Origin of the sequence: Photorhabdus sp. RM71S (assembly GCF_042879355.1) — a bacterium.
Taxonomy (GTDB): Bacteria; Pseudomonadota; Gammaproteobacteria; order Enterobacterales; family Enterobacteriaceae; genus Photorhabdus; species Photorhabdus kayaii.
This window is the reverse complement of sequence record NZ_JBHFKV010000033.1, coordinates 1-57671: the sequence shown is the minus strand read 5'-3', so window position 1 is coordinate 57671 and position 57671 is coordinate 1. Positions and strand designations below refer to the sequence as shown.

Below are 57671 nucleotides of genomic sequence, written 5' to 3'. Positions count from 1 at the left end.
GGTGAGCGAGTGCAGCCAACAAAGAGGCAACTTGAAAGATGACGGGTATATAAATTGATAAATGTCTCAGGGTATCAAGTAAATTACCTTGTAGAACGATTTACTTGGGTGATACTGTCTTGTAATTAATGATTTATTGCATATGTTATTGTTTTATAGCAATAATGTTTATTGTAAGATAGTGTGTAATAAAGCCATTTCTAGTTTTAAATTGTTTCTATATGGTATTAAACATAATCACATTTATATCGACTTTATAATCTTATTATTATAAAAAAATATAATGGATTTAATTTGAATTTGTATTGGTTCGTTTACGATATTTACATTAATGATATTATTTATTTGTTGAAAAATAGTGTGTTATGAATTACTTTTAACCCAGCCTTATATTTTCAAATAATTGAATATATAGGGTGGTTTGTAAATTTTGAATAAGTTACATTTGTAATTGAGCTATTAGTTAATTATTAAGATAAAGAATTTATTTTATAAGTAATTATCAAAGTAAACTTTTTTGATAATTTATTTATTTTATCTTTATAAATATATAATTTGTTTTTGAAATAATTTCAATTAGATATTAATAGAGAATAGATAAAATACAATGGTGATTTGGTATTTATGCATAATTAAATGCAGTTAACGGTTCCATTTTAAATGATGGAATTCAATATTAGCCAATTAAAATTGCAGTAAATCAATCGAACTTATCTAAAAAACGGGAACAAAAATGGAATGTCTTATTCCGAAGCATAAAATAAGTTATTTATTCCGTTGTCAGGAAAATTAATGTCAAGAAATTGTTAATTGCTTGTTGTTGACGAGGCTATAGCATCCCGTATCTGAATATCTTGAATTGATATCAGATGTGTCCGTTTTTATTTCTTGGGGGCAAGAAGTGAGAAAGAAATATTGGTGATGGTTGTCAGAAATGACAGTTTTCAAATTTCTAACAGATTCGTTGAGGTAGTAAATGAAAGATAGTATCGCTCAAGCAGGAAGTGATTTTAAAGCTGAACTCTTCTCTCAGACGTCAGAAAATATAACCAACGTAAATGACACTTTACCACCGACTCAAAATGTAAAGAATATTCCCCAGACGTTGACATCCAGTGAATCATTTTGGTGCGAACGTCTTGCTGCTTTGCAACCCCTCCAATTACCTTTTGAAACCGCCGGAGAGCAAGTAGAACCCAGTTGGGTAATAAGCGACTGGCAGCTCCCGTTGCCAAAAAACGGTGAAGAGGAACCATTACAAACATTGTTGCAGGCATTCGTTATCTACCTTGCGCGTTTGACTCAGCAGACGGTATTCCAAATCGGTTGGTACGTGGATGGGGTAAACGATAAGTCGGTAGATTTGGCACCAGTGGTGCCAATGGTCGTTGAGATGGAGTTTGATAAGCCCTGGCATGTGGTAGCGAATTGGCTGGATGGTGAGCTGGCCCGGTTGGCCCGGCACCGCACATTTAGTCGAGATCTCCTCGCGAGCGCTCCTTCATTGTGGGCTATTCCTGCGTTGACAAACCACCGGCCGTGGCGAATTGCCATTGCTGTCATAGCGGAGGATAGGCCGTGTGATCAGACGGTGCCGGGCGAATTGCTGACGTTCCAAATCAATGCGCAGGGTGGTTTTCGTTGGATCTACGATGAGAATCGCCTGAGCACGGAAGTGATTCTGCGCATGGGTGAACATTTACAGATGCTGGCAGCGTCAAAAAGGCAGGGAGAGGAAGTTCCTATTTGGCAGCTTAATGTGTTATCTGAGGCTGAACGTACCTTGCTATTGGAAACCTGGAACGCCACGGAAACCCCTTATCCTGACCCGGTATGTATTCATCAATTGTTTGAACAACAGGCAGAGCAAGCCCCGCACGCCACGGCGTTGGAATACCAAGAACAGACCCTCAGTTATGCGGAATTGAATATTCGTGCTAACCGGCTGGCTCATCAATTGATTGCGCTGGGCGTCACACCAGACCGGCGGGTCGCGATTTGTGTGGAACGTTCCCCGATGATGATGGTGTCATTGCTGGCCGTGCTGAAAGCCGGTGGGGCTTATGTGCCGTTGGATTCAACTTATCCGCGGGAACGTCTGGCATATATCCTGAGCGATAGTACACCGTCAGTGGTGCTGGTTGATAAAGCTGGCCGTGCGGCGCTGGGCGAACAGGCGCTGGTAGGAGTGACGGTATTTGATCCGAATATCCAACTTGACCAGCCCGACAGCAATCCGCAGATCCCGGCATTAACACCACAGCATCTGGCCTATGTGATTTACACCTCCGGCTCAACCGGACAGCCGAAAGGGGTGATGGTGGAACATCAGGCGATTTATCAACGTTATCTGGGTTTTAATGACACCTATGCCGTCACTGCACAAGACCGGCTATTGCAATTTGCCGCGTTTGCGTTTGATGTTTCAGTGGAGGATTTCTTCTCGTCATTATGCAACGGCGCCACACTGGTTATCCGGGATGATAGCTGGCTGGCTTCGATACCGGAATTTATTGCCTTAACCCGACAATATCGTATTACGGTGATGTCACTGCCGACTTTATTCTGGTCTGAACTGGCAGCTAGAGATAATGGATTGCCGCTGCCGGATTGTCTCCGGCTCATCATCATTGGGGGTGAGGTGGTGAAAAAGAGTGCCATTCAGGAGTGGTTTAGACAAGCAGGCCATCGGCCTCGGTTGTTGAATGGTTATGGCCCGACGGAAAACACCGTGACGGTGACCTATAAGGACGTGTTATCTCCGGACGATGCCCGTTCTATCGGCCGACCAGCTAAAAATGCCCGTATCTACCTGCTAGACAAATATGGCGAACTGGTACCCGCAGGTTGCGTGGGCGAGATGTATATTGGTGGCGTGGGCGTGGCTCGGGGTTATCTCAACCGGCTAGCGTTGAGCGTGGAACGTTTTATGCTGGATACTTTTAGTCCGGTGTCCGGCGAACGGATGTATCGCTCTGGGGATTTGGCCCGCTACCTGCCGGATGGGGACCTCGAATTTCTGGGCCGTAACGATGAACAGGTTAAAATTCGCGGTTTCCGGATTGAACTGGGGGAAATTGAAACCCGACTGATGGAACACCCGGCGGTACAAGAGGCAGCGGTGCTGGCATTGGATGGCGATCAGGGTAAACGGCTGGTGGCTTATGTGGAGGCGAAAGCGAATGAGAGATTGGCTGCTGATTTGCGTGAATACCTGAGTGCCATTTTGCCTGACTATATGGTGCCGGTGGCCTTTGTGCGTCTGGATAGCTTCCCGCAGACCCCGAGTGGCAAGTTAGATCGCCGGGCGTTGCCTGCGCCAGGGGAAGACGATTTTGCCCGTCAGATTTATGAAGCCCCACAAGGGAAGGCTGAGATCACTCTGTCGGTTATCTGGCGTGAGTTATTGGGCATTGAACAAATAAGCCGGCATGACAGTTTCTTTGCGTTGGGTGGTCATTCCCTACTCGGCGTGCAGATGATTGAGCGTCTGCGTCGCTTGGGTTTGACACTGACGGCGCGTGATCTGTTCCAGTCGCCGGTGCTGTCAGCATTGGCTAAAACGTTGGGACAGCATCAGGCTGTGATAGTCCCGCCTAACGTCATCACGCCGACAACTACTGCGCTGATGCCGGAGATGTTGCCGCTGATTGATTTGAGTCAGACTGACATTGACCGTATCGTCGAGCAAGTGCCGGGCGGGATAACCAATATTCAGGATATCTATGCGTTGTCGCCGTTGCAGGACGGTATCTTGTTCCACCACCTGTTGGAACAGGCAGGTGACCCCTATCTGGTGCTCTATCCGGTGGCCTTTGCTAACCGGTCTTTACTGGAACGTTATCTGGCGGCGGTACAACAGACGGTTGATCGCCATGATATCTTGCGGACGGCGTTTATTTGGCAAGGATTATCAGTTCCAGCGCAGGTGGTCTGGCGTCAGGCACGGTTGCCCGTGACAGAACTGACGCTAGACCCGGCGGACGGTCCAGTCATTGATCAGTTAACTCGGCGTTTTGATCCCGTTCAATATCGTCTTGACTTGAGTCAAGCGCCGCTACTGCATTTTGTTATCGCTCAGGAAGCCGATGGCCGCTGGTTCTTACTGGAATTGCAGCATCATTTGATTGGCGACCATGAAACGATGGAAATGATGCACCGTGAAGTACAGGCCTATTTTACCGGACAGGGGGAGCATCTGCCTGCGCCGGTGCTGTTTCGTAATCTGGTGGCTGAGGCACGGTTGGGAGTGAGTCAGGAAGCGCATACCCGTTTCTTCACCGACATGTTGGCGGCAGTGGATGAGCCAACGTTGCCGTTTGGGCTGACAGGTGTGCATCGTGATGGATCTCAGAAGACGGAATCCCACTGGATGTTGGTTCCTGAGCTAAATGACCGTTTGCGCAGTCAGGCCCGGCGTTTGGGCGTCAGTCTGGCGGCGTTGTGTCATCTGGCTTGGGCGCAAGTGTTATCGCGTACCAGCGGACAGGAGAAAGTGGTGTTTGGTACCGTTCTATTTGGGCGCATGGCAGTGGGGGAAGGAATGGGGTTGTTTATCAATACCCTACCGCTGCGGCTGGATATCGATGAGACCCCGGTACGGGACAGTGTGCGGGAGGCGCATCTGCGGCTGGCTGAATTGTTGGAGCATGAGCATGCTCCATTGGCGTTGGCTCAACGATGCAGTGGAGTTGACAGCGGTACGCCGCTCTTTAGTGCCTTGTTGAACTATCGCCATAATGAGCAGCCGGATCCTTTGGATGAAACAATGACCGGGATTGAATTCCTGGGTGAACAAGAGCGAACTAACTATCCGTTTGTGCTGTCGGTAGAGGACGGTGGCTCTACGCTGGGTCTGACCGCTCAAGTCGTGCGGCCGTTTGATCCGGAAAGTCTATGCGGTTATATGCAACAGGCACTGGAGAGTCTGGTGGAAGCGCTGGAGCAAACCCCGGAAATGCCCGTTCAGGTATTGGATATCCTGCCGGAAGTGGAGCGTATTTTGTTGCTGGAAACCTGGAACGCGACGGAAACCGTCTACCCAGATCAGTTATGTGTCCATCAGTTGTTTGAACAGCAGGTGGAGAAAACTCCAGCGGCGACAGCGCTGATCGCAGGAGATAAAACGCTAAGCTATACGGAACTGAATACCCGTGCTAACCGGCTGGCTCATCAGTTAATCGAACAAGGAGCTTGTTCCGGTGATCATATTGCGCTTCTGCTAGAACGATCGATAGAACTGGTGGTGGCCCAGTTGGCCATTCTTAAAGTCGGTGCCGTTTACGTGCCGGTTGATCCCAGTATGCCGGATGAGCGGAAAAACTGGCTGATAAGTGATTGTTCCGCCCGGTTGCTGCTCACTGATACACAGGCTGATATTCCGGCGAACCTGACTGTTCCGCTGTTGCGTCTCTCGGATGAATCAGACACGGACGGAAGAGAGGAAGAGTGCCTCAACCCTGATTTGCCGTGTTCCAGTACCGAGTTAGCGTATATCATGTACACCTCCGGTTCTACCGGTACACCCAAAGGGGTCTTGGTACCGCATCGTGCGGTGGTCCGACTGGTCATCAATAATGACTATGCTGAAATCGGACCGGATGACCGAGTTGCCTTTACGGCTAATCCGGCTTTCGATGCTAGTACGTTTGAAGTTTGGGCACCGTTGCTCAGCGGCGGGGCGTTAGTGGTTATTGACCGCGCCACGTTATTAACACCACAGGAGTTAGTACCGGTTTTACAGGCTCACCACATCACAGTGCTGTGGCTAACTATCGGGTTGTTTAACCGACTGGCGGCAGAGTTATCTCCGGTTCTGCCGCAGATAAAGATTCTGATTTTCGGGGGAGATATACCCGATTTACAGGTGATTGCTCAGGTTCTAAATAATCGCCCGCCACAACAACTCTTGCAGGCTTATGGTCCCAGTGAGGGAACCACTTTTACCACTATGTATCCTATCGTGGCATTAACGCAGGGAGTGACTCGTATCCCCATTGGCCGACCGATAGCCAATACACGTATTTATCTGCTGGATGCTTACGGTCAGCCGGTGCCGACAGGTGCGATCGGTGAGATTTATGTGGGGGGAGATGGGGTTGCTTGCGGCTATCTTAATCGCCCTGACCAGACTGCGGAACGTTTCCTGACAGATCCATTTAGTGATCAACCGGATGCGCGTATGTACCGGACCGGGGATTTAGCCCGTTATCTGCCGGACGGTAATCTGGAATTTCTGGGCCGCAATGACCAACAGGTTAAAATCCGCGGCTTCCGCATTGAGCCGGGAGAAATTGAGACGCGTCTGGTGGAGCATTCGGCGGTGCGTGAGGCGGCTGTGTTGGCGCTGGGTGATGGGTCGGACAAACGGCTGGTGGCCTATGTGGCGGCGGAAGCCCATGAGGGGCTGGCGATTACTCTGCGTGATCACCTGAGTGCCATTTTACCTGATTATATGGTGCCGTCAGCTTTTGTGCGTCTGGATGCTTTCCCGTTAACCCCGAACGGTAAGCTGGATCGTCGGGCGTTACCGGCACCGGACGAAGAGGCGTTTGCCCGCCAAGTTTATGTTGCGCCACAAGGCGAAACGGAAATGGCGCTGGCGACGATTTGGCGTGAATTACTGGGGATTGAGCAGGTCAGTCGGTATGACAGCTTTTTTGCGTTGGGCGGCCACTCGTTGCTGGCTGTGCGGATGGTTGAACACCTGCGTCACTTGGGGTTGACGCTGGCAGTGCGTGACCTGTTCCAGTCGCCAGTGTTGTTTGAATTGGCGCAAACATTGGGGCAGCACCCGGTTATGGTGGTGCCATCGAATGTGATTACGTCAGCGACGACGAAAATCACCCCGGAAATGTTGCCGCTAATTGATCTGACTCAGGCTGAGATTGACCGTATCGTCGGGCAGGTGCCGGGTGGGATGACTAATATTCAGGATATCTATGCCCTGTCACCGTTGCAGGACGGTATTTTGTTCCACCATTTATTGGCAAACGAAGGTGATCCGTATCTGGTGGTCAGTCAAATGGCTTTTGCTGACCGGTCTCTGCTAGATCGTTATTTGGCGGCAGTGCAACAGGTGATTGATCGCCACGATATTCTGCGCACTGCCTTTATCTGGCAAGGGTTGTCAGTGCCGGCACAGGTAGTCTGGCGTCAAACGTCCTTATTAGTGACTGAATTGATGCTGGACCCGGTTGATGGGTCGGTTAGCGATCAACTGGCTCGACGTTTTGATCCCCGTCATTATCGTCTCGATTTGGGTCAGGCACCGCTGTTACGTTTTGTGGTGGCGCAGGAGACCGATGGCCGCTGGTTCTTACTGGAATTGCAACATCACCTGATTGGTGACCATACCACAATGAAAGTGATGAACCGTGAAGTGCGGGCGTACCTTGCCGGGCAAGGGAATAGCCTGCCTGACCCGGCTCCTTTCCGCAATTTGGTGGCTCAAGCCCGGCTAGGGGTGAGTCAGGAAGCGCATATCCGCTTCTTTACTGACATGTTGGCGGAGGTGGATGAGCCTACGCTGCCGTTCGGGCTGGCGGATGTGCATCGTGATGGCTCTCAGGAGATAGCATCCCACCGGCTGCTGACGGCCAGCTTGAATGACCGCCTGCGTAGCCAAGCCCGACGTTTGGGGGTCAGTCTGGCGGCGTTGTGTCATTTGGCTTGGGCACAGGTGCTGTCGTGTACCAGTGGTCAGGAGAAAGTGGTGTTTGGCACCGTGCTGTTTGGGCGCATGACTGCGGGAGAAGGGGCTGACAATGGTATGGGGCTGTTTATCAATACTCTGCCGTTACGGCTGGATATGGATGATACGCCGGTACGCGATAGTGTACAGGCCGTACATACCCGGCTGGCGGGATTGTTGGAACATGAGCATGCTTCACTGGCGTTGGCTCAGAGATGCAGCAGGGTTGCCAGCGGTACGCCGCTTTTTAGTGCCTTAATGAACTACCGACATAATGATCAGCTTGATCCTTTGGATGAAACGATAGAGGGGATTGAATTCCTAGGCGAACAGGAGAGCACTAACTATCCCTTTGGAATGTCGGTGGAGGACGATGGCGCCACGCTGGGGCTGATCGCTCATGTGGTGCAACCGTTTGATCCAGAAAGCTTGTGCAGTTATATGCAGCAGGCGCTGGAGAGTTTGGTAGAGGCCCTTGAGCAGGCTCCAGAGGTACCGGTACGAACACTGAACATCCTGCCTGAAACGGAACGCACGTTGTTACTGGAAACCTGGAACGCCACGGAGACCCCGTATCCTGACGCGTTATGTATTCATCAGTTGTTTGAACAACAGGTGGAGAAAACCCCTGATGCGACGGCGTTGGTGTATCAAGAGCAGACGCTGAGTTATGCCGAATTAAATACCTGCGCCAACCGGTTGGCCCATCAACTGATTGCATGTGGCGTAACACCGGAACAACAGGTGGCGATTTGCGTGGCACGCTCACCGACGATGGTGGTGGCATTGTTGGCGGTACTGAAAGCGGGTGGGGCCTATGTGCCGCTGGACCCAACTTACCCGGGGGAGCGTCTGACGTATATCCTGAATGATACTGCCCCATCAGTGGTATTGGCGGATGCGACCGGACAGGCCGCACTGGGTGACGAAGCGCTGGCTGGGCTGACGGTAATTGACCCGAATATCCAGCCTGACCAACCGGACAGCAATCCATTAGTGACTGCATTAACGCCACAGCATCTGGCTTATGTGATTTACACCTCTGGTTCAACCGGGCAGCCGAAAGGGGTGATGGTAGAACATCAGGCGGTGTATCAACGTTATCTGGGTGTTAATGAACTCTATGCCGTCACCGAGCAAGACCGGGTGTTGCAATTTGCCGCTTTTGCGTTTGATGTTTCAGTGGAAGAGTGCTTCTCGTCATTATGCAACGGAGCCACGCTGGTAATTCGTGATGATAGCTGGCTGGCTTCAATGGCGGAATTTATTGCCTTAGCCCGGCAAAACCGTATCACGGTGATGTTTCTGCCGACTTTGTTCTGGTCTGAACTGGCGGCCAGAGATAACGGATTGCCGTTGCCGGATGGTCTCAGGCTCATCATTATTGGCAGTGAGGCGGTCAAAAAGAGCGCCATTCAGGATTGGTTTAAGCAGGAAACCTACCAACTCCGGCTATTGAACGCTTATGGCCCGACGGAAAATACCGTGACGGCGACCTGTAAAGAAATATTATCCCCGGCAGACGATCGTTCTATCGGTCGGCCGATTAGGAATACTCGTGTCTACTTACTGGATAGAAACAGGCAACCTGTGCCATTGGGCTGCGTTGGAGAAATATATATTGGTGGCGTGGGGGTGGCACGGGGTTATCTGAACCGGCTGGCATTGAGCGAGGAACGTTTTATACCGGATCCCTTTAATCCGATGTCCGATGCGCGGATGTATCGCACCGGAGATTTGGCCCGCTACCTGCCGGACGGTGAATTGGAATTCCTGGGGCGTAACGACCAACAGGTTAAAATTCGCGGCTTCCGGGTTGAGCTAGGGGAAATTGAAGCCCGGCTGGTGGAACACCCGGCGGTGCAAGAGGCGGTGCTGCTGGTGCTGGATGACGGGCAAGACAAACGGCTGGTCGCCTATGTGGCGGCGGAAGCGAATGAGGGTTTGGCTGCCCGTTTGCGTGAACACCTGAGTGCAGTTTTACCTGACTATATGATACCGGCGGCCTTTGTACGTCTGGATAGCTTCCCGCAGACGCCGAATGGCAAGTTAGATCGCCGAGCATTGCCGGCACCGGGGGAAGCGGCGTTTGCCCGTCAGGTTTATGAAGCCCCGCAAGGGAAGATAGAAACGATGCTAGCGGCTGTCTGGTGTGAATTGTTGGGTGTTGAGCAGATTAGTCGATATGACAGCTTCTTTGCGTTGGGCGGCCATTCACTGCTCGCCGTGCGCATGATTGAACGATTGCGGCGTATCGGTCTGGGGATATCGGTACAAACGCTATTTCAACATCCAACACTCTGTGTTCTGGCGCAGTCTCTGGTTCAGCATGATGAAATCCAGGTGCCTGACAACGGTATTACACCGGATACGACGGTACTGACACCGGCGATGTTGCCGCTGATCGATTTAACTCAGGCTGACATTGACTGCATCGTCGGACAGGTACCGGGCGGGATGGCGAATATTCAGGATATCTATGCGCTGTCACCGTTGCAGGATGGCATTTTGTTCCACCATCTGCTGGAGAATGAAGGTGATACCTATCTGTTAATTAGCCAGATGGTTTTTGCTGACCGGGCGCTGTTGGATCGTTATTTGATGGCGATTCAACGGATAATTGATCGGCACGATATTCTGCGTACCGCCTTTATTTGGCAAGGATTGTCAGTGCCGACGCAGGTGGTCTGGCGTCAGGCCCCATTGTCAGTGACGGAACTGACAATGAACCCGGCTGACGGCTCAGTCAGTGACCAGTTAACCCGGTGTTTTGATCCCGCTCACTATCGTCTTGACCTGAGTCAAGCCCCATTATTGCGTTTTGTTATCGCGCAGGAAACGGATAGTCGTTGGTTGTTACTGGAATTACATCATCACTTGATCGGTGACCATGAAACGATGGAAGTGATGCACCGCGAAGTTCAGGCGTATCTGACGGGTGAGGAGGAGAGTTTACCGGTGCCGGTTCCTTTCCGCAATTTGGTGGCGCAGGCCCGGTTGGGTGTCAGTCAGGAAGAGCATACCCGCTTCTTTACCGAGATGCTGGCGGAGGTGGATGAACCTACGTTGCCGTTTGGATTGACGGAGGTACATCGTGACGGTTCGCAGGTGACGGAATTCCACCGGATGTTGGTTCCTGAGCTAAATGACCGTCTGCGCAGTCAAGCCCGACGTTTGGGTGTCAGTCTGGCGGCGCTGTGTCATCTGGCTTGGGCACAGGTGTTGTCTTGTACCAGCGGTCAGCAGAGTGTCGTGTTTGGTACGGTGCTGTTTGGGCGTATGCAGGCGGGGGACGGTGCTGACAATGGCATGGGATTGTTTATCAATACCTTGCCGTTGCGGCTGGATATCGATGAGACTCCGGTACGGGACAGCGTGCAGGCCGCTCATACCCGACTCGCCGGATTATTGGCGCATGAGCATGCTTCATTGGCACTGGCTCAGCGTTGCAGTAGGGTTGCCAGCGGTACGCCACTCTTTAGTGCGTTGTTGAATTATCGGCATAATGCTTTGCCGGCAACGTCAGATGAACTGATCAGTGGTATTGAATTTCTTGGTGGACAGGAGCGAACCAACTACCCATTTGTGCTGTCGGTGGAGGATTTTGGTGAATCTCTGGGGCTGACGGCTCAGGTAGTACAACCGTTTGATCCGGAAAGCCTATGCGGTTATATGCAACAGGCGCTGGAGAGTCTGGTAGAAGCTTTGGAGCAAGCGCCGGAGACACCGATACGGGGGTTGAACATCTTGCCTGAAACGGAACGCAGGTTGTTGCTGGAAACTTGGAACGCCACGGAAACCGCCTATCCTGATGCGTTATGTATTCATCAATTGTTTGAGCAGCAAGTGGAGAAAACCCCAGAGGCGACGGCGCTGATAGCGGGCGATAAAACCCTAAGCTATACGGAACTGAATACCTGTGCTAACCGATTGGCTTATCAGTTAATCGAACAGGGGATTCGTCCGGATGACCATATTGCGCTCCTGTTAGAACGTTCGATAGAACTGGTGGTGGCCCAATTGGCTATTCTCAAAGCCGGCGCTGTTTACGTGCCGGTTGATCCCAGTATGCCGGATGAGCGGAAACATTGGCTGATAAGTGATTGTTCCGCCCGGTTGCTGCTCACTGATACACGGGCTGATATTCCGGCTAACTTGACTATTCCGCTGTTGCGTCTCTCTGATAAGAAAAGTACGAACAGAGAGCAAGATCATGTCAACCCTGATTTGCCGCGTTCCAGCGCCGAATTAGCGTATATTATGTACACCTCCGGCTCTACCGGCACACCCAAAGGGGTTTTGGTACAGCATCGTGCTATGGTCCGGCTGGTCATCAATAATGGCTATGCTAACATCGGACCGGAGGATCGGGTTGCCTTTACAGCTAATCCAGCTTTCGATGCCAGCACGTTTGAAGTTTGGGCACCGTTGCTTAATGGTGGTGCTTTAGTGGTTATCGACCGCGCCACCTTATTGACACCGCAGGAGTTAGTGCTGACTTTACAGGAGCACCGCATCACAGTTCTGTGGCTGACTATCGGGTTGTTTAACCGGCTGGCGGCAGAGTTATCTCCCATTCTTCCGCAAATTAAAATTCTGATTTTCGGGGGAGATATACCCGATTTACAGGTGATTGCTCAGGTTCTGGATAATCGTCCACCACAACAACTCTTGCAAGCCTATGGTCCGAGTGAAGGCACCACCTTTACCACCATGTATCCTATCGAGGTGTTACCGCAAGGAGCGAGCCGGATACCTATAGGTCGGCCAATAGCGAATACGCGTGTTTATCTGCTGGATGCTTACGGTCAGCCGGTACCGCCAGGTGTGATCGGTGAGATTTATGTCGGTGGTGATGGGGTCGCCCAAGGTTATCTCAATCGTCCTGAGTTAACCGCCGAACGTTTTCTTGTCGATCCGTTCAGTGATAACCCGGATGCCCGCATGTACCGAACTGGGGATTTGGCTCGCTATTTGCCGGACGGTAATCTGGAGTTCATGGGCCGTAATGACCAGCAGGTTAAAATCCGGGGCTTCCGAATTGAACCGGGGGAAATTGAGGCGCGTTTAGTAGAGCACCCGGCGGTGCGTGAAGTGGCTGTGTTGGTGTTAGGTGATGGACCCGACAAACGGCTGGTGGCTTATGTGGTGGCACTCGCGGATGACGGGCTGGTGAATAGCTTGCGTACTCACCTGAGTAAAATTCTGCCTGATTATATGGTGCCGTCAGCCTTTGTGCGTCTGGATGCGTTTCCGTTGACGCCGAACGGTAAGCTGGATCGTCGGGCGTTACCGGCACCGGACAGTAAAGCCGTTGCCCGTCAGGTTTACGTAGCGCCACAAGGCGAAACGGAAATGACGCTAGCGGCGATTTGGCGTGAATTACTGGGGATTGAACAGGTTAGTCGATATGACAGCTTCTTTGCGTTGGGCGGCCATTCACTGCTCGCTGTACGCATGATTGAACGCTTGCGTCATTTGGGGTTGACATTGGCGGCGCGTGATCTGTTCCAGTCGCCGGTGCTGTCAGATTTGGCCCAAACGTTGGGACAGCATCAGGCGATAATCGTGCCGGCTAACGTCATCACCCCGGCAACCGCGGCGTTGACACCGGAAATGTTGCCACTGATTGATCTAACTCAGTCAGAGATTGACCGTATCGTCGGGCAAATGCCGGGCGGAGTTGCCAATATTCAGGATATCTATGCCTTATCGCCGTTGCAGGACGGTATTTTGTTCCATCACTTATTGGCAAACAAAGGGGACCCCTATTTATTAACCGGTCAGATGGTCTTTACTGAGCGGACTTTGCTGGACCGTTATCTGGCGGCGGTGCAACAGGTGGTAAATAGACACGATATCTTGCGTACCGCTTTTATCTGGCAAGGGCTTTCAGTGCCTGCCCAAGTGGTTTGGCGTCAGGCATCCTTGTCGGTGACTGAGTTGACATTGAACCCAGACGATGGACCGGTTAGCGGGCAATTGGCTGAGCATTTTGATCCCCGTCACCATCGTCTGGACCTGAGCGAAGCACCGTTATTGCGCTTTGTGGTAGCACAGGAGACTGATGGCCGTTGGATTGTACTGCAATTGCTGCATCATCTGATTGGCGACCATACCACGCTGGACGTGATGAACCGTGAAGTACAAGCTTATCTGGACGGACTGGAGGAGAGCCTGCCAACACCGACACCTTTCCGCAATTTGGTAGCGCAGGCCCGGCTGGGGGTGAGTCAGGAAGCGCATATCCGCTTCTTTACCGAAATGCTGGCGGAGGTGGATGAACCTACATTGCCGTTCGGATTGACGGAGGTGCATCGTGATGGCTCCCAAGTGACGGAATCGCAGCAGATGTTGGCACCTGAGCTGAATGACCGTTTACGCAGTCAAGCCCGGCGTTTGGGGGTAAGTTTGGCGGCTTTATGTCATCTGGCTTGGGCGCAGGTGTTGTCGCGTACCAGCGGACAGGAACAGGTGGTGTTCGGTACCGTAATATTTGGACGCATGGCGGTTGGGAAAGGGGTTGACAGCGGCATGGGGCTGTTTATCAATACATTACCATTGCGGTTGGACATGGATGATACGCCGGTGCGTGATAGTGTACGGGCGGCGCATAATCGGTTGGCGGGATTGTTGGAACATGAGCATGCCTCACTGGCGCTGGCCCAGCGTTGCAGTGGTGTGCAGGATGGTGTTCCACTGTTTAGCGCCCTGTTGAACTACCGACATAATGAGCAACCAGATCCTTTGGATGAAACGATGGACGGCGTTGAATTCCTTGGGGCACAGGAATTTACCAACTATCCGTTTGCCTTGTCGGTGGAAGATTTTGGTGATGCGCTAGGGCTGACTGCTCAAGTGATCCAGCCGTTTGAGCCTGAACGGGTATGTGGCTATATGCAACAGGCACTGGAAAGCTTGGTGGAGGCATTGGAACAGACCCCGGAAACGCCGGTACGGACATTGAACATCCTACCTGAAATTGAAAGTACGTTGATGCTGAGAACTTGGAATGCGACGGAAACCTCGTATCTTGAACTGTTATGTATTCATCAATTGTTTGAACAACAGGTGGAGCAAACCCCGGACGCGACCGCGTTAGTGTATGAGGAGCAAACTTTCAGCTATGCCGAATTAAATGCCCGCGCTAACCGGCTAGCCCATCAGCTAATTGCGCTAGGTGTAGAACCGGACCAGCGGGTGGCGATTTGCGTGGCACGTTCACCGGCGATGGTGGTGGGATTATTGGCGGTGCTGAAAGCTGGCGCGGCTTATGTGCCGTTAGATCCGGATTATCCAGGTGAACGTCTATCGCATATTTTGGCTGATGTCTCACCGGTTATTTTACTGGCCGATGCCGTCGGGCGTACAGTGTTGGGCGAAAACGTGCTTACCGGGCTGACAGTACTTGATCCGAATACATTGCCTGACCTGCCAGACAGCAATCCACAGATACCTGAATTGACCTCACGACATCTGGCGTATGTGATTTACACCTCCGGCTCTACTGGCACACCAAAGGGCGTGATGGTTGAACATAGGCAACTGGTCAGTCAAATTACTTCGCTGAACATGAAGTGGTCGCTCAACGTATCTGACCGTATATTACAATTTTGCAACCCCTCTTTTGACGTTTGTGCATCAGAAATATTTTGCGCAATAACACAGGGGGCACAATTAGTCTTAAGGACAAATCAGTGGCTCTTGAGTGCGCAGGCGTTCTGGCGTCTGTGCGAGTCTTATAAAATTACCTACATGGCGATACCGGCCCAATTCTGGCGGATAATATCAAATGTTAATAAAGGCGATATCTATCAGGGCCTAAGGATTATTTGCATTGGTGGGGAAGCGATACCTGATCATGAGTTACAACGTTGGCTATCGACTCACGGTGAATACCCTGTTCTGGCGAATTGTTATGGTCCTACAGAAGCCACGATTACTACAACGACATCCTGCCTAAACGAGGGGGTAGGGCAAGCCAATATCATTGGCCGTCCGCTGCCGAATACACGGGTTTACCTGCTCGACGTTCAGGGGCAGCCAGTACCGTTAGGCGTTGTGGGGGAATTGTATATTGGGGGCGCTGGTGTCGCACGGGGTTATTTCAACCGTGCTGAACTGACTGCGGAATACTTCCTGACTGATCCGTTTAGCGATAATCCAAATGCACGGATGTATCGAACCGGAGATTTGGTTCGCTACTTGCCGGATGGCAATCTGGAATTCCTGGGACGTCATGATCAACAGGTGAAAATTCGAGGATTCCGGGTTGAACCGGGTGAAATTGAGGCCCGGTTGGTGGAACATCCTGCGGTAAGTCAATCTGTGGTGCTGGCGTTGGGTGAAGGGCAGGACAAACGCTTAATTGCTTATGTGGTGGCTCAAGTGGATGAGAGGTTGGCGAATAGCCTGCGTACCCACTTGAGTGCCATTTTGCCTGACTATATGGTGCCGTCAGCCTTTGTGCGTCTTGACGCTTTTCCATTGACACCGAACGGTAAATTAGATCGTCGTGCGCTACCGGAGCCGGACAATGAAGCGTTTGCTCGTCAGGCTTATGAAGCGCCACAAGGCGAAACGGAGACCGTATTAGCGGCGATTTGGTGTGAATTGCTAGGGATTGATCAGGTTAGCCGGTATGACAATTTCTTCGCGTTGGGTGGTCACTCGTTGCTTGCTATGCGAATGATGAATCTTGCCGCCGGTCGGGGTTTGATTTTTACACTGAATGTCTTGTTCCAATTTCCGGTGTTGTCCGAATTGGCATCGAAAATTACCTCGGATTTGCTGTCTCAGCCGCAAAACAGTGCTATATCGGTGCGGCCTGATGGAGCAGGATTGCCACTATTCTTTGTTCCCAGTGGCATGGGTGATTATTCCTATGTCTTCGGATTGGCTCAACATATCCCGTTGGGCTATCCGATTTATGCGCTGCCTTGGCCATCCATCAGTGAAGAGCCGATGGTAACGATGGAAGAGCAGGCAGCCAGAATGATCGCCTTGATGAAAGCCGTTCAACCGGCGGGCCCATACCGGATAAGTAGCTACTCTTCTGGTGGGATATTGGCTTATGCCATTGCTCAGCGGCTTTTGAGTGCTGGTGAGCGAGTCAGTTTCTTGGGGTTGATTGATACACCTGCACCTCATTATTTTGGCAAAGAGGCCATGCAGTCCAAACATCATTTCTTCACTGAACTGGCCCGGCAGGCAGGGGAGGCGTACAAAGAAGAGGTTGCGGCGCTATACCAGCGAATTGATGAGTTGAATTTGGTTCAGTTTATTGCTGCGGCGCAAGAGTTGACGTTATATCCCGCAAACCTGCGTGCTGATGTGATTGCAAAATGTTGGGAACAGATCGAACGTTACACACAAATCGTTGCCGATTATGAGCCGTCAGCATTAGCAATAACGCTGCATCAGTTCTATGCGGTAGAACCTTCTCCTGCTGTTTCTTTTGCGGCGGATGAAAAACCAGAGTCCGTGAACATAGAACCGTCGTTAGGTTGGGAGCGAGTAATGCCTGATACTTCACTTCAGTTGATTGCTACTCCGGGTAACCATTTTAGTTTATTGGCGGATGATAAAAATAAAACCGCCTTAGCTCGGATTTTGAACAGGGTGCTGGCAATCAGCTATGACGAGGAGGCGTAATACTGATATATTAAGGAAGTACTCGATTATTTAGTTCTGGTGTGATAATCCGGTATGTATTTATTATACCGGATTTTTTATGCATTAAAATAGAATAAGAGAAGTTATCATTCCCATATAAGTTATTTTTTTAGGTTTCTTTGTTATTATTGTTGCTATTTTATATTGTGTGATCTCAAACGGATTTTATTGTTGATTTTATTTTGTTTTGTTGATTGCCTCGGTATCAAAATTATATTTTTAATTGTGGCGTTATTGTTGGGAATATTTATTGTAATAGATAATTATGAGAAGATAATTGAAGGTGTGAGTGGTAATGTGTTTTTTGATGGTGATATAGGCTGATTTAATTGTCCTTAATTTCATCAGCTCGCTTTGGGATATATTAGGTTTATTTTAAATACCCGTGATAATTAAAAGCCTACTTATTAGGAGTAATTGCTTTTAGCTGTTCTTATAAATGAACAGCCAGAATGGAAAGCGTGGAGAATCCGGTGTATACGCGTAGTATTTGAAGGGTGATTCTCTTCGTTCTTTATGGCAAAAAATAGCAAATAAAATAATCTATACCCTATGGATTTCAAGATGCATCGCGACGGCAAGGGAGCGAATCCCTAGGAGCATAGCTAACTATGTGACTGGGGTGAGTGAGTGCAGCCAACAAAGAGGCAACTTGAAAGATGACGGGTATAAATGTATATGTTGTGAGAGGTATGTGATTGAATAATATTAAATTTTATCCTATATTTCCCCACGTGCTGGTAAATGTTGCTGGGCGTCAGAAAAATAACGTCACAAAGCGATCTAATTGCAATACATCTCGTTACAATCAATATTTTATTATATCTATCATATTGTTTTATTGTTGTGAAATAATATGCAGTGAAATTAATTGTAATTTGTAATGTTTCTCTATGGTATTGAATATAATAATGCCCTTATAGGAACGAGAATAAAATGTTTTATTTGTGTAATTAAGATAGGTTATTTGTTTGGTTATTAGTGGAATTTGTATCAAAAAATGACCGATTGGTTGTTGTTAATTGAGTGATGGCACAGTGTCTGAATATCTTGCATTGATATCGGATGTGTCCGTTTTTATTTCTTGGGGGCAAGAAGTAAGAAAGAAATATTGGTGATGGCTGTCAGGTATGACAGTTTTCAAATTTCTAACAGATTCGTTGAGGTAATAGATGAAAGGTAACATTGCTACAGCGGGAAATGTTCTTAAAGATGAAGCTCTCTCTCAGATGTCATGTGAAAATATAATTCATAATACGTATGATACATCGATTCCATCACGAATATGTGTTGTGGTAGGGGGAACGACCCTTGCAGTGTTCTGCGCCGAGCAAATTCTGGCGGCAGGGCATACCATACAAGCAGTGCTACCTACTGATACGGTTCTACAAACGTGGGCTGCCCGGCAAGGGATTGCTTGTGTGAACTCGGTTGATGCATTACAAGAACAAATCACGTCACAGCCTGTCGATTGGCTTTTCTCAATCGTCAACCCAATCATCCTGCCGGGGTCGCTCATTGAACAAATTCGTGGCAGTGCTTTTAATTATCATAATAGTCCTCTGCCACGCTATGCGGGCAGTCATGCAACCTCCTGGGCGTTGTTAGCTCGGGAGACTCATTACGCTATTTCTTGGCACTGCATTGAAGGTGGTGTAGATACTGGCGATATTGCTGTGCAATGGCCGGTATCGATTGAAGAACAGGATAACGCTTTCTCGTTGAATCTGAAGTGTTATCAGGCGGCTCAGAAAGGATTTGTTGAACTACTGAAAAATCTGGGGCGCGACGCACTGGTGACTTATCCTCAAGATCTCTCGCAACGGAGTTTTTATGCTCAGTCGCGTCGCCCCGATGGGGGGGGATATTTGTGTTGGGAGCAGTCGGCAGAAGTCCTGTCAGCTTTAGTGCGAGCATTGGATTTTGGGGAAAATTATTTAAATCCATTGGGTTGCCCGAAACTGTTACTGAGGCATGGCCCGGTACAAATTTCTTGGCTTGAGCGGTTGAACACAGGCTCTGAGGGGATACCCGGTACGTTGATTAGTGTGGAGGAGGATGCCTGGCAGGTGACGACTGGCAGTGAGGATGTGCGGATCGGGGGATTCGCTACCCTTGAAGGTGATTTGCTGTCTGCCAGAGAGCTTGCCGATATATCGGAACTTAGGCCGGGCAAACAGCTTCCTTTACTCTCCTCACAACAAGCGCAGAATGTAAAAGATACCCTGCAAACACTCGCACCCAGTGAACCATTTTGGTATAAGCGTCTTGCCTCGCTGCAACCACTCCAGTTGCCTTTTGAAATGATTGGGAAACAGGCAGAACCCCGATGGGGAATGAGTCCCTGGCAGCCTCCATTGCTAAAAAACGCTGGAGAAGATCCATTACAGGCGTTGTTGCAGGTATTCGTTATCTATCTTGCGCGTTTGACTCAGCAGACTGAACTGCAAATCGGTTGGTGTGTGGATGAGGCAAACGATAAACCAGATATATTGGCTGGGTTGTCATCGGTGGTGCCGATGGTTGTTGAGGTGGCGTTTGATAAGCCGTGGTCTGTGGTAGCTGACTGGATTGATAACGAGCTTGTCCGATTGGCGCGGCACCGCACATTTAGTCGTGATCTTCTTTCCCGTTCTCCTTCACTGCGGTCTATCCCGGAATTAAGAACAAGCCGACCATGGCAGATCGCCGTTTCTGTAATACAGGATGACAAATCGTGTGATCAGACGGTCTCTGGCGAATTGCTGACGTTCCAAATGAATGCGCAGGGCGGTTTTCGCTGGATCTATGATGAAAATCGCTTGAGTCCGGAAGTTATTCTGCGGATGAGTGAGCATTTGCAGGTACTGGCATCATCAAAAAGGATGAGTGATGAAATCCCCATTGGGCAGCTTAATTTGTTACCTGAGGCTGAACGCAAGTTGTTATTGGAAACTTGGAACGCCACGGAAACCGTCTATCCTGAGGCGTTATGTATCCATCAGTTGTTTGAACAACAAGTAGAGAAAAAACCGGAGGCAACGGCACTGATAGCTGGAGATAGAATCTTCAGTTATATGGAACTGAATACCCGCGCCAATCGGTTAGCTCGTCAACTCATCGCACAAGGGGTGTGCCCCGGTGATCATGTTGCGTTTCTGCTTGCGCGCTCTATGGAGCTGGTGGTAGCCCAATTGGCGATTCTCAAAGCCGGTGCCGTTTATGTGCCGATTGATCCCAGTGTGCCGGATGAGCGGAAAAACTGGCTGATAAATGATTGTTCCGCCAGATTATTGCTCACTGATACACAGGTGGATATTCCGGCTAACTTGGCTGTGCCGCTGTTTTGTCTCTCGGATGAGACAGACACGAGCTGTGAAGAAGATCGCATCAATCCTGACTTACCGCGTTCCAGCACTGAGTTAGCGTATATCATGTACACCTCCGGTTCTACCGGGACACCTAAAGGGGTTTTGGTGCCGCATCGTGCGGTAGTCCGGCTGGTTATCAATAATGGTTATGCTGAAATTGGACCGGATGATCGAGTGGCTTTTGCCGCTAATCCGGCTTTTGATGCCAGCACGTTTGAAGTCTGGGCGCCGTTGCTTAATGGTGGCGCATTAGTGGTTGTTGATCATGCCACTTTGCTGACGCCGCAGGCGTTTGTACAGGCTTTACAGATTCAGCGAATGACGGTTCTGTGGTTGAGTGTCGGGTTGTTTAACCGGCTGGCAGCGGAACTGTCTCCGGTTTTGCCGCAGATAAAGCTTTTGATTGTCGGCGGAGATGCCCTTGATCCCCATGTTGTCGGTCAGGTACTGCGCACCAGCCCGCCACAACAGCTATTAAATGGCTATGGGCCAAGTGAAGGCACCACCTTTACGGCAACATATCGAATCAATGCAGTCGCACCGGGAGCGACCAATATCCCGATCGGCCGACCGGTAGCCAACACGCGGGTTTATCTGTTGGATACTTGTGGTCAGCCGGTGCCGTTAGGGGGAGTCGGGGAGATTTATGTGGGTGGAGATGGGGTGGCCTGTGGTTATCTTAATCGGCCTGAATTGACCGCCGAGCGTTTCCTTACCGATCCGTTCAGTGATAACCCGGATGCTCACCTGTACCGCACCGGGGATTTGGCCCGCTATCTGCCGGACGGCAATCTGGAATTCTTGGGCCGAAACGATCAGCAGGTTAAAATCCGCGGCTTCCGCGTTGAACTCGGGGAAATTGAAGCCCGGTTAGCAGAGCACTCAACGGTGCGTGAAGCGGCGGTGTTGGCTCGGGGGGACGGGCAGGATAAACGGCTGGTGGCCTATGTGGTGGCGGAAGCCCATGACGGGCTGGCGAACAGTCTGCGTGCTCATCTGCAAGCTATTTTGCCTGACTATATGGTGCCGTCAGCCTTTGTGCGGCTGGATGCGTTTCCGCTAACGCCGAACGGTAAATTGGATCGTCGTGCACTACCGGCACCTGACAGTGAAGCCTTTGCCCGTCAGACTTACGAAGCGCCTCAGGGAGAAACAGAAATTGCGCTGGCGGCGATTTGGCGTGAATTACTGGGAATTGAGCAGATAAGCCGGTATGACAGCTTTTTTGCTCTGGGTGGTCATTCGCTACTCGCGATACGGGTGGTTGAACGCCTGCGTCACTTGGGATTGACACTGACGGCGCGTGATCTGTTCCAATCGCCGGTGCTGTCAGATCTGGCTCAAACGTTGGGACAGCATCAGGCTGTGATCGTACCGCCTAACGTTATTACGCCAGCAACTACGGCGCTGACGCCGGCGATGTTGCCGCTGATTGATTTGACTCAGGCTGACATTGACCGCATCGTCGGGCAGGTGCCGGGCGGGATCGCTAATATTCAGGATATCTATGCTCTGTCGCCGTTGCAGGACGGTATTTTGTTCCACCACTTACTGGCAAACGAAGGTGATCCGTATCTGTTGACGGGGCAAATGGCTTTTGCTGATCGGGTTCTGTTGGATCGTTATCTGGCGGTGGTGCAACGGGTGGTTGATCGCCACGATATCTTACGTACTGCTTTTATCTGGCAAGGATTGTCAGTACCGGCGCAGGTAGTCTGGCGTCAGGCCACTTTATCGGTGACTGAACTGACATTAAACCTGGTTGATGGTCCGGTCAGTGAGCAGTTAATCCGGCAGTTTGATCCGCGTCATCATCGTCTCGACCTGAACGAAGCGCCGTTATTGCGTTTTGTGGTGGCGCAGGAAACCGATGGCCGTTGGATACTGCTGCAATTGCTGCATCACCTGATTGGCGACCATGAAACGATGGAAGTGATGCACCGCGAAGTCCAGACGTATCTAATGGGTCAGGAGGAGAGCCTGCCTGTTCCGGTACCTTTCCGCAATCTGGTGGCTCAGGCCCGACTGGGGGTAAGTCAGGAAGAACATACCCGTTTCTTTACCGAAATGCTGGCGGAGGTGGATGAACCGACGCTGCCATTCGGGTTGACAGAGGTGCACCGCGACGGCTCACAGGTGACGGAATCCCACCGGATGTTGGCGCCTGAGTTGAATGATCGTCTGCGCGGTCAGGCTCGGCGTTTAGGGGTCAGTCTGGCGGCATTGTGTCATTTGGCTTGGGCACAGGTGTTGTCGCGTACCAGTGGTCAGGAACAAGTGGTGTTCGGCACCGTGCTGTTTGGGCGTATGCAGGCAGCGGATGGCGCCGACAACGGCATGGGGTTGTTTATTAATACCTTGCCATTGCGGTTGGATATCGATGAAACCCCGGTACGGGAAAGTGTACAGGCTGCCCAGGCCCGATTGGCTGGATTATTAGCGCATGAGCATGCGTCACTGGCGCTGGCTCAGCGGTGCAGTGGGGTTGCCAGCGGTACGCCGCTTTTTAGTGCCTTGCTGAACTATCGGCATAATGCCTTATCGGCAGCATCAGATGAACTGATTGGCGGTATTGAATTCCTTGGCATACAGGAGCGAACTAACTACCCGTTAGTGCTGTCAGTGGAGGATTTTGGCGATGCTCTGGGACTGACCGCTCAGGTAGTGCAACCGTTTGAGTCAGAACGGATATGCGGCTATATGCAACGGACGCTAGAAAGTCTGGTGGAGGCTCTTGAGCAAGCCCCGGATATGGCTGTTCGGGCATTGGAAATTCTGCCAGAAGCGGAACAGACGTTGCTGTTAAAAAGCTGGAACGCCACGGAAACCGCCTATCCTGATCAGTTATGTATCCATCAGTTGTTTGAACAACAGGTGGAGAAAACGCCTGACGCGATAGCATTAGTGTATGAAGATCAGACCCTTAGTTATGCCGAATTAAATGCCCGCGCTAACCGGTTGGCTCGTCAGCTCATCGAACAAGGGGTGTGTCCCGGTGAGCATGTTGCGCTTTTGCTCGCTCGCTCGGTGGAACTGGTGATAGCCCAATTGGCAATTCTCAAAGCTGGCGCTGTTTACGTGCCGATAGATCCCAATGTGCCGGATGAGCGGAAAAACTGGCTAATAAGTGATTGTGCAGCCAAGTTACTGCTCACCGATACGCGGGTGGATATTCCGGCGGATCTGGCTGTGCCGCTGTTTCGTCTCTCGGATGAGACAGATACAGACAACGAGGAAGATCGCCTTAACCTTGACTTACCGCGTTCCAGCACTGAGTTAGCGTATATCATGTACACCTCTGGCTCTACCGGGATACCTAAAGGCGTATTGGTGCCGCATCGTGCGGTGGTCCGGCTGGTGATCAACAATGGCTATGCTGAAATCGAACCAGATGACCGAGTGGCCTTTGCCGCTAACCCTGCTTTCGATGCCAGCACGTTTGAAGTCTGGGCTCCATTGCTTAATGGTGGCGCGTTAGTGGTCGTTGATCACGCCACTTTGCTGACGCCGTTAGAGTTTGTACAGGTTCTACAGATTCAACAAATTACTGTTCTGTGGTTGAGTGTCGGATTGTTTAACCAGCTAGTAGAAGAATTGTCTCCGGTTTTGCCGCAGATAAGGTTCTTGATTGTTGGGGGAGATGCCCTTGATCCGCATGTCATCGGTCAGGTACTGCGCACGAGTCCGCCACAGCAGCTATTAAATGGTTATGGGCCGAGTGAAGGCACCACCTTTACGACCACATACCGTATCAATGCAGTAGCACCGGAAGCGACCAACATCCCGATTGGCCGACCGGTAGCCAACACGCGGGTTTATCTGTTGGATATCTATGGTCAGCCGGTGCCGCTGGGGGTGGTCGGAGAGATTTATGTGGGGGGAGATGGGGTGGCCTGTGGTTACCTTAATCGTCCTGAATTGACCGCTGAGTGTTTCCTTGTCGATCCATTCAGTGATAACCCGGATGCCCGGATGTACCGCACTGGGGATTTGGCGCGTTATCTGCCAGACGGCAATCTGGAATTTCTGGGCCGTAACGATCAGCAGGTTAAAATCCGCGGTTTCCGCATTGAACCAAAGGAAATTGAGGCCCGGTTAGCCGAGCATCCAACGGTGCGTGAAGTGGCGGTGTTGGTACAGGGGGAAGGTCAGAATAAACGGCTGGTGGCCTATGTGGTGGAATCAGAGGATGACGGGCTGGTGGACAGCCTGCATACTCACCTGAGCACTATTTTACCTGACTATATGGTGCCAACGGCCTTTGTGCGGCTGGATGCTTTTCCGTTGACGCCAAACGGTAAGTTGGATCATCGGGCGTTACCGGCGCCGGACAATGAAATTGTTGCCCGTCAGGTTTACGCTGAGCCCCAGGGAGAAACAGAAATAGCGCTGGCGGCAATTTGGCGTGAATTATTGGGCATTGAGCAAATAAGTCGGTATGACAGCTTTTTTGCCTTGGGTGGTCATTCGTTGCTCGCTGTACGTATGATTGGACGCTTGCGTCACTTGGGATTGACACTGACGGCGCGTGATCTGTTCCAGTCGCCGGTGCTGTCAGATCTGGCGCAAACATTAGGACAGCATCAGGCTGTGAAAGTGCCGCCTAACGTCATTATGCCAGCAACCACAGAGTTGACGCCGGCAATGTTGCCGCTGATTGATTTGACTCAGGCTGATATTGACTGCATCGTCGGGCAGGTGCCGGGAGGGGTAACCAATATTCAGGATATCTATGCCCTGTCGCCATTGCAGGATGGCATTTTGTTCCACCATTTGCTGGAGAATGAAGGTGATCCCTATCTATTGTTCAGTCAGATGGCCTTTGCTGACCGGGCGCTGTTGGATCGTTATCTGGCAGCGGTTCAGCGGGTGGTTGATCGCCACGATATTCTGCGTACCGCTTTTATCTGGCAAGGATTGTCAGTCCCGGCGCAGGTAGTCTGGCGTCAGGCCACCTTATCGGTGACGGAACTAACACTAAACCCGATTGATGGTCCGGTCAGTGAGCAGTTAACCCAGCGTTTTGATCCGCGTCAGCATCGTATTGATTTGAGGGAAGCACCGCTATTACGTTTTGTGGTGGCACAAGAAACTGATGGCCGTTGGGTTCTTTTGCAACTGCTGCATCACCTGATTGGCGACCATGAAACGATGGAAGTGATGCACCGTGAAGTGCAGGCGTATCTGGCAGGTCAGGAGGAGAGCCTGCCTACACCGGCACCTTTCCGTAATCTGGTAGCGCAGGCCCGGTTGGGGATGAGTCAGGAGGAACATACCCGTTTCTTTACTGGCATGTTAGCCGGGGTGGATGAACCCACGTTACCGTTCGGGTTGACGGAAGTGCATCGTGATGGCTCGCAGGTGGCTGAATCTCACCGGATGTTAGCGCCTGAGCTAAATAACCGTTTGCGCAGTCAGGCCCGACGTTTGAGTGTTAGTCTGGCGACCTTGTGTCATCTGGCTTGGGCACAGGTGTTGTCGCGTACCAGCGGGCAAGATCAAGTGGTGTTCGGCACGGTGCTGTTTGGGCGTATGGCGGCGGGAGATGGGGCTGACAATGGCATGGGGCTGTTTATTAATACTTTGCCGTTACGGTTGGATATGGATGAGACCCCGGTACGGGAGAGTGTGCAGGTTGCCCATACCCGATTGGCCGGATTATTGGCGCATGAACATGCATCACTGGCGCTGGCCCAGCGTTGCAGCGGCGTACAGGGTGAGATCCCCCTCTTTAACAGCTTGCTGAACTATCGGCACAATACTTTGCCGGTAACGTCAGATGATTTGATGAACGGTATTGAGTTTCTTGGCGCACAGGAGCGGACCAACTATCCGTTAATGCTATCGGTAGAAGATTTTGGTGATGCTCTGGGGCTGACGGCTCAAGTAGTGCGGCCGTTTGAGCCGGAAAGCTTGTGCGGTTATATGCAGCAAGCGCTGGAGAGTTTGGTGACAGCGCTGGAACAGGCCCCGCAAATGCCGGTACGACAGTTGGAAATTCTGCCGGAAGCGGAGCGTACCTTGTTGTTAACAACTTGGAATGCCACGGAAGCCGCTTATCCTGACCAGTTGTGCATTCATCAATTATTTGAACAACAGGTGGAGCAAACCCCTGACGCGACAGCGTTAGTGTATCAAGAGCAAACGCTCAGTTATGCTGAATTAAATGCCCGTGCCAACCGCCTGGCCCATCAACTTATCGCACTGGGCGTCGTACCTGACCAACGGGTAGCGATTTGTGTGACGCGTTCACCGGCAATGGTGGTGGGATTGTTGGCGGTGATGAAAGCGGGCGGGGCTTATGTGCCGCTAGACCCGGCTTATCCTGGCGCGCGTCTGGCTCATATTCTAACCGATGCTGCTCCGGCCGTGGTGCTGGCAGATGAAGCTGGCTGGGTTGCACTGGGTGAGGAAGCGCTGACCAGACTGACAGTACTTAACCCAAATACTTTGCCTGATCAACCGGATTGTAATCCACAGGTACCTGCGCTGACTTCCCGGCATTTGGCCTATGTGATTTATACCTCAGGCTCCACGGGGGTGCCCAAAGGGGTGATGATTGAGCACCGTAATACGGTTAACTTCCTGCATTGGGCACAGCAGGCTTTTGAAACGGAAGCGATCCGTGAGGTGCTTTTCTCAACGTCGATGAATTTCGACCTGTCAATTTTTGAATGTTTTATGCCGTTATCTCGCGGTGCGGCGATTTATCTGGTGGGTGATGCGCTGTCATTGATGCAGCATACCCTGCCGGTGACCTTGATCAACTCAGTCCCGTCTGCGATGAAACCATTATTGCAGGCTAGGGCGCTGATGGCGTCGGTTCATACTGTCAATCTGGCGGGGGAACCGCTGAAAGGCGCCTTAATTGAGCAGATTTTCGAAGACACGCAAATAGAGCGGTTGTGTAATCTCTATGGACCTTCTGAAACAACAACCTATTCTGCTTGGTTGCCGATACAGCGGGGTGACAGGATCATTGAAAGTATCGGCCGTCCGATAGCCAACACCTACCTTTACTTACTGGACGAATATGGTCAACCGGTGCCGTTGGGGGTGGTGGGGGAAATTTATATTGGGGGAGCGGGCGTGGCGCGTGGCTACCTCAATCGCCCTGACTTGACGGCAGAACGGTTCCTGATTGATCCATTTAGTGATGTGCCGGATGCCCGGATGTACCGCACCGGGGATTTAGCCCGTTATTTGCCGGACGGTAATCTGGGATTCCTGGGCCGTAACGATCAGCAGGTTAAAATCCGTGGCTTCCGCATTGAACCGGGGGAAATTGAATCTCGGTTGGTGGAACATCCGGCGGTGAGTGAATCGGTGGTATTGGCACAGGGGGAAGGGCAGGAAAAACGGCTGGTGGCCTATGTGGCGGCAGAAGCTCACGAGGGGTTGATTAACAGTTTACGTGAACATCTGAGCATTCAGTTGCCTGATTACATGGTGCCGTCGGCCTTTGTACGGCTGGATGCGTTTCCGTTAACGCCGAACGGTAAATTGGATCGTCAAGCGCTGCCGGCGCCAGACAATGAAGCCGTGGCCCGTCAGGTTTATGAGGCGGCACAGGGAGAAATGGAAATGGCTCTGGCGGTGATTTGGCGTGAAGTTCTGGGCGTTGAACAGATCAGCCGGTATGACAATTTCTTTGCCTTGGGCGGCCATTCGTTGCTGGCGGTACGGGTGATGAATCGGGTAGCCGCTTTGGGTATTGAATTGCCGCTAACCACCCTGTTTAAATTCCCTTCGTTAAGGGCATTTGCTGAGGCTATGCAGACCCGAAAGGAGCAACCGGGTACTATCCTGCCAGCCATTGTGCCGATATCCCGTGAAGGGGAATTACCGTTGTCATTTGCGCAACAGCGCTTGTGGTTCTTGGCACAACTTGAGGGCGTCAGTGAAACTTATCATATTCCGATGGCCCTGCGTTTGTGTGGTGAGTTGGATGTCATGGCCTGGCAAAAGGCGCTGGATACCTTGTTTGCCCGTCATGAAGCGTTACGTTCTATCTTTGTCTCTGTAGATGGTCAGCCGCAAGTACGGCTGTTGGAACCGGATAGCGGCTTACTGTTATCTCAATATGACCTGCGCGGAGTTTCGGATGCTGATGAAGTTCTTGAGCGCCTGAGTACGGAGGAGGCCCACGCGTCATTTGACCTCGAAAGCGGCCCGCTTATCCGTTCGGCTCTCATCCGGATCACTGATGACGAATATCAGTTTTTGCTGACTTTGCACCACATTATTTCCGATGGCTGGTCTGCCAATGTGCTGATACAGGAATTGAATGCGCTCTATACGGCGTTTATGGCCGGACAATCCGATCCCTTGCCGCCATTGGCGATTCAATACCCGGATTACGCCGCCTGGCAGCGTCAGTGGCTGTCGGCTGAACGTATTCAGGTTCAGTCTGACTATTGGCGTGCAATGCTGGCTGACGCGCCGGTTCTGTTGGATTTGCCTACTGATCGGCCTCGTCCACTGGAGCAGTCGTTTGCCGGAGATGCCGTGCTGGTTGATCTGGATGTGGAATTAACAACGGCCCTTAAGCGCCTGAGTGAACAGCAGGGCGTCACCTTATTTATGACGTTGTTGTCAGCCTGGGGGATAGTCTTGTCGCGCCTGTCAGGTCAGGAAGATGTGGTGATTGGAACGCCGAGCGCGGGCCGTAGTCGTCGGGAAGTGGAGCCGTTGATTGGCTTCTTTGTCAATACGCTGGCGTTGCGCATGGATTTATCGGGTGAACTGTCTGTGACGGAATTACTGGCGCGAGTCCGGCAAACCGCATTGTCGGCACAGGAGTATCAGGATTTACCGTTTGAGCAGGTGGTGGAAATCGTGCAACCGCCGCGCCGACTGGCGCATACCCCGTTATTCCAGGTGATGTTTGCCTGGCAAAACAATGAAAGCACGGAATGGGGATTACCGGGGCTGGCGGTGTCGCCGGTCGATCAAGCCGTTGATGCTGTCAAGTTTGATCTTGAGCTCAACCTGTTAGAAGAGGAAGGCAGGATTGTTGGGGCGTTGAGTTATGCCACGGCTCTGTTTGATCTATCGACAATGGAACGGCAAGTGGGATATCTGCATGCGGTGCTGCAAGCGATGGTGGCTAACCCTCAAAAGCCGGTCGGAGAAATTGATATTCTATCTCCGGCAGAGCGCAGGTTGTTGCTGGAAACTTGGAATGCCACGGCAACCGCCTATCCTGAGACGTTATGTGTTCATCAATTGTTTGAACAACAGGTGGAGAAAACGCCAGAGGCGGTGGCCTTGGTGTGTGAAGGGCAGACCCTCAGTTATGCCGAATTAAATGCTCATGCTAACCGGTTGGCTCATCAGCTTATTACACTAGGGGTAGAGCCGGATCAGCGGGTGGCGATTTGCGTGTCGCGTTCACCGGCAATGGTAGTGGGATTGTTAGCGGTGATGAAAGCGGGCGGGGCTTATGTGCCGCTAGACCCGACTTATCCTGGCGGGCGGCTGGCGCATATTTTGACCGATGCTGCCCCTACCGTGGTGCTGGCGGATAAGGCAGGCTGGTCTGCATTGGGCGAGGAAGCGCTGACCGGACTCGTAGTGCTGGACCCGAATACCTTGTCTGAACAGCCGGACAGTAACCCACAGGTACCTGCGCTGACTTCGCGGCATCTGGCCTATGTGATTTATACCTCTGGTTCCACTGGGGTGCCCAAAGGGGTGATGATTGAGCACCGCAATACGGTTAACTTCCTGTACTGGGCGCAGCAGGCTTTTGAAACGGAAGCGATCCGCGAGGTGCTTTTCTCAACGTCGATGAATTTCGACCTGTCCATTTTTGAATGTTTTATGCCGTTGTCCCGTGGCGCGGCGATTTATCTGGTGGAAGATGCGCTGTCATTGATGCAGCATGCCTTGCCGGTAACCTTGATCAACTCAGTTCCGTCAGCGATGAAACCGTTATTGCAGGCTCAGGCGCTGATGGAATCGGTTCATACTGTCAATCTGGCGGGGGAACCGCTTAAGGGCGCCTTAATTGAGCAGATTTTTGCAGAAACACAAATACAGCGGTTATGTAATCTCTATGGACCTTCTGAAACGACAACCTATTCTGCCTGGTTGCCGATACAGCGGGGTGACCGGATTATTGAAAGTATTGGCCGTCCGATAGCCAACACCTGTCTTTACTTACTGGACGAGTATGGTCAACCGGCCCCGTTGGGCACGGTGGGGGAAATGTATATCGGGGGCGTGGGAGTGGCGCGTGGCTACCTTAATCGCCCAGACTTGACGGCGGAACGTTTCCTGATTGATCCGTTTAGTGAGGTGCCGGATGCCCGGATGTATCGCACCGGAGATTTAGCCCGTTATTTGCCGGATGGTAATCTGGAGTTCCTGGGCCGTAACGACCAGCAGGTTAAAATTCGCGGTTTCCGCATTGAACCGGGGGAAATTGAATCCCGATTAGTGGAACACCCGGCGGTGAGTGAATCGGTGGTATTGGCACAGGGGGAAGGGCAGGAAAAACGGCTGGTGGCCTATGTGGTGGCAGAAGCTCACGAGGGGTTGATTAACAGTGTACGTGAACATCTGAGTATTCAATTGCCCGATTACATGGTGCCATCGGCCTTTGTGCGGCTGGATGCGTTTCCGTTAACACCTAACGGTAAGCTGGATCGCCAATCGTTGCCAACGCCGGACAATGAAGCCGTGGCCCGTCAGGTTTATGAAGCGCCTCAGGGAGAAATGGAAATGGCTCTGGCGGCGATTTGGCGTGAAGTCTTAGGTGTTGAACAGATCAGCCGGCATGACAATTTCTTTGCTCTGGGCGGCCATTCATTGCTGGCGGTGCGGGTAATGAACCGGGTAGCCGCTTTGGGTATTGAACTGCCATTAACCACCCTGTTTAAGTCTCCTTCGTTAAAGGCATTTGCTGAGGTTATGCAGGCCCGGAAGGGACAACCGGGTACTATCCTGCCCGCCATCGTGCCGATATCCCGTGAAGGAGAATTACCATTATCATTTGCTCAACAGCGCTTGTGGTTCTTGGCGCAGCTTGAGGGCGTCAGTGAGACATATCATATCCCAATGGCCCTGCGCTTGTGTGGTCAATTGGATATCATGGCTTGGCAGAAGGCATTGGATACCTTATTTGCCCGTCATGAAGCGTTACGTTCTGTCTTTGTCTCTATTGATGGTCAACCGCAAGTGCGGTTGTTGGCACCAAATAGTGGCTTACTGTTATCTCAATATGACCTGCGCGGGATACCGGATGCTGATGTTATTCTTGAGCGTCTGAGCGTAGAGGAAGCCCACGCATCATTTGATCTTGAAAGTGGCCCACTTATTCGTGCGGCTCTCATCCGGCTCACCGATGATGAATATCAGTTTTTGCTGACTTTGCATCACATTATTTCCGATGGCTGGTCTGCCAATGTGCTGATACAGGAACTGAACACGCTCTATACGGCATTTATGGACGGGCAATCCGATCCATTGCCGCCGTTGGCGATCCAATACCCAGATTACGCCGCCTGGCAGCGTCAGTGGTTGTCGGCTGAGCGTATTCAGGTTCAGTCTGACTATTGGCGTGCAATGCTGGCTGACGCACCGGTTCTGTTGGATTTGCCTACTGATCGGCCTCGTCCACTGGAGCAGTCGTTTGCCGGAGATGCCGTGCTGGTTGATCTGGATGTGGAATTAACAACGGCCCTGAAACGTCTGAGTGAGCAGCAGGGCGTCACCTTATTCATGACGTTGTTGTCAGCTTGGGTGGTGGTTCTGTCACGTTTGTCAGATCAGGACGATGTGGTGATTGGCACACCGAGCGCGGGCCGTAGTCGTCAGGAAGTGGAGCCGTTGATTGGCTTCTTTGTCAATACGCTGGCATTGCGCATGGATTTATCGGGTGAGTTGACCGTGAGTGAGTTGCTGGCGCGAGTTCGACAAACCGCATTGGCGGCACAGGAGCATCAGGATTTACCGTTTGAACAGGTGGTGGAAATTGTACAGCCGCCGCGCCGGTTGGCGCATACGCCGTTGTTCCAGGTGATATTTGCCTGGCAGAACAATGAGAGCACGGACTGGGAACTGCCGAAGCTGGCCGTCTCACCGGTCGATCAAGCCGTTGATGTTGTCAAGTTTGATCTTGAACTGGGCTTGTCAGAAGAGGAGGGCAGGATTGTTGGGGCGTTGAATTATGCCACCGCCCTGTTTGATTCGGCGACGATGGAACGACAGGTGGAATATCTGCATGCGGTGCTGCAAGCGATGGCGGCTAACCCTCAACAGCTCATCGGAGAAATTGATATCTTGTCCCCTGCGGAGCGCAGGTTGTTGCTGGAAACTTGGAATGCCACGGAAACCGCCTATCCTGAGACATTGTGTATTCATCAATTGTTTGAACAACAGGTAGAGCAAACCCCTGACGCGATAGCATTAGTGTATGAAGAGCAGACCCTCAGTTATGCCGAATTAAATACCCGTGCTAACCAGTTGGCCCATCAGCTTATCGCACTGGGCGTTGTACCCGATCAGCCAGTAGCGATTTGTGTGTCGCGTTCACCGGCAATGGTGGTAGGAGTATTGGCAATACTGAAAGCCGGTGGTGCCTATGTGCCGTTGGACCCGGTTTATACCGGGGAGCGTTTGGCACATATTCTGACTGATGCCGCTCCGATTATTGTGCTGGCGGATGATACCGGACGTAGTGCGCTGGATGAAAAGACGCTTGCTGCGCTAACTGTGCTCGATCCTAATATTTTGCCTGATCAGCCGGATGGTAACCCACAGGTACCGGCATTAACCGCACAGCATCTGGCTTATATAATTTATACCTCGGGTTCGACCGGGACGCCGAAGGGGGTGATGGTCGAGCATCGTAATATCCAGCGTTTGTTTGACGCGACGGAATCCTGGTATCATTTTAACCAGCAAGATGTTTGGTGTCTGTTCCATTCCATCGCGTTTGACTTCTCGGTATGGGAATTATGGGGAGCGTTACGCTATGGCGCTAAACTGGTTCTGGTGCCGCACGCGATCGCTCGCTCCCCTCAAGAGCTACATCAATTCGTGTGTCAGCACGGTATCACCGTATTGAATCAGACGCCGAGCGCTTTCAAAGCCTTTATTGCCAGTTATGTTGACAACCCATTGTCGGATCAGTTGCGTTATATCATCTTTGGGGGAGAAGCCCTCGATCCGGGTATGTTGCGACCGTGGTATCACCTGCGTGAAGAGACGTCACCAAGGTTAGTGAATATGTACGGCATCACGGAGACAACGGTTCATGTGACTTATCGGGAGCTGAATCCACATGATGTGGAACAGATAACCAGCCCTATTGGTGCACGTATTCCAGATTTAACTCTCTATCTGTTGGATAAATACGGTCAGCCGGTGCCGTTGGGGACAATAGGAGAGTTGTATGTTGGGGGGGCCGGTGTAGCACGAGGTTATCTGAATCGCTCTGAACTGACGGCGGAACGTTTCCTGATTGATCCGTTTAGTGATCAATCGGGTGCCCGCATGTACCGTACCGGAGATTTGGCCCGTTACCTGCCGGAGGGGGATTTAGTGTTTGTGGGTCGCAACGACCAACAAGTTAAAATCCGCGGTTTCCGCATTGAACCGGGGGAAATTGAGGCCCGACTGCTGGAACACCCGGCAGTGAGTGAATCGGTGGTGTTGGCATTGGGGCAAGGGCAAGATAAGCGTCTGGTTGCTTATGTCGTGGCGCCGGCGGATGATGGGCTGGCGAATAGCCTGCGTACCCATTTGAGCGCCATTTTACCGGATTATATGGTGCCAACAGCCTTTGTGCGGCTGGATGCGTTTCCATTAACGCCGAACGGTAAATTGGATCGTCGAGCCTTGCCGGCACCGGATGGTGAAGCTTTTGCTCGTCAGGTTTATGCGGCACCGCAAGGGGAAACGGAAATTGCATTAGCGGCCATTTGGTGTGAGTTGTTAGATATTGAACAGGTCAGTCGGCACGATAGTTTCTTCGCACTGGGTGGTCATTCTCTGCTAGCGGTACGGATGATTGAACGTTTGCGTCATCTGGGGCTGACACTGGCGGTCCGTGATCTATTTCAGTCTCCGGTGTTGTCTGAACTGGCGCAAACGTTGGGACAGCACCGGGCTGTGGTGGTGCCGCCGAATGTGATTACGCCAGCGACGACGACACTCACGCCGGGGATGTTGCCGCTGATAGATCTGACTCAAGCTGATATTGATTGCCTCATAGGGCAAGTGCCGGGCGGGGTGGCTAATATTCAGGATATTTACGCCCTGTCACCGTTGCAGGACGGTATTTTGTTCCACCACTTACTGGCAAACGAAGGTGATCCGTATCTGGTGGTCAGCCAGATGGTGTTTGCTGATCGTTCTTTGCTAGACCGTTATTTGGCGGCGGTGCAACAGGTGATTGAACGTCACGATATCCTACGGACCGCTTTTCTCTGGCAGGGATTATCTGTGCCGGTTCAGGTAGTCTGGCGTCAGGCACCTTTATCGGTCATTGAATTGATGTTCGACCCGGCTGATGGGGCGATTTGTGATCAATTGACTCAACGTTTTAATCCCTGTCATTATCGTCTTGACCTGAATCAAGCGCCGTTGTTGCAGTTTGTGGTGGCTCAGGAAACCGATGGCCGCTGGCGAGTATTGCAATTGCAGCACCACCTGATTGGCGACCATACGACGATGGAGGTCATGAACCAGGAGATTCAAGCGTATCTTATCGGGCAAGGGAATAGCCTGCCCGTTCCGGTACCTTTTCGTAATTTGATTGCTCAGGCACGGTTGGGGGTTAATCAGGCAGAGTATATCCGCTTCTTTACCGACATGCTGGCTGAGGTGGATGAACCCACGTTACCCTTTGGATTGACAGAGGTGCATCGTAATGGCTTGCAGATGACGGAATCACACCAAATGTTATCTCAGGTGTTGAATGATCGTCTGCGCAGTCAGGCGAGACGTCTGGGCGTCAGTTTGGCAACTTTGTGTCATTTGGCTTGGGCACAAGTGTTGTCGCGTACCGGTGGTCAGGAGAAAGTGGTATTCGGTACCGTGCTATTTGGGCGCATGGCGGCGGGGGAAGGCGCTGACAGTGGCATGGGGCTATTTATCAATACCTTGCCGTTGCGGCTGGATATCGATGATACCCCGGTACAGGACAGTGTACGGGCAGCACACGCCCGATTAGCCGAATTGTTAGATTATGAGCATGCTTCATTAGCATTAGCCCAGCGTTGCAGCAGGGTACAGGGTGAAATGCCACTCTTTAGTGCTTTGTTGAACTATCGACATAACTCATTGGCGGTGGTTTCGGATGAAACCATGAGTGGTATCGAATTCCTTGGTGGGCAAGAGAGTAGTAACTATCCGTTTTCCTTGTCGGTGGAAGATTTTGGTGATGCACTGGGGTTAACGGCTGAAGTTGTCCAGCCATATGAACCGGAACGAGTATGCGGCTATATGCGGCAGGCACTGGAAAATCTGGTGGAGGCGCTTGAGTCGGCTCTGGAGACACCGGTACGGACACTAGGCATTCTGCCTGAGGATGAACGCACGTTATTGCTGGAAACTTGGAACGCCACGGAAACCCCGTATCCTGACCCGTTATGTATTCATCAGTTGTTTGAACAACAGGTAAAGAAAAATCCTGATGCTACAGCGCTAATGTATCAGGAACAAACTCTCAGCTATGCAGAGTTGAATGCCCGTGCTAATCGACTGGCTCATCAACTGATTGCGCTCGGTGTAATACCCGATCAGCAGGTGGTGATTTGTGTAACACGTTCACCTGCGATGGTAGTGGGCGTGCTGGCGGTGTTGAAAGCCGGGGCAGCTTATGTGCCATTGGACCCCGCTTATCCGGGTGAGCGTCTGTCTTATATCCTGACTGATGCCGCGCCATCTATTTTGCTGGCGGATAGTACTGGGCGGACAGTATTGGGTGAGGAGGCGCTTTCGGGGTTGACCGTATTGGACCCGAATCTCTTGCCTGACCAGCCTGACAGCGACCCGCAGGTCTCTGCGTTGACGCCACAGCATCTGGCTTATGTCATCTATACTTCGGGTTCAACCGGGCAGCCGAAAGGGGTGATGGTAGAACATCAAGCGGTGTATCAACGTTATCTGGGCGTTAACGAACACTATGCCGTCAGCGCACAAGATCGAGTGTTGCAATTTGCTGCTTTTGCGTTTGATGTTTCAGTGGAAGAGTGCTTCTCGTCATTATGCAACGGGGCTACGCTGGTGATTCGGGATGATAGCTGGCTGACTTCGATGCCGGAATTTATTGCCTTAACCCGGCAACATCGTATCACGGTCATGTTCCTGCCGACCTTATTCTGGTCTGAACTGGCGGCCGGCGATAACGGATCACCGCTACCGGAGTGTCTCAGGCTCATCATCATTGGCAGTGAGGCGGTCAAAAAGAACGCCATTCAGGATTGGTTTAAGCAGGAAGGTCATCTGCCCCGGCTATTGAACGCGTATGGTCCGACGGAAAATACCGTGACGGCGACCTGTAAAGAAGTCGTCTCGCCGGCGGATGATCGTTCTATCGGTCGGCCAATTAAAAATACCTGCGTCTATCTGCTGGACAAAGAGGGGCAACCGGTGCCATTAGGCTGCTCCGGCGAAATGTATATTGGCGGCGTCGGGGTGGCGCGGGGTTATCTTAACCAGTCGGCATTAAGTGCGGAGCGTTTTCTGCCCGATCCCTTTAGTGCGGTATCCGGTGCGCGGATGTATCGCACCGGGGATTTAGCCCGCTACCTGCCGGATGGCGAGCTGGAATTCCTGGGCCGTAATGATTATCAAGTTAAAATTCGCGGCTTCCGTATTGAACCGGGAGAGATTGAAGCCCGGCTGACAGAGTATCCTGCGGTACGCGAAGCGCTGGTATTGGCGCTGGATGACGGGCAGGACAAACGGCTGGTTGCTTATGTGGCGGCGCAAGCAGATGATGAATTGGTTAATAGCTTACGTACCCATTTGAGTGCTATTTTGCCCGGCTACATGATACCGGCGGCTTTTGTACGTCTGGATACTTTCCCGCAGACCCCGAATGGTAAGCTGGACCGCCGGGCATTGCCGGTGCCGGGAGAGGAAGCGTTTGCTCGTCAGGTCTATGAAGCTCCGCAAGGGAAGATAGAGACGATGCTGGCGGCTGTTTGGCGTGAGTTGCTGGGCATTGGGCAGATTAGCCGACATGACAACTTCTTTGCGCTCGGCGGTCATTCATTGCTCGTTGTACGGATGATTGAACGATTGCGGCGTATCGGTCTGGGGATATCGGTACAAACGCTATTCCAGAACCCAACACTTCGTGTTCTGGCGCAGTCTCTGGCTGAGTATGATGAAATCCCGGTGCCTGACAACCGTATTACGCTGGATACGGTGGCGTTGACACCGGATCTGCTGCCGTTAATTGATCTGACTCAGACAGAGATTGACTTTATCGTTGAGCAGATACCGGGCGGGCTCAAAAATATTCAGGATATCTATGCGCTGTCGCCGTTGCAGGATGGCATTTTGTTCCACCATCTACTGGCGAATGAAGGTGATCCGTATCTGTTGACGGGGCAGATGGCCTTTGCTGACCGGGCGCTGTTGGATCGTTATCTGGCGGCGATTCAACAGGCTGTTGATCGGCACGACATTTTACGTACTTCCTTTATCTGGCAAGGCTTGTCAGTCCCGGCTCAAGTAGTCTGGCGTCAGGCTCCATTATCAGTGACTGAACTGGTTCTGGACCCGGCTGACGGTCCGGTCAGCGAGCAGCTAGCCCGGCGTTTTGATCCGCGTCGGTATCGTCTCGATTTGAGACAGGCGCCATTGCTGCACTTTGTCATCGCTCAAGAAACGGATGGTCGTTGGTTGTTGCAGGAATTGCAGCATCATTTGATCGGCGACCATGAAACGATGGAAGTGATGCACCGCGAAGTCCAAGCCTATCTGACGGATCAAGAGGACAACTTGCCTACGCCGACGCCTTTCCGCAATCTGGTGGCCCAGGTCCGGCTGGGGGTGAGTCAGGAAGAACACTCTCGCTTCTTTACTGACATGCTGGCGGAGGTCGATGAACCGACCCTGCCGTTTGGGCTGACGGAAGTGCATCGTGATGGCTCGCTGGTGGTCGAATCCCATCGGACGTTGCCGGCCGAGTTAAATGACCGTTTGCGTCATCAGGCGAGACATTTGGGCGTCAGTCTGGCGGCGTTGTGTCATTTAGCTTGGGCTCAGGTGTTGTCGCATACGAGTGGTCAGAAGAAAGTCGTGTTCGGCACTGTACTGTTTGGACGTATGCAGGCGGGAGACGGTGCCGACAGTGGTATGGGGCTGTTTATTAATACCTTGCCGCTGCGGCTGGATATCGATGATACCCCGGTACGAGACAGCGTACAGACAACACATATCCGGCTGGCTGGATTGCTGGTGCATGAGCATGCGTCGCTGGTATTGGCCCAGCGTTGCAGTCGTGTACAGGGTGATATTCCGCTCTTTAGTACCCTGTTGAACTACCGGCATAATGCGAACCCGATGGCCCCGCATGAGGCCGTGCAGGGCATTGAGTTCTTGGGAGGGCAAGAGCGCACTAACTATCCGTTTGTGCTGTCGGTGGAGGATGGTGGCTCTACTTTGGGATTGACTGCTCAGGTCGTGCAGCCATTTGAGCCGGAGAGACTATGCGGTTATATGCAGCAGGCATTGGAAAGTTTGGTAGAGGTGCTTGAACAGGTGCCGGAAACGCCGGTACGGATACTGAATATTCTGCCTGAAACGGAACGGAGGCTGTTGCTGGAAACGTGGAACGAGACTGAAACCGTCTATCCTGAGCAGTTATGCGTTCATCAGTTATTCGAGTGTCAGGCAGAGAAAAATCCTGATGCCACGGCACTGGTTTATGAAGAACAGACCCTCAGTTATGAGGAACTGAATGCCCGAGCTAACCGGCTGGCTCACCAATTGATTGCATTGGGTGTCGTCCCCGATCAGCGGGTAGTAATTTGCGTGGCACGCTCACCGGCAATGGTGGTGGGAGTGTTGGCCGTATTGAAAGCGGGGGGAGCTTATGTACCGCTGGACCCAACCTATCCGGCGGAGCGTCTGGCGTATGTTCTGACTGATGCCGCGCCAACTATTTTGCTGGCGGATAAGGCCGGACGCGCTGCGTTGGGTGAGCAGGCATTGGCAGAACTCACCGTACTTGACCCAAATGCGCGGCTTAACCAGCCGGACTACAACCCGCAACTACCTGAATTAACCTCACGACATCTGGCGTATATCATTTATACCTCGGGTTCGACGGGGACACCGAAAGGGGTGATGTTGGAACATCGAGGGGTCTGCAACTACCTGCGATGGGCGCTGAGTGATTACCTCACAGAAAGGCAATTCGATAGTATCGTTTCGTCACCGCTAGCCTTTGATGCCACCGTCACCAGTCTTTACCTGCCTTTACTGTGTGGCGGCAAGATCCGCTTGATCCGTGACGGGCAGGAGCTGGTTGAACTGCTCCCTGCGTTGCTGTCAATGGAATCGGGTGCTCTGGTTAAAATTACCCCTAGCCATCTTTCAGCAATGGGTCAGGAATTAAAAACAGCGGGACAAGAATGCCCTGCGCACTGCTTTATCGTGGGCGGAGAGGCGCTACCCGGTTCCACGGTTGCACTCTGGCGAACATTATCGTCTGGATCACGCATCATTAACGAGTATGGCCCAACCGAAACCGTCGTGGGTTGTACTGTGTTTGATACTAATCACCCGAGCCGTTTTGTTGATAACGTACCGATTGGTCGGCCAATATCCAATACCCAAATCTATATTCTCGATACCCGAGGGGAACCTGTTCCAATCGGTGTCACTGGTGAGCTTTATATTGGGGGAATCGCCGTCGCCCGTGGCTACCTGAACCGGCCGGAATTGACGGCTGAGCGTTTCCTGCCTGATCCGTTTAGCGATAGACCTGATGCGCGGATGTATCGAACCGGGGATTTGGTCCGTTACTTGCCAAACGGCAATCTGGTATTTGTTGGCCGTAATGACCAGCAAGTTAAAATCCGCGGCTTCCGTATTGAACCGGGGGAAATTGAAGCCCGACTGACAGAACACCCGGAGGTACGCGGCGCATTGGTACTCGCTCTGGATGATGGGCAGGATAAACGGTTGGTTGCCTATGTAGAAGCGCAGGCAAATGACGAGTTGGTGAATAGTCTGCGTACTCATTTGAGCGCCCTATTGCCGGGTTATATGGTGCCGGCGGCTTTTGTGCGGCTGGATGCATTCCCATTACTGCCGAATGGTAAGCTGGATCGTCGGGCGTTACCGGCACCGGACAGTGAAGCTGTTGCTCGTCAAGTTTATGAAGCGCCACAAGGGGAAACGGAAATGGTGCTGGCGGCGATTTGGCGTGAAGTCTTGGGGGTTGAACAGATCAGCCGACATGACAATTTCTTTGCCTTGGGCGGTCACTCGTTACTGGCAATGCGAGTGATGAATCGGGTAACCGCTTTAGGGATTGAACTGCCGCTGACTACCCTGTTTAAATCCCCATCATTAAGGGATTTTGCTGAGATCATGCAGGCTCGGATGGGTCAGTCGGACACGCTCTTGCCGTCCATCCTGCCGATATCCCGAGAAGGGGAATTACCGTTGTCGTTTGCTCAACAGCGCCTGTGGTTCCTGACGCAGCTTGAGGGCGTCAGTGAAACTTATCATATCCCGATGGCCCTGCGCTTATCTGGTCAACTGGATATCGCGGCTTGGCAAAAGGCGCTGGATACCTTGTTTGCCCGTCATGAAGCATTGCGTTCTGTCTTTGTCTCTATTGATGGTCAGCCACAAGTGCGGCTGTTGGAGCCGGATAGCGGCTTACTGTTATCTCAATATGACCTGCGCGGCGTTCCGGATGCTGATGAGGTCCTTGAGCGTCTGAGTACAGAGGAGGCCCACGCGTCATTTGACCTCGAAAGTGGCCCGCTTATCCGTGCTGCTCTCATCCGGCTCACCGATGACGAATATCAATTTTTGCTGACTTTGCATCACATTATTTCCGATGGTTGGTCTGCCAATATATTGATGCAGGAACTGAACGCGCTCTATACCGCGTTTATAGCCGGGCAACTGGCTTCGTTGCCGCCATTGGCGATTCAATACCCGGATTATGCCGCCTGGCAGCGTCAGTGGTTGTCGGCTGAACGGGTTCAGGTTCAATCCGACTATTGGCGTGCAATGTTGGCTGACGCGCCGGTTCTGTTGGATCTGCCGACAGATCGACCTCGTCCGCCGGAGCAGTCGTTTGCCGGAGATGCCGTGCCGGTTAACTTAGGCGTGGAATTAACGGCAGCCCTTAAGCGCCTGAGTGAGCAGCAGGGCGTCACCTTATTCATGACGCTGTTGTCAGCTTGGGCAGTGGTTCTGTCACGTTTGTCAGGTCAGGACGATGTGGTGATTGGTACGCCGAGTGCGGGCCGTGGTCGTCAGGAAGTGGAGCCGTTGATTGGCTTCTTTGTCAATACGTTGGCGTTGCGCATGGATTTATCGGGTGAACTGACGGTGAGTGAGTTGCTGGCGCGAGTCCGGCAAACCGCATTGACGGCGCAGGAGCATCAGGATTTACCGTTTGAACAGGTGGTAGAAATCGTGCAACCGCCGCGTCGGTTGGCGCATACCCCATTGTTCCAAGTGATGTTTGCCTGGCAGAACAATGAGAACTCAGAATGGGGATTACCGGGGCTGGCAGTCTCACCGGTCTATCAACCCTTTGATATTGTCAAGTTTGATCTTGAACTAGGCTTGTTAGAGGAGGAGGGCAGGATTATAGGGGCATTGAGTTATGCCACTACCCTGTTTAATCCCGCGACAATGGAACGGCAGGTGGGATATCTGCATGCGGTGCTGCAAGCGATGGTGGTTAACCCCCAACAGCCGATCGGGGAAATTGATATCTTGGCCTCGGCGGAGCGCAAGCTATTGCTGGAAACTTGGAACGCAGCGGAAACCGCCTATCCTGAGGCGTTATGCATTCACCAACTGTTTGAACAACAGGTGGAGAAAACCCCGGAAGCCACGGCATTGGTATATCAACAGCAAACCCTCAGTTATGCCGAATTAAATGCTCGCGCTAACCGGTTGGCCCATCAGCTTATCGCATTGGGTGTCGTACCTGACCAGCCGGTGGCGATTTGTGTGTCGCGTTCACCGGTCATGGTGGTAGCGCTGTTGGCGGTATTGAAAGCCGGTGGTGCCTATGTGCCGCTGGACCCAACCTATCCGTTAGAACGTTTGGCGTATATCCTGAATGATACAACGCCGTCAGTGGTGTTGGCTGATGCGACTGGACGGGCGGCATTAGGTGATGAGGCGTTGAGCAGGCTGACGGTATTTGATCCGAATACCTTGCCAGACCAGTCGGACCACAATCCGCAGGTAGCTGCGTTGACGCCACAACACCTGATTTACATCATCTATACCTCCGGCTCAACCGGGCAGCCGAAAGGGGTGATGGTGGAACATCAGGCGGTGTATCAGCGTCATTTGGGCTTTAATGAGACCTATGCGGTGACGGCGCAAGATCGGCTGTTGCAATTTGCTTCTTTTGAATTTGACGTTTCAGTGGAGGAATGTTTCTCGACATTATGCAATGGTGCCACGTTGGTCATGCGTGATGATAGTTGGCTGGCGTCGATGTCGGCGTTTATTGGCTTAGCTTGGCAGCACCGTATCACAGTGATGTCTCTGCCAGCGTTATTCTGGTCTGAACTGATTGCCAGAGACAATAATGCATTACCGCTACCGGATTGTCTCCGACTCATTATCATTGGTGGTGAGGCGGTCAAAAAGAGCGCTATTCAGGATTGGTTTGTGCGGGAAGTCCACCGGCCCCGACTGTTGAACGCCTATGGGCCGACGGAAAATACCGTAACGGCGACTTGTAAGGAGGTTTTATCCCCAGTCGATGATTGCTCTATCGGCCGACCGCTTAAAAATACCCGCGTTTACCTGTTGGATAAATACGGTCAGTTAGTCCCGTTAGGCGGCGTTGGCGAAATGTATATTGGCGGCGTGGGTGTGGCACGAGGCTACCTTAACCTGCCAGAATTGAGCGCGGAACGTTTTATACCAGATCCTTTTAGTTCAGTACCCGGCGCACGGATGTATGTTACTGGGGATTTGGCCCGCTATTTGCCGGATGGCAACTTGGAGTTTCTGGGTCGTAACGACCAGCAGGTCAAAATTCGCGGCTTCCGGGTTGAGCTAGGGGAAATTGAAACCCGGCTGGAAGAACACCCGGCGGTGCAAGAGGCGGCAGTGCTGGTATGGGAAGATGAGCAGAGCAAACGGCTGGTAGCCTATGTGGTGGCAGAAGTGAATGAAGGGTTGGCAACCCGTTTGCGTGAATATTTGAGTGCAGTTTTACCTGACTATATGGTCCCGGCAGCCTTTGTGCGGCTGGAGACTTTACCGCAGACCCCAAATGGCAAGTTGGATCGTCGGGCGTTGCCGGCGCCGGGGGAAGAGGCGTTTGCCCGTCAGATCTATGAAGCCCCGCAAGGGAGGATAGAAACGATGCTGGCGGCTGTCTGGTGTGAGTTGCTGGGCATTGAACAGATTAGCCGGCATGACAGCTTCTTTTCGTTGGGTGGTCATTCTCTGCTTGCTGTGCGCATGATTGAACGATTGCGGCATATTGGTCTGAGTGTATCGGTAAAAACGTTATTCCAGCATCCAACACTCTGTATTTTGGCGCAGTCTCTGGTTCAGCATAATGAAATTCAGGTGCCTGACAACCGTATTACACCGGATACCACGGCGCTGACGCCGGCGATGTTGCCGCTGATTGATTTGACCCAAGCTGACATTGACCACATCATCGGGCAGGTGCCGAGCGGGATCGCCAATATTCAGGATATCTATGCGCTATCGCCGTTGCAGGATGGCATTTTGTTCCACCATCTGTTGGCAAATGAAGGTGATCCGTATTTGTTGACGGGGCAAATGGCTTTTGCTGACCGAGCGCTGTTAGATCGTTATCTGGCGGCGGTTCAATGGATAATTGATCGGCACGATATTCTGCGAACCGCTTTCCTCTGGCAAGGATTATCAGTGCCGGCGCAGGTGGTCTGGCGGCAGGCCCCATTGTCAGTGACGGAGCTGACATTAAATCCGGCTGACGGCCCGATCAGTGAGCAGTTAACCCGGCGTTTTGATCCGCGTCATCATCGTCTCGACCTGAGCGAAGCACCGCTGTTGCGTTTTGTCATCGCTCAGGACACTGATGGTCGTTGGTTGTTACTGGAATTGCATCATCACTTAATCGGCGACCATGAAGCGCTGGAAGTGATGCACCGTGAAGTGCAGGCGTATCTGACAGGTCAGGAAGAGAGCCTGCCTGTGCCGACACCTTTCCGCAATCTGGTGGCTCAGGTCCGGTTGGGCGTGAGTCAGGAAGAGTACAGCCGTTTCTTTACCGACATGCTGGCGGAGGTCGATGAACCGACTCTGCCGTTTGGTTTGACGGAAGTGCATTGTGATGGTTCGCAGGTGACGGAAGTTCACCGGATGTTGCCAGCCGGGTTAAATGACCGTTTGCGCCATCAGGCGAGACATCTGGGTGTCAGTCTGGCGGCCTTGTGTCATCTGGCTTGGGCGCAGGTGTTGGCGCGTACCAGTGGTCAGAAGAATGTCGTGTTTGGCACGGTGTTGTTTGGGCGTATGCAGGCAGGGGAAGGGGCAGACAACAGTATGGGGCTATTTATTAATACCTTGCCGTTGCGGCTGGATATCGATGAGACCCCAGTACGGAGCAGCGTGCAGGCTGCCCATGCTCGACTTGCCGGATTATTAGAACATGAGCACGCGTCACTGGCATTGGCTCAGCGTTGCAGCGGCGTGCAGGGTGAGATCCCTCTCTTTAATAGCTTGCTGAACTATCGGCACAATACCTTGCTGGCAGCGTCGGATGACATCATCAGCGGTATTGAATTTATCGGTGGACAGGAGCGGACCAACTATCCGTTAATGCTGTCGGTGGAAGATTTTGGCGAATCCTTGGGGCTGACGGCGCAGGTCGTGCAGCCGCTTGATCCGGAAAGTCTATGCGGTTATATGCAACGAGCACTGGAAAGTCTGGTGGATGCGCTTGAGCAAGTGCCGGACATGCCTGTTAGGGCATTGGAAATCTTGCCGAAAGCGGAACGTACGCTGTTGCTGGAAACTTGGAACGCGACGGAAAGCGCTTATCCTGAGACGTTATGTGTTCATCAACTGTTTGAACAACAGGTAGAGCAAACTCCTGACGCGACAGCGTTAGTGTATGAAGAGCAGACCTTCAGTTATGCCGAATTAAATGCCCACGCTAACCGGCTGGCTCATCAGCTTATTGCACTCGGTGTTGTCCCTGACCAGCGAGTGGCGATTTGCGTGTCACGTTCACCGGCGATGGTGGTGGGATTGCTGGCGGTAATGAAAGCGGGCGGGGCTTATGTGCCGCTAGACCCGACTTATCCTGGCGGGCGGCTGGCGCATATTTTGACCGATGCTGCCCCTACCGTGGTGCTGGCGGATAAGGCAGGCTGGTCTGCATTGGGCGAGGAAGCGCTGACCGGACTCGTGGTGCTGGACCCGAATACCTTGCCTGAACAGCCGGACAGTAACCCACAGGTACCTGCGTTGACTTCGCGGCATCTGGCCTATGTGATTTATACCTCCGGTTCCACGGGAGTACCCAAAGGGGTGATGATTGAGCACCGCAATACGGTTAACTTCCTGCACTGGGCGCAGCAGGCTTTTGAAACGAAAGCGATCCGCGAGGTGCTTTTCTCAACGTCGATGAATTTCGACCTGTCCATTTTTGAATGTTTTATGCCGTTGTCCCGTGGCGCGGCGATTTATCTGGTGGAAGATGCGCTGTCATTGATGCAGCATGCCCTGCCGGTGACCTTGATCAACTCAGTCCCGTCTGCGATGAAACCGTTATTGCAGGCTCAGGCACTGATGGCGTCGGTTCATACTGTCAATCTGGCGGGAGAGCCGCTTAAAGGCGCTTTAATTAAACAGATTTTCCAGGAAACACAAATACAGCGGTTATGCAATCTCTATGGGCCTTCTGAAACGACAACCTATTCTGCCTGGTTACCGATACAGCGGGGTGACCGGATTATTGAAAGTATCGGGCGTCCGATAGCCAACACCGGCCTTTACTTACTGGACGCGTATGGTCAACCGGTGCCGTTGGGCGTGGTGGGGGAAATGTATATCGGGGGGGAGGGCGTGGCGCGTGGCTACCTCAATCGCCCTGACTTGACGGCGGAACGTTTCCTGATTGATCCGTTTAGTGATAAACCGGATGCCCGCATGTATCGCACCGGGGATTTAGCGCGCTACTTGCCGGATGGCAACCTGGAATTTCTGGGCCGTAACGACCAGCAGGTTAAAATTCGCGGTTTCCGCATTGAACCGGGGGAAATTGAGGCCCGGTTGTTGGAACACCCGGCGGTGAGTGAATCGGTGGTATTGGCACAAGGTGACGGGCAGGAAAAACGGCTGGTGGCCTATGTGGTGGCAGAAGCTCACGAGGGGTTGATTAACAGTTTACGCGAACATCTGAGCATTCAGTTGCCTGATTACATGGTGCCGTCGGCCTTTGTACGGCTGGATGCGTTTCCGTTAACGCCGAACGGTAAATTAGATCGTCAAGCGCTGCCGGCGCCAGACAATGAAGCCGTGGCCCGTCAGGTTTATGAAGCGCCTCAGGGAGAAATGGAAATCGCGCTGGCGGCGATTTGGCGTGAAGTCTTGGGCGTTGAACAGATCAGCCGGCATGACAATTTCTTTGCTCTGGGCGGCCATTCATTGCTGGCGGTGCGGGTAATGAACCGGGTAGCCGCTTTAGGCGTCGAACTGCCGCTGACTACCCTGTTTAAGTCCCCTTCATTGAGGGCATTTGCTGAGGCCATGCAGACTCGGTCTGGTCAACCGGATAATATTTTGCCGATATCCCGCGAGGGGGCGTTACCGTTGTCATTTGCGCAACAGCGCTTGTGGTTCCTGGCGCAGCTTGAGGGGGTCAGTGAAACTTATCATATCCCGATGGTCCTGCGTTTATCTGGACAACTGGATATCGTGGCTTGGCAAAAGGCGCTGAATACCTTATTTGCCCGTCATGAAGCGTTACGCTCTGTCTTTATCTCTATTGATGGTCAGCCGCAAGTGCGGTTGTTGGAACCGGATAACGGCTTACTGTTATCTCAATATGACCTGCGTAGGATTCCAGATGCTGATAGAGTCCTTGAGCGTTTGAGCGTGGAAGAGGCTCATGCATCATTTGATCTTGAAAGTGGCCCGCTTATCCGCGCGGCTCTCATCCGGATCACCGATGACGAATATCAGTTTTTGCTGACTTTGCACCACATTATTTCCGATGGCTGGTCTGCCAATGTGCTGATACAGGAACTGAACACGCTCTATATGGCGTTTATGGACGGACAACCCGATCCATTGCCGCCGTTGGCGATTCAATACCCGGATTATGCTGCCTGGCAGCGTCAGTGGCTGTCGGCTGAGCGTATTCAGGCTCAATCTGACTATTGGCGTGCAATGTTGGCTGACGCGCCGGTTCTGTTGGATTTGCCTACGGATCGGCCTCGTCCTCTAGAGCAGTCGTTTGCCGGAGATGCCGTGCCGGTTGATCTGGATGTGGAATTAACAACGGCCCTGAAACACCTGAGTGAGCAGCAGGGCGTCACCTTATTCATGACGCTGTTGTCAGCTTGGGCGGTGGTTCTGTCGCGTCTGTCGGGTCAGGAAGATATGGTGATCGGCACACCGAGTGCGGGTCGCAATCGTCAGGAAGTAGAACCGTTGATTGGCTTCTTTGTCAATACGCTGGCGTTGCGCATGGATGTATCGGATGAGCTGACCGTAACCGAGTTGCTGGCGCAAATCCGGCAAACCGCATTGGCGGCACAAGAGTATCAGGATTTACCGTTTGAACAGGTGGTGGAAATCGTGCAACCGCCGCGCCGACTGGCGCATACCCCATTGTTCCAGGTGATGTTTGTCTGGCAGAACAATGAGAACACGGAATGGGGATTACCGGGGCTGGCGGTATCACCGGTCGATCAAGCCGTTGACGTTGTCAAGTTTGATCTTGAACTGGGCTTGTCAGAAGAGGAGGGCAGGATCGTGGGGGCGTTGAGTTATGCCACGGCCCTGTTTGATTCAGAAACAATGGAGCGGCAGGTGGAATATCTGCACACAGTGCTGCAAGCGATGGTGGCTAACCCCCAACAGCCGGTCAGGGAAATTGATCTCCTTTCTCCGGCGGAGCGCAAGTTATTGCTGGAAACTTGGAACGCCACGGCAACCGCCTATCCTGAGAGGTTATGTATTCATCAGTTGTTTGAACAACAAGTGGAAAAAACCCCTGACGCGGCAGCGTTAGTGTATAACGAACAGACCCTCAGTTATGCCGAATTAAATGCCCGCGCTAACCGGTTGGCTCGTCAGCTCATTAAACAAGGGGTGTATTCCGGTGATTATGTTGCGCTCTTGCTAGCACGCTCAATGGAACTGGTGGTAGCCCAATTAGCGATTCTCAAAGCCGGTGCCGTTTATGTGCCGATAGATCCTAGTGTGCCGGATGAGCGGAAAAACTGGCTGATCAGTGATTGTTCAGCCAAGTTGTTGCTTACCGATACGCAGGCGGATATTCCGGCTAACTTGACTGTGCCGCTGCTTCGTCTCTCGGATGAGGCAGATACGGTTCACGAGGAAGATCGCCGCAACCTTGACTTACCGCGTTCCAGCACCGAGTTGGCATATATCATGTACACTTCCGGTTCTACCGGCACACCTAAAGGGGTTTTGGTGCCGCATCATGCGGTGGTTCGGTTGGTTATTAATAATGGTTATGCAGAAATTGGATCGGAGGATCGGGTAGCCTTTGCTGCTAATCCGGCGTTCGATGCCAGTACGTTTGAAGTCTGGGCGCCATTGCTCAATGGTGGCGCGTTAGTGGTTATCGATCACGCCACTTTGTTGACGCCGCAGGCGTTTGTACAGACTCTACGGGTTCAGAGAATGACCGTTCTGTGGTTGAGTGTCGGATTGTTTAACCAGTTAGTAACGGAGTTGCTTCCGATTCTTCCACAGATAAAGCTCCTGATTGTCGGCGGAGATGCCCTTGATCCCCATGTTATCGGTCAGGTACTGAACACCAATCCGCCACAACGGCTATTAAATGGCTATGGGCCAAGTGAAGGCACCACTTTTACGACCACATACCGTATCACTGCATTAACATCGGGAGCCGCCCGCATTCCTATCGGGCGGCCGGTAGCCAACACGCGGGTTTATCTGTTGGATAAGTATGGTCAGCCGGTGCCGTTGGGGGTGACCGGAGAGATTTATGTGGGTGGCGATGGGGTAGCCTGTGGTTATCTTAATCGGCCTGAATTAACCGCCGAACGTTTCCTTGTTGATCCGTTCAGTGATCAACCGGATGCTCGCATGTACCGCACCGGGGATTTGGCGCGTTATCTGCCGGATGGCAATCTGGAATTCCTGGGCCGTAATGATCAGCAGGTTAAAATCCGTGGTTTCCGTATTGAACCGGAGGAAATTGAGATCCGGTTGGCCGAGTACCCAACGGTGCGTGAAGCGGCGGTGTTGGCACGCGGCGAAGGGCAGGAGAAACGGCTGGTGGCCTATGTGTCGGCGCCTGCGGATAAGGGGCTGGTGAACAACTTGCGTGCTCATCTGAATGCTATTTTGCCTGACTATATGGTGCCGTCAGCTTTTGTACGGCTGGACGCTTTTCCATTGACGGCTAACGGTAAGTTGGATCATCAAGCGTTGCCGGCACCGGACAATGACGCCTTTGTCCACCAAGTTTACGCTGCGCCTCAGGGAGAAACAGAAATCGCGCTGGCGGCAATTTGGCGTGAATTACTGGGCATTGAGAAGATAAGTCGATATGACAGCTTTTTTGCCCTAGGGGGGCATTCGTTGCTCGCGATACGGATGGTTGAACGCCTGCGTCACTTGGGATTGTCGCTGACGGCGCGTGATCTGTTCCAGTCGCCGATGCTGTCAGACTTGGCGCAAACGTTAGGGCAGCATCAAGCTGTGATCGTACCGCCTAACGTTATTACGCCGACAACGACAGCGTTGACGCCGGCGATGTTGCCGCTGATTGATTTGACTCAAGCCGACATTGACCGCATCGTCAGGCAAGTGCCGGGCGGGGTGAGCAATATTCAGGATATCTATGCCCTATCGCCGTTGCAGGACGGTATTTTGTTCCACCACTTACTGGCAAACGAAGGCGATCCCTATTTGTTAGCCGGCCAGATGGTCTTCGCTGATCGGACTCTGCTAGACCGTTATCTGGCGGCGGTGCAACAGGTGGTTGATCGTCACGATATTCTGCGTACCGCCTTTATCTGGCAAGAGTTGTCTGTGCCGGCTCAGGTGGTCTGGCGTCAGGCACCTTTATCGGTGACTGAATTGGATTTAGACCCAGCGGATGGACCGATTTGTGAACAACTGGCTCAACGTTTTAATCCTCGTCGTTATCGTCTTGACCTGAACCAAGCACCGCTGATGCGGTTTGTGGTGGCGCGGGAGACTGATGGTCGTTGGATTGTACTGCAATTGTTGCATCATCTGATTGGCGACCATACCACGTTGGACGTGATGAACGGCGAGGTTCAGGCGTATCTTGCCGAACGAGAAGACAGCCTGACTTCCCCGGTCTCTTTCCGTAATTTAGTGGCTGAAGCCCGGTTGGGGATGAGTGAGGAGGAACATACCCGTTTCTTTACCGAGATGTTGGCGGAGGTGGATGAACCCACGTTGCCATTCGGATTGACGGAGGTGCATCGTGATGGTTCACAGGTAACGGAATCTCACTGGATGCTGGCGCCTGAATTGAATGACCGTCTGCGTGGTCAAGCCCGGCGTTTGGGGGTCAGTCTGGCGGCGTTGTGTCATTTGGCTTGGGCACAGGTGTTGTCGCATACCAGCGATCAAGAGCAAGTGGTGTTCGGCACCGTGCTGTTTGGGCGCATGGCGGCGGGAGAAGGGGCTGACAACGGAATGGGGCTGTTTATCAATACCTTGCCGCTGAGGCTGGACATCGATGATACGCCGGTGCAGGGGAGTGTGCTGGCCGCCCATACCCGGCTGGCCGGATTACTGGAACACGAACATGCTTCACTGGCGTTGGCTCAGCGTTGCAGTGGCGTGCAAGGTGAGATCCCTCTCTTTAGTAGCTTGCTGAATTATCGGCATAATGCATTTTCAGCAACGTTGGATGAACTTGTAAACGGTATTGAATTTCTTGATGCGCAGGAGCGAACCAATTATCCGTTAGTGCTGTCGGTGGAGGATTTTGGTGAATCCTTGGGATTGACCGTTCAAGTTGCCCAGCCGTTTGAGCCGGAACGGGTATGCGGCTATATGCAACAGGCACTGGAGAGTTTGGCAGTCGCGTTGGAACAGGCTCCGGAAACGCCGGTACGGACATTGAGCATTCTGCCGGAAACGGAACGCACACTGTTGCTGAAAACTTGGAATGCGACGGAAACCGCCTATTCTGAGACATTGTGTATTCATCAATTGTTTGAACAGCAAGTGGAGCAAACCCCTGACGCGATAGCGTTAGTGCATGAAGATCAGACTCTCAGTTATGCTGAATTAAATACCCGCGCTAACCGGTTGGCCCATCAGCTTATCGCATTGGGTGTCGTGCCCGATCAGCGAGTGGCGATTTGTGTGTCACGTTCACCGGCAATGGTCGTGGGGGTATTGGCAATACTGAAAGCCGGCGGGGCCTATGTGCCGTTGGACCCGGTCTATACCGGGGAGCGTCTGGCGCATATTCTGACTGATGCCGCTCCGGCTATTGTGCTGGCGGATGATACCGGACGGAGTGTGCTGGGTGAGAAAATGTTGACTGCGCTGACTGTGCTCGACCCTAATATCTTGCCTGATCAGCCGGAGGATAACCCACAGGTACCGGCATTAACCGCACAGCATCTGGCCTATGTCATTTACACCTCGGGTTCGACGGGGACGCCGAAGGGGGTGATGGTCGAGCACCGTAATATCCAGCGTTTGTTCGATGCGACTGAATCCTGGTATCACTTTACCCGGCAAGATGTTTGGTGCCTGTTCCATTCCATTGCGTTTGACTTCTCGGTATGGGAATTATGGGGAGCGTTACGCTATGGCGCTAAACTGGTTCTGGTGCCGCACGCGATCGCACGCTCCCCTCAAGAGCTGCATCAATTCGTATGTCAGCATGGCGTCACGGTGTTGAATCAGACGCCGAGCGCTTTTAAAGCCTTGATTGCCAGTTATGTTGCCAATCCATTACCGGACCAGTTGCGTTATATCATCTTTGGGGGAGAAGCCCTCGATCCGGGTATGTTACGGCCGTGGTATCACCTGCGTGAAGAGACATCACCACGGTTGGTGAATATGTACGGTATCACGGAGACAACGGTTCATGTGACTTATCGGGAACTGAATCCGCATGATGTGGAACAGATAACCAGTCCTATTGGTACGCGTATTCCGGATTTAACCCTCTATCTGTTGGATAAATATGGTCAGCCGGCGCCGTTAGGGGTAACAGGTGAATTGTATGTCGGAGGGGCTGGTGTAGCACGGGGTTATCTGAATCGCCCAGAGCTGACGGCGGAACGTTTCCTGATGGATCCGTTTAGTGATCAACCGGATGCGCGCATGTACCGTACCGGAGATTTAGCTTGCTACCTGCCGGATGGCAGCTTGGAATTCCTGGGCCGCAACGACCAGCAGGTAAAAATCCGAGGATTCCGCGTTGAACCGGGGGAAATTGAGGCTCGATTGGTGGAACACCCGGCGGTGAGTGAATCAGTAGTATTGGCATTGGGGCAAGGGCAAGATAAGCGTCTGATTGCCTATGTCGTGGTGCCAGCGGATGAGGGGCTGGCCAATAACCTGCGTACCCACTTGAGTGTAGCTTTACCTGACTATATGGTGCCATCAGCTTTTGTGCGACTGGATGCATTTCCGCTAACGCCGAACGGTAAATTGGATCGTCGGGCCTTGCCAGCCCCGGACAATGAAGCGTTTGCCCGTCAGATTTATGAAGCGCCACAAGGGGAAACGGAAATTGCATTAGCGGCTATCTGGTGTGAGTTGCTAGGGGTTGAGCAAATAAGCCGGTATGACAACTTCTTCACGTTGGGGGGCCATTCACTGTTTGCTATGCGAATGATAAATCTTGCTGCTGGTCGGGGTTTGGTTTGCACATTGAATGCTGTGTTCCAATTCCCGGTGTTGGCTGAACTGGCTGCGAAAATTACCTCAGATCTGCTGTCTCAGCCGCAAAACAGCGCTGTATCGGTACGACTTGATGGGACAGGGCTGCCGCTGTTTTTTGTTCCTAGTGGCATGGGTGATTACTCCTATGTCTTCGGACTGGCTCGACGTATCCCATCGGGCCACCCGATTTATGCGCTGCCCTGGCCGTCTATTAATGAAGAACCGATGGTAACGATGGAGCAGCAGGCGGCGAGAATGATCACCTTGATGAAGACTGTTCAACCGGAAGGCCCTTATCGGCTATGTGGTTACTCTTCTGGTGGAATATTGGCTTATGCTGTTGCTCAGCAGCTTTTGAATGCGGGTGAAGTGGTCAATTTCCTGGGATTAATTGATGCGCCCGCGCCTCATTATTTAGGGGAACAGATCATGCAACCTAAATATCGGTTCTTTATTGAACTGTCTCGACAGTCAGGGGAGGAGTATTCGGAAGAGATTGCGGAGTTATACCGGCGAATCGATGAGTTGAATTTTGTGCAGTTTATTGAAGCGGCACAAGAATTAGCGTTATATCCGGCAAATCTGCATGCGGATGTGATCGCAAAACGTTGGGGGCAGATCGAGTGTTACGCGCAAATAGTTGCGGATTATGAGCCTCCAGCATTAGCAATAACGCTGCATCAGTTCTATGCGGTAGAACCTTCCCCCGCTATTTCTTTTATGACGGATGAAAAACCGGAGTCAGTGAACATGGAACCGTCGTTGGGTTGGGCGAAGATAATGTCTGATACTTCGCTTGAGCTGATTGCGATACCGGGTGATCATTTTAGTTTATTGGAGGATGATGAGAATAAAACCGCTTTAGCTCAGGCTTTGAATAGGGCGCTGGCAATCAGTTGTGATGAGGAGACATCGTAATACTGATATAGTCAGAAGTTTTGAATAATTTAACCTTGATATGATAATCCGGTATATAGTGTTTATACCGGATTTTTTCTTATTTTTGGTAAGGTTCCTTGTCTTTCTCTTCTGCATCTTAAGGGCAACTGGTTGGAAGAGGCGGGCTTTATGACCGGGCAGTCGGTGCAGATCAGCATTGAGCACGGGCTGTTTGGTTATCCGGCTTATTGAGAACAGTTGATGGCTAAAGGGAAGATCCCAGCGTTGGCTGGGATCTTCACGTCGTTTATACAATTTTAACTAGCAAAGTCTCACATTTTACTCTGCTTCCTGTTTTATTTTATAACGGGCTGATTCTTCCTTTGCTAATTCTAGCTACTCATCAAAATTATTAAGATTCCTTCTATCTTCCCATCCAGTTGACGCAAAAGCATGGATAAAAAATATTTTTGGATCACCAGAGATATCAGAACTATCAAAGCAAGCAATATCATCAGAATAAGATACTTTTGCAAATGGCACGAGTTGTCTCTCTGGATATTGCGCTTTCATTTCAGACAACCAGTATTTAGCGAATTTTTCAAATTCGCATAAAAACCACCAAGGTTCTAAATCCAAAATAGATTCTTTATTTACTATTTCCAAATAAAGAAGATGGAAAACTAAATCCTTCTGGTAGTTCTTCTATTGAATATAAGTAACATGTCATAATGGATTAATCCTTTGATTTTCCAGTAATTCTAGGAAGCTCATCGGAACCATCGGGGTTACTCTTACTAAACCCGCCAGTTTGTTTATTTATCCTTCCGGTGATTGCCTCTCCCCATGTTTTAGGCTCAAGTCCCCTCCTAGGATCAGAGAATCTGATTTCATTAGGGTTAAATGTCGATATATTACCTGTTGTTCCTTTCGCTGCATTCCCAGTTTGGCTATGTGATGTTTTCGTGGCTTCCGCTTGGGCACCTTTATCAGCATTAGCCTGCTGGCTTTGGTCTGAATTGATAACTTTTGCATCTGCTTTACTAATTCCGCCTGCAACTCCGGACGCTGCCGCAATTCCTGCCCGCCCCATAATCTTCACGATTTCCTGGGTCGTCTCTTCTGATCTGCCGGTGACGTGGGCACGATGAAGCACTAAATTGCGGGATGCATCAATAAAGTAAGGTTGTAATAAATAACGATGCAATAGTGGATAGAGTCAGGAAAAACAATTGTAGATTTCATTTCTTACTCCAGTTTTTGTTTAACTTATCTTCTATTGTACTGCCCGCAACTTCAGAGCTTATTGCACCAGAACCTGCACCAATGACTTCAGCAACAGTTCCTGATACTACAGGTTTAAATTTATCAGTAACTACTTTACTGGTCCTTGCATCTATTACGTTACCAATACCTGCACCAATTGCAGGGGACAAAGGATCTTTCCCTTGCAATTTAGCACCTGCATACGCACCAGTAATACTCGCCACTTCTGTAAACCAAAACCCTTTGCCCTGCGTTACCGCCCCCGTTCCAGTAGCTATCAGTGCATCAGTCATGTTCACTGGACCATTTGTAAGCTGATTACTAATGTTGGCCTTTCCACTAATTACACCTCCAGCAAAAATACTTCCTACAGTTGCTCCTGATGGTAGCAACAGTGGTGCTGCTACTGTGGACATTCCAGCCCCCCAAGCGACTAACAATCCTCTTACCGGATCTTGTCCTTCCGGGTGATCCCCTTTGGCATGTTTTGACAATGCCGCTGAAATCTCTTGAGAAGATTTACCTTTATTTAGCATAGCGGTAGACAGGCTTGATGCTGACCGACCGTAATCCGCCATCCCTTTGGGTAAGCTAAGTGCATTATTGTCTGTCACTATTGTCTATGTATGGTGATCTTTCTAATATTTTTTCAATTTTTTTCTTGGCTCTTAATACCCACTTTTTATCTAATACGCCTAATATTTCCAGCTCTTTTTCAAAATAAGCCCTACGAAAATCTTTACTTTCATCATTCCTGTTTTTTAATTCGTATTCAGATGCCATTTGGCTAGCTACATTTTCCATAATCCAATATAGAAGCTCATTTGGATCTTCAGTTGCTTGTCTAAATATTTCATATCCTCTTTCAGAGTAAATAATATGATATTGATTATTATCAATAACTATATATGCAGAACCATCACCAACAGGCTCTGCATAAACTATCAACATTGATTTAGGTGCATTAATCTTAGCACTTAAAGACCACACTTTTTCCTGTATTTCATTTATGGTTAGCATTCTTTATTTCCTTTACATATCCATTTTTTATAAGCCAATCAACATTCACTCTCTCAGGGAAATTCGGCAATATCTGAATTCCTCCTCCGGGCTGATCAAACGCAGGAGCAATTTTACCTTGCAATACCGGAAGCGGTTTAATTAACCTGAGATTTGCTTAAGAAGGGAACTAAGTGCCTGAGGCACGATCAAAGTTTTTGTCAAAGAAAACAAAATCGTGGAGATCCTCAGGCATGTCTAATTTAGAAGAACTTTACTGTTGCGTCGATGACTTTTGCCAAAAATTTATTCCTCTCTGGTATCAACAGTTAATTGAAAATGGCTTGCTCAAACGCCACCGCGAAGCTTCCCTTTCTCTCAGTGAAGCAATGACGATACTCATTTTATTCCACATGAGCCATTATCGTGATTTTAAAACGTTTTATATTCAGCATGTTAAACACTATCTTCAGGCCGATTTTCCCAGGTTGGTCAGCTAC

At 51.5% G+C, this 57671-nt stretch carries 8 protein-coding genes and 1 pseudogene; 4 read left to right on the top strand and 5 right to left on the bottom strand.

Annotation, left to right across the window (positions count from 1 at the left end; all coding sequences use genetic code 11):
- Window positions 1-976: 976 nt before the first annotated feature.
- From ACGF5R_RS16550 to ACGF5R_RS16540, 3 genes are all read left to right on the top strand, one after another.
- Window positions 977-17347: an amino acid adenylation domain-containing protein gene (locus ACGF5R_RS16550; protein WP_387691846.1), complete on the top strand. Its 16371-nt coding sequence runs from the start codon at window positions 977-979 to the stop codon at window positions 17345-17347.
- 1193 nt (window positions 17348-18540) lie between these two features.
- Entirely contained in the window at window positions 18541-54945 is a 36405-nt protein-coding gene (locus tag ACGF5R_RS16545) for a non-ribosomal peptide synthase/polyketide synthase (RefSeq protein ID WP_387691844.1), read from the top strand.
- A 132-nt stretch (window positions 54946-55077) separates the two neighbouring features.
- Window positions 55078-55158: a type I toxin-antitoxin system SymE family toxin gene (locus tag ACGF5R_RS16540; protein WP_240000799.1), complete on the top strand. Its 81-nt coding sequence runs from the start codon at window positions 55078-55080 to the stop codon at window positions 55156-55158.
- Window positions 55159-55302: 144 nt separating this feature from the next.
- Here the strand turns inward: ACGF5R_RS16540 and ACGF5R_RS16535 are convergent, their stop codons facing one another.
- The 5 genes from ACGF5R_RS16535 to ACGF5R_RS16515 form a co-directional block, all read right to left on the bottom strand.
- The gene (locus tag ACGF5R_RS16535; protein WP_240000797.1) at window positions 55303-55545 is read right to left on the bottom strand and encodes a hypothetical protein; all 243 of its coding nucleotides are present in this window, start codon (window positions 55543-55545) and stop codon (window positions 55303-55305) included.
- A gap of 97 nt (window positions 55546-55642) precedes the next feature.
- Window positions 55643-56113: a hypothetical protein gene (locus ACGF5R_RS16530; protein WP_387691842.1), complete on the bottom strand. Its 471-nt coding sequence runs from the start codon at window positions 56111-56113 to the stop codon at window positions 55643-55645.
- Window positions 56114-56147: 34 nt separating this feature from the next.
- Window positions 56148-56786 carry a hypothetical protein gene (locus ACGF5R_RS16525; protein ID WP_387691840.1) on the bottom strand — a complete coding sequence of 213 codons (639 nt, stop codon included), beginning with the start codon at window positions 56784-56786 and terminating at the stop codon, window positions 56148-56150.
- Window positions 56773-57192, bottom strand: coding sequence for an Imm63 family immunity protein (locus tag ACGF5R_RS16520; protein ID WP_387691838.1), 420 nt, complete (start codon window positions 57190-57192; stop codon window positions 56773-56775). The genes ACGF5R_RS16525 and ACGF5R_RS16520 overlap by 14 nt, the downstream gene beginning before the upstream one ends.
- Window positions 57176-57334: a TNT domain-containing protein gene (locus tag ACGF5R_RS16515; protein ID WP_387691848.1), complete on the bottom strand. Its 159-nt coding sequence runs from the start codon at window positions 57332-57334 to the stop codon at window positions 57176-57178. The genes ACGF5R_RS16520 and ACGF5R_RS16515 overlap by 17 nt, the downstream gene beginning before the upstream one ends.
- 91 nt (window positions 57335-57425) lie before the next feature.
- Here ACGF5R_RS16515 and ACGF5R_RS16510 point away from each other — a divergent pair.
- Window positions 57426-57671: pseudogene (locus ACGF5R_RS16510) on the top strand (IS982 family transposase); the annotation flags it as partial.

Bases quoted from the DNA above. Each gene is read 5' to 3' on its own strand.
- ACGF5R_RS16550 (WP_387691846.1), top strand. From the start codon at position 977: ATGAAAGATAGTATCGCTCAAGCAGGAAGTGATTTTAAAGCTGAACTC.
- ACGF5R_RS16520 (WP_387691838.1), bottom strand. From the start codon at position 57,192: ATGCTAACCATAAATGAAATACAGGAAAAAGTGTGGTCTTTAAGTGCT.
- ACGF5R_RS16545 (WP_387691844.1), top strand. From the start codon at position 18,541: ATGAAAGGTAACATTGCTACAGCGGGAAATGTTCTTAAAGATGAAGCT.